This window comes from Pantoea sp. USHLN298, from assembly GCF_037149395.1.
In the GTDB taxonomy this organism is placed as follows: Bacteria; Pseudomonadota; Gammaproteobacteria; order Enterobacterales; family Enterobacteriaceae; genus Pantoea; species Pantoea astica.
Window position 1 is genome coordinate 1 of the sequence record NZ_JBBCRO010000008.1, and the last position, 56890, is coordinate 56890.

Consider the following 56890-nt stretch of genomic DNA (forward strand, 5'->3'; position numbering starts at 1 on the left):
CCGGAGACGCTGATATCAATCCTGCGAGTGCCCACACAGATTGTCTGATAAATTGTTAAAGAGCGGTGCGAGCAGCGGGTTAACCGTCTGTCGCGAGGTGGCGTATATTACACTTTCCTCCTTCAGAGTCAACTTCTTTTTCAGAAGTTTTCTCCGGCGGCGCAGTCTCCTGTGCCTCTCAACCCGGCGGCCTGTAAGCCGTTGTTCCGTGTCGATGGAGGCGCATTATAGGGAGTTCGCGCGGGCTGACAAGCGTTTATTGCAAAAAGATTATCGTTCGAAGTAATTTTCATCAAATCGCGTTATTTCGCTACGATTTGCCTGGTAACTGTGCAAAATCATTGGCAAAACGGCTGACCTGTTGCCAATCGGTGTACTCCACTTCTTTAGTAGAATCGGTCTCGCCACCGGTCATTCGCATGATCAACTGAATCATGACGCGGTCAAACCAGCGATAACGCGGATAATAGAGCGCGCCCGCAAATACCGCACAGCAATCTGGCTGCCACGGCGACTGTGTTAAGAACTTCTGGGTATAGGCATTGGTTTCCGGAGAACGCTTCTCGGGTTTGCGCGCTGTCAGGTTCACAGAGAAGAAGCCACTGGTGCGCTGCTGCAATTCGTGCAGGTGCTGCTTAACGAATTTGTCGACTACCGGCTGGAAGTGACCATAACGAATCGATGCGCCAATCAGCACCCGATCGTACTCTGCCCAGTCAGGTGAAGTGGCCTCCTGAATATTCAGCACATCACAGTTCTGCTGCTGACCGATCTGCTCAGCAATATAAGAGGCGATTTTTTGCGTTTGTCCGTCACGGGTCGAGTAGAGAATCAGCGCTTTCATTTCAGCATCCTTTTTAATTACTCACGCCAGAAGGTCGGCGTGAACAGCACCAGCAAGGTAAAGACCTCGAGACGCCCGAATAGCATGGTGGAGATCAATATCCACTTCGCCACATCATTCATTGAGGTGAAGTTATCCGCGACCACACCCAGGCCGGGGCCGAGGTTATTGAGCGTGGCAGCGACAGCAGCAAAGGCCGAGAAGTCATCCACGCCGGTAGCGATAATGGCCAGCATACTGATCAGAAACACCAGCGCATAAGCGGAGAAGAATCCCCAGACCGCCTCAAGGATACGCTCCGGCAGCGCCCGGTTACCCAGCTTGATGGTGTAAACCGCATTCGGGTGGACCAGACGTTTAAGTTCCCGGTTCCCCTGCTTGCACAACAGCAGGATGCGGATCACCTTCAGGCCACCACCGGTTGAACCGGCACAGCCACCAATAAAGGCGGAGCAGAGCAGCAGCACCGGCAGGAACAGCGGCCAGCGTGCGATGCTGTCGGTGGTGAAACCGGCAGTGGTCGCCATGGAAACCACCTGGAAGAACGCCTGGTTCAGCGTCTGCCAGCCACTGGCGTAGACATTGTGGAACCAGAGCACCAGCGTGCAGATCAACACCAGCGTCAGCTGGACGCCGATAAACATCCGTAACTCCGGGTCACGCCAGTAGACGCGCAGATTACGGCCACTCAGCATGGCAAAGTGCAGACCGTAGTTACAGCCGGAGATCAGCAGAAACACCGCCACGATGGTATTAATGGTGCCGCTATTAAAGTAGCCGATACTGGCATCGTGAGTGGAAAAGCCTCCGATAGCGATAGTCGAGAAGCTGTGCCCTATCGCGTCAAAGGCTGGCATCCCCGCCAGCCACAAGGCCAGCGCACAGGCCACCGTGAGCAGAACGTAGATCAACCACAGGGTCTTGGCTGTTTCGGCAATGCGCGGCCGCATTTTGTTATCTTTCAGCGGTCCCGGCATCTCCGCGCGATAAAGCTGCATTCCTCCGACACCCAGTATCGGTAATATCGCTACCGCTAATACGATGATCCCCATACCGCCGAGCCACTGCAGCATCTGCCGATAGAACAGAATCGCCTTTGGCAGCGAATCGAGTCCGACCAGCGTTGTTGCGCCGGTGGTCGTCAGGCCAGAGAACGATTCGAAGAATGCGTCAGTTACCGACAGGTGCGGCTGTTCAGCAAAGATAAACGGCATCGCCCCCACGCTGCCCAGCACCGTCCAGAACAGCACCACAATCAAAAATCCTTCGCGTGGCTTGAGTTCGGTCTTCTGTTTGCGGTTTGGCCACCACAGCAGCGAGCCGATCACCAGCGCCATCATAAAGGTCTGGCTAAAGGCCCGACCGGCACCGTCACGATAAATTAATGCGACCAGGCCGGGCAAAATCATCGTCACTGAAAAGAGGATCACCAGCAGACCGACTATGCGGGTAATGGCGCGAAAGTGCATTCAGCCGTTCCTTTAAATAAAAGAGAAGAACATCAAGGTGTGAGCGGGATAAGCGATAACGCGCCCCGACTAAAGTCTGACAGATTTTGCTGGAATCCGTCGATTTGTCCATAAGGCAGAGCCAGCGTCAGTACGATGCGGTCCTGGTACTGGCTGTCAGTGACTTTGCCTTCGACGCGCTGCACCAGCCGTTCGATATCGCTGAGCTGCGCATAGTCGCATTGCAACGTAAAATGTTTCATCGGCACTTTACGCTGTCGCGGCAGTTGCCTGAGGCCCTGCTGCACGCCGCCGCCATATGCTTTCACTAATCCGCCCGTGCCCAGCATGATGCCTCCGTAATAGCGCACCACCACCGCGGTAATTTCACCGATACCGGCCCCCATCAACTGCGCCAGCATCGGTTTGCCTGCAGTACCCGACGGCTCACCATCGTCAGAGAAACCCAGCTGTTGTGAATCATCTGGCGCACCGGCCACCCAGGCCCAGCAGTGATGCCGGGCAGCGGGATGCTCATTTTTAACCTGCTGGACAAACGCGCGCGCCGCCTCAACGCCGTCGGTGTGGGCCAGCAGCGTAATAAAGCGGCTCTTTTTGATGGTCTCCTCACTGAGGCTGACAGCCACAGCGGGAATATCAAAAGCGTCCATCAGGCCAGATGCAGGTCGCGGGTCATGTTCTCAACGCGATGCGCATGGATCACCACGTTATCCTCAATGCGAATCCCGCCGTAAGGCCTGAGCGCATCAATGGCCTGCCAGTTGAAATGCTGGCTGAAGCGGCCTTCACGCAGCGGCGCCAGCAGAGAATCAATAATATAGAAACCTGGCTCGATGGTTAATACCATGCCGGGCTGCAGCACGCGGGTGCAGCGCAGATAAGGATATTGCGCGGGCGCCGCAAGGTGGGTGCCCTGCTCATCCTGCATAAACCCGGCGACATCATGCACCTGCAGACCGAGCGGATGTCCTAATCCATGCGGCATGAACGGCCCGGTCAGATCTTCCGCCACCAGCGCCTCTTCGCTGATACCCTGCACCAGCTCGAACTTCAGCAGCATCTTAGCGATACGCTGATGCATCTGCAGATGATAATCGGTGTAACGCACGCCCGGCTTCAGCGTGGCGATCAGCGCCAGCTCTTCCGCATTCATCGCCTCGACCATCCGGGCATACAGCGAACCGCTCTGCGCCGCGTAGCTGCGGGTCAAATCCGCGGCATAGCCAAGATATTCGGCACCCGCATCAATTAAGAAGCTGTGGCGCTTTGCCGGCGGCTGATGATCCAGACGGGTGTAGTGCAGCACCGCCGCGTGTTCATTCAGCGCAATGATATTGCCGTAAGGCACATCGGTATCGCGGTGGCCGGTAGCGGTCAGATAGGCCTGGTTGATATCAAATTCACTTAAACCGGCAGAGAAGGCCTCTTTGGCGGCGCGATGTCCGGCCACGGCCAGCTTCTGCGCCTGGCGCATACAGACCAGCTCATACTCGGTTTTGATGCTGCGATGGTAATGCAGGAAATCGATCACCGCTTTGGGATTGATATTGCCGGAGCTGATGCCAAGTTGCGCTGCCCGCGCATTTACCGGACCGATATAGGCGACATTCTCACGCTGAGCAGGGAGCAGCTGCGCAATCTGATCGGCATTTTTCAGGCCGATGACCTCAATATCTGCAGTCCAGAAACTTTCCGGCAGCGGCTCAACGTTGTGCCAGTAGTCCACCGGCGAGTAAAACCACAACTTCGGTTTATTTACGCCATCAACCCACAGCCAGCAGTTCGGCACCTGGGTCACCGGCACCCAGGCCTTAAACTGCGGATTGACCTTGAACGGATAGGTGTGATCATCCAGAAACACCGTCAACAACTCACCGGAATGGATCAACATCGCATCCAGTTTATTGAGTGCCAGCACCTGCTGCGCCCGTTGCTGCAACGTGGCGATATGCGCGTGATACAAGGTCTTCAGTGAATCCATTGACGTCTCTCCAGTGTCGCGAAATGGCCGCAGTTTAGCATACCCCTTAATCGGATGCCGCGTTGAGAGCGGCTGTGATCTTGTTAGCAAATAAGCAAAGAGCCGTTTGCAAAAAATTAACATCACTCCCACACTCTCGATCATCTGGTATGACCAGATCACTTTTCCGCGGTTTCAGGAGACGCACATGCTCTACCAAGGCGCTAACCTTTCTCTTCGCTGGCTGGACGATGGCATCGCCGAGCTGGTTTTTGATGCCCCTGGCTCGGTCAATAAACTTGATACGCAAACCGTCGCCAGCCTGGGCGAAGCCATTGCGGTGCTGGAGCAGCAGTCTGACCTGCGCGGCGTGCTGCTCAGCTCAGCTAAACCGGCGTTTATTGTCGGCGCTGACATCACCGAGTTCCTCTCGCTGTTTGACGCACCGACCGAAAAACTCAGTCAGTGGCTGAGCTACGCCAACTCTATTTTTAACCGGCTGGAAGATTTGCCGGTGCCGACACTGGCCGCTATCGATGGCTACGCGCTGGGGGGCGGATGTGAATGCGTACTGGCCACCGATCTGCGTGTCGCCACTGCCGACGCCCGCATCGGCCTGCCGGAAACGAAACTCGGTATCATGCCAGGCTTCGGCGGCAGCGTGCGTCTGCCGCGTCTGTTAGGAGCCGACAGCGCCATGGAGATCATCGCCGCCGGTAAAGACGTCGACGGAAACGCGGCGCTTAAACTCGGTCTGGTCGATGCGGTGGTGCACCGCGATAAACTGCGCGAGGCGGGTATCACTATGCTGAAGGCCGCGGCGCTCGATGGCAGCTGGCGCGCGCGCCGGGCACCGAAACTGGCACCGCTGAAACTGAGTCCGATTGAAGCCGCCATGAGCTTCACCCTGGCCAAAAGCATGGTGATGCAGACCGCAGGCAAACATTATCCGGCACCGATGATGGCGGTAAAAACCATTGAAGCGGCCGCCGGTCTTGGCCGTGATGATGCACTAAAACTGGAAAATGCCGCTTTTGTCCCGCTGGCGCAGTCTGACGAAGCGCGGGCGCTGGTCGGTATCTTCCTCAACGATCAATATGTTAAAGGGCTGGCGAAAAAACGCGGCAGCGAAAGCGGCGCGCCAGCGCAGGCGGCCGTGCTGGGTGCTGGCATTATGGGTGGCGGCATCAGCTACCAGTCAGCGTGGAAAGGTGTGCCGGTCAAAATGAAGGACATCAATCCACAGGCGCTGACGCTCGGCATGAATGAAGCCAGCAAGCTGCTGAATAAGCTGCTGGAGCGCGGCAAAATTGACGGCAACAAGCTGGCCAGCGTGATTGCGACCATACAGCCTACGCTGGATTACGCCGGTTTCGAGCACGCCGACGTGGTGGTCGAAGCCGTGGTCGAAAACCCGCAGATCAAAGCGAAGGTGCTGGCTGAAACCGAACAGCATCTGCGTGACGATGCCATCCTGGCCTCTAATACTTCCACCATTCCCATCAGCCAGCTGGCCCAGGCGCTGCAGCGTCCGGAAAATTTCTGCGGCATGCACTTCTTCAATCCGGTGCCGCGTATGCCGCTGGTTGAAGTGGTGCGTGGCGAGAAAACCAGTGAAGCAACTCTGAGCAAAGTGGTGGCCTGGGCCAGCAAAATGGGTAAAACCCCGATTGTGGTCAATGATTGCCCCGGCTTCTTCGTCAATCGGGTGCTGTTCCCCTACTTCGCCGCCTTCAGCCTGCTGCTGCGCGACGGTGCCGACTTCCGTCAGATTGATAAAGTGATGGAAAAACAGTTTGGCTGGCCAATGGGACCGTCATGGCTGCTGGATGTGGTTGGCATTGATACCGCGCATCATGCGCAAAGCGTAATGGCGGAAGGTTTCCCGCAGCGTATGAAGCACGACTATCGCGATGCGATCGATATGCTGTTTGAGGCCGGTCGTTTCGGTCAGAAAAATGGCAAAGGCTTCTGGCGCTGGGAAAACGACAAAAAGGGCAAACCGAAAAAAGTGGCGGACAGCGAGGTCGACACTCTGCTGCAACAGGTTTGTCAGCCTAAGCGGGTCTTCAGCGATGAAGAGATCCTGAATCGCATGATGCTGCCGATGCTGAATGAAGTGGTGCGCTGCCTGGAGGAGAAGATCATCGCCTCGCCGGCCGAAGCGGATATGGCACTGGTGTACGGTCTCGGCTTCCCGCCCTTCCGCGGTGGCGCCTTCCGCTATCTCGATACCTTAGGCAACAGTAACGTGGTCGATCAGGCCCGGCGCTACAGCGCACTCGGCGGCCTGTATGAATTGCCTGAACTGCTGGTGCAAAAAGCGCATCAGCATCAGAGCTGGTATCCCGCCGCCAAACCAATTGACGAAGCCGCGCTGAAAAGCGCCTGAGGGCATGAATATGGAAAATGTGGTGATTATTGATGCGGTACGCACGCCGATGGGACGTTCAAAAGGCGGTGCTTTTCGTCATGTACGTGCCGAGGATCTTTCCGCCCATCTGATGCGTGAACTGCTGAGCCGCAACCCGGCGGTCAATCCTGCCTCGCTGGACGACATTGTCTGGGGCTGCGTGCAGCAGACGCTGGAACAGGGGTTTAACATCGCGCGTAACGCCGCGCTGCTGGCTGAAATACCGCACTCGGTTCCGGCGACGACCGTCAACCGCCTGTGTGGCTCGTCGATGCAGGCACTGCACGACGCGGCGCGCGCCATTATGGTCGGCGATGCGCACAGCTGCCTGATTGGCGGCGTGGAACACATGGGGCACGTACCGATGAGTCACGGCGTCGACTTTCATCCGGGCCTCGGCCGCACCGTGGCCAAAGCGGCCGGAATGATGGGCCTGACCGCTGAAATGCTGGCGCGTATGCATCATATCAGCCGCGAGCAGCAGGATGCGTTTGCCCTGCGCTCGCACCAGCGCGCCTGGCAGGCCACCCAGCGCGGTGATTTCAAATCGGAGATCGTCGCCACCGCTGGTCACGACAGCGACGGCATTCTCAAACGCTACGATTACGATGAGGTGATCCGTGAAGAGACCAGCGCCGAAGGCCTGGCGGCACTGCGTCCGGCGTTTGATCCGGTCAATGGCACGGTAACAGCGGGCACCTCATCAGCCCTGTCTGATGGCGCGGCCGCGATGCTGGTAATGAGCGAATCCCGCGCCCGTGAACTGGGACTGACGCCACGCGCCCGTATCCGGAGTATGGCGGTAGTCGGCTGCGACCCGTCGATCATGGGCTACGGTCCGGTGCCAGCCAGCAAGCTGGCGCTGAAACGTGCTGGTCTGAGCGTCAATGATATTGACGTGTTTGAACTCAACGAGGCGTTTGCAGCACAAACGTTGCCCTGCATAAAAGATTTAGGTCTGCTGGATCGGCTCGATGAGAAGGTCAATCTGAATGGCGGAGCCATTGCGCTGGGTCACCCGCTGGGCTGCTCCGGGGCGCGTATCAGTACCACGTTGCTTAACATCATGGCGCGACGCGATGCGCAGTTTGGTCTGGCGACCATGTGCATTGGTTTAGGTCAGGGTATTGCCACCGTATTCGAGCGTCTGTAATACGTTGGGTCACTTCTTTGTCCGATTTACCCGCCCGTGATGGGCGGGTTTTTTCTTTCGGCCTGTTGTCGATCAGATGAAGGCGAAAGCATCACCATACATCTGCGACTCCAGCGCACCGCGCTCGGCACAGAAGCGATCGCGTGCGATCTTAGCCATCTCGAAACGGCCAGCAATGTAGATCTCATGCTCGCTCAGAGTGCTGAAATCCTGCATCACCGCGGTCAGCACCGTACCCGACCGTCCCTGCCAGCCCGCGTCCGGCTGCTCGACCACCGGAATCACCTTCAGGTTGGGGTGTTTCACCGCCAGCGCATCCAGCTCATCCAGGTCATACAGATGCTTCAGCTCACGTCCGCCCCAGTAGATGGCGATATCACGCTCCGGCTGCTGCGCTAACGCGGTCAGCAGAATGGAACGGGCATAGGAGAAGCCGGTACCGCCCGCGATCAGAATCAACGGTTTGCTGCTCTCTTCGCGCAGCCAGGCATCACCGTGCGGCATGTCGACGGTGATCTGACGATCGTCACGGATGCGATCCATCACCGCCATCGCGTACAGGTTGAGATCGGACGCGCCGATGTGCAGCTCAATGATATCCTTTTCCATTGGCGTTGAGGCCAGTGAGAACGGGCGCTTATCACGCTCATCCATCACCACCATCAGATACTGTCCCGCGCGAAAACTGAAATCCGCTTCCGGAATCAGGCGAACGCGATACACCGTGTCGGTAATCGCTTCAACTGAAGTTACTTTACAGCTTAACGTTGTCATGCGTTCCCTCTGTCGGGTCGTCTTTATGGTTGTGCTCGCCATCAACGCTGTGGCGGCTGATCAAAAATACCTAACTCATCCCAGATAGCGTCAATGCGCGCGGTAATCGCAGGATCTTTTACGATCGGGGTGCCCCATTCGCGCTGCGTTTCGCCCGGCCATTTGTTAGTGGCATCCATCCCCATCTTCGACCCCAGCCCGGAAACCGGTGAGGCGAAATCGAGATAATCGATCGGCGTATTTTCCACTAACACGGTGTCACGCGCCGGATCCATGCGGGTGGTAATTGCCCAGATCACATCATTCCAGTCACGCGCATTAACATCATCGTCACACACAATAACAAATTTGGTGTACATGAACTGCCGCAGAAACGACCAGACGCCAAACATTACCCGTTTGGCATGTCCCGCGTACTGCTTTTTAATGGTCACAACCGCCAGCCGATAGGAGCAACCTTCCGGCGGCAGGTAGAAATCGACAATTTCCGGGAACTGCTTAATCAGAATCGGCACCAGCACTTCATTCAACGCCACACCCAGCACGGCGGGCTCATCCGGTGGACGGCCGGTATAGGTGGAGTGATAGATGGCCTGATGTCGCTGGGTAATGTGCGTCACGGTAAATACCGGGAAGCTATCTACTTCATTGTAGTAGCCGGTGTGATCGCCGTAAGGCCCTTCCGGCGCCATGTCGCCCGCTTCGATGTAGCCTTCCAGCACGATCTCCGCGCTGGCGGGAACTTCGAGATCGTTCGACAGGCATTTCACCACTTCGGTTTTGTTGCCGCGCAGCAAACCGGCAAACGCATATTCTGACAGCGTATCCGGTACCGGCGTTACCGCACCGAGAATGGTGGCAGGATCAGCACCGAGTGCCACCGAGACCGGAAAACGTTCGCCCGGATGCGCTTTGCTCCACTCCTGAAAATCGAGCGCGCCGCCCCGATGCGACAGCCAGCGCATAATCAGACGATTTTTGCCGATGACCTGTTGGCGATAGATACCGAGATTCTGCCGCTCTTTATGCGGACCACGGGTGACGGTCAGACCCCAGGTAATCAGCGGCGCGGCATCGCCCGGCCAGCACTTCATCACCGGAATGCGCGACAAGTCGACCTCATCACCGCTGAACACCACTTCCTGGCAGGGCGCATTACGCAGGCGTTTGGTCGGCATGTTGAGCACCTGCTTAAACTGCGGCATCTTATCGAACAGATCGCGAAAGCCTTTTGGTGGCTCCGGCTCTTTCAGAAACGCCAGCAGTTTGCCTACTTCCCGCAGTGCACTCACCTCTTTCTGGCCCATCCCCATGGCGACGCGCTTTGGCGTGCCAAACAGGTTACACAGTACCGGCATGTCATACCCTTTCGGGTTTTCAAACAGCAGCGCCGGGCCGCCGGCACGCAGCGTACGGTCAGCGATTTCGGTCATTTCCAGAACAGGATCAATCGACTGCTTAATTCTTTTTAACTCACCGCGCTGTTCGAGCAGCGCGAGAAAGTCTCTTAAATCGTGATATTTCATGCGGCTTTAGCTTTCCGGCCAGAGTGAATCGGCCATTATAGAGCTGATTATGCGGTTGTGTTGAGGTTTATACGGCAACCTTAATCACAGCGAAAAGGGACCAGCGGCTGCAGCGCGCGGGTATCGTGGTAAGCCTGAATCGGCTCGCCGTGGCGGAATACCTTAAAGTCTTCGTTGCGGACGCTGTGATAGCGTAGCCGATCGTCATGCAGATGCAGAAAACTGCCTTCACGCAGGGCAATGACCGATTCGGCTGGATTAACGGCACAGAACTCCGCCAGCCGCTCGTCGCGTGTTTCGCCCATATGACCGCTGGCGCTGGCATCCAGGTAGTGAGGATTGATCTGCACCGGGAACAGCCCCAGCGCAGGCAGCACCACGCTGCTCCGCACCGGCATATCATTGGTGGTGCGAATCGACGGCGTCGCCACATTACAACCGGCGCTCCAGCCGACGTACGGCACCTGCCGCTCACGCACCGCACGCTGTATCGCCACGATCAGCCCCTGTTCATGCAGCATCTGATTCAGTAACCAGGTATTGCCGCCGCTGACCAGAATCAGCTCCGCCTGGGCGATGGCCTCAGCAGGCGAGGCAAACGCGTCCAGAGTACGCACCGGAATGCCCAGCGATGCACTGAGATCGGCGGCGCGCTGCGTATGATCGCCACGAATAATGGCGTAAGGGATCAGGACTGCCGAACGGATAGCGCGTCGGGCAATCATGGCGTGTAACTGCGGCTGTGCATAACCCAGCAGCGGCGCATCATCCGCCAGCTTGCCGTTGCTTAACAAAAAGAGTTCCATCAGATGATCCTTTTCGCCGGTATGATGGCCATCGAGTCTGATACAGAGCAGGGTGAAACGTCAATTTCCAATCGCCTTTTCTGTCGCTATCCGGCATCTTAAGAAAAGTCTCAGTGTATTTTCTGCGCGGTGCGCTTTTCCCCTGCCCGATGCGCTATAACTCTGGCAGCAGGTTTGCTATTCTTAGCGTCCATTCGATGGGAGCGGTTATGGAATCCTGGTATTTACTCTATTGCAAACGTGGTCAGCTATTGCGCGCGAAGGAGCATCTGGAGCGGCAAGAAGTGAATTGCCTCAGCCCAATGATCGCTCTGGAAAAGATCGTGCGCGGTAAACGCACCACGGTGAGTGAACCGCTGTTTCCTAACTATCTGTTTATTGAATTTGATCCGGAAGCGATTCATACCACCACCATCAGCAGTACGCGCGGCGTCAGTCATTTTGTGCGGTTTGGCACCACGCCCGCCACGGTGCCGCCAGCGGTGATTGAAGCGCTGGAAACCGACGTGCCGCAGATTATGCTCGATCCTGAAACGCCACAAATCGGTGATGAAGTGGTCATCACCGAAGGAACGTTTGAAGGACTGCGCGCCATCTTTGCCGAACCGGATGGCGAAACCCGCTCCATCCTGCTGCTCAATCTGCTGAATAAGCAGGTGATGCGCAGCGTGGATAACAAGCAGTTCCGCAAGATTTAAGCCAGTCTGAACAGCGTACGCGCATTCTGATCGACGCGGGCCGCCAGCGCCTCGCTACTCTCGCCACGCCATGTCGCCACCTGATTCACAATATGCGGTAAAAAGCAGGGCTCATTACGACGAGAGGTTGGCCGCGGGCGCATGTCGCGCGGCAGCAGATAGGGCGCATCGGTCTCCAGCAGCAGCTTGTCAGCCGGAATCAGCGGCAGCATTTCACGCAGTTCAAGTCCGCGGCGTTCATCGCAGACCCAGCCCGTAATCCCCACCGATAACCCCATCGCCAGGCACGCTTCCAGCTCTTCGCGCGTGCCGGTAAAGCAGTGGATCACCGCCCCCGGCAGTTTTGGCAGCCAGGGCGCAACGATCGCCGCAAAGCGCGCATGGGCTTCGCGACAGTGCAGAAACACCGGCATATTCAGTTCGGCTGCCAGCGCCAGCTGCGCCTCAAACGCATACTCCTGTTGCTCATGGGCTGACAGGTTACGGTTAAAATCGAGCCCGCATTCACCGATAGCGACCACTTCCGGTTTCTCCGCCAGCCGGCGCAGCGTGCTGGCGATCTCCGTTGACCATTCACTGGCGTGGTGCGGATGGACGCCCGCGGTGGACCAGCAGAAGCCCGGCTGATCTTCAGCCAGTTTCTGCGCCTGCTGGCTCTCCAGCGCATTGGTGCCGGTAATCAGCATCCCGGTGACGCCCGCTTCGCGCGCGCGTTTAACCACCTTTGGCCGGTCGGAGGCGAATTGCGTGCTGGTCAGGTTTACACCGATATCAAACATAATTTTTCCCACAGTTTACTAAACAAAAACCGCCCCTGAGGGCGGTTCGGATTGATCTCTTCCCGCCGGTGCGGGGCGTAAAGATCGCGTCAGGATTCGGAGTGATGCTCTTCATCCTGCGCCCGACGGCCTTTCCCCACATAGTAACGGGAAAAGAATACGCCGACTTCAAACAGGCAGTACATCGGAATAGCGAGCAAAGTTTGGGAAAAAACGTCCGGCGGCGTCAGTAACATGCCGACCACAAACGCCCCGACCAGAATATAGGGACGTTTCTTTTTCAAATCGTCCGGGCTGGTAATGCCGGTCCAGCACAGCAGGACGATGGCCACCGGAACTTCAAACGCCACGCCAAACGCCATAAACAGGGTCATGACGAAATCGAGGTATTTGGTGATGTCAGTCGCCATGGTGACGCCAATCGGCGCGGTTTTGGTGAAAAAGCCAAACGCCAGCGGGAAGACGATAAAGTAGGCAAACGCCACGCCGACATAGAACAGGACGGTGCTGGAAAACAGCAGCGGCATCACCAGTTTACGTTCGTGACGATAGAGCGCAGGCGCGATAAACGCCCAGACCTGATAAAGGATCACCGGCACCGCCAGAAACACCGACACAATAATCGTCAGTTTGATCGGGGTGAAGAACGGTGAAGCCACATCGGTGGCAATCATGCTGGAGCCAATCGGCATCTGACTGATCAGCGGCGCCGCCACCAGTTGATAGATATCGTTGGCAAAATAGACCAGCGCCAGGAATATCACCAATACGGCGATGATGCAGTTCAGCAGTCGCTTACGCAGCTCAATCAGATGACTGATGAGCGGTTGGGTATCTTCAACGGCCATTATCGTTCATCACTTGCAGAAGAGGGAGAGGCGGAAGTGCGTGTGGTGGAGTCAGGTTTGTTCACCGGAGCGACGTCAGCGCTCACCGGCGCCTGGGCTGGCGCGCTGGCTACCGAAGCCGGGGACGGATTCCCGGCTGAAACAGCCGGCGCAGCTGGTTGCTGTGCCGGTGCCTGGGCCGGTGCGCTGGCCTGATGGTCAGCCGTCGCAGGCGTCGGCGCCGTTTCTGCCGATGCAGGATGATTTGCCGCCGGCTGCGGCGCGCTGTGCTGTGGCGAGTGGATGGTGTTGGCTTCGTCTTCCTCTTTTTCAATGTCGATGCTCTGACTGACCGAGCGTTTCATTGAATCCGCGGTTTTACGCAACTCTTCCATCGACTCTTTCAGCTCAGGCGATAGCGTGCCGCGGCCCGCTTCTTCCACCTTTTTCAGGCTGTCCTGCAGTTCCTGCAGTTTCAGCTCCTGCGCCAGTTCGTTTTGCACATTGGCTGCCAGCGAACGAATCGCCCTGATCCAGCCGACCACGGTTTTCACCGCAACCGGTAAACGTTGCGGGCCGAGTACAATCAGCCCGATCACGAACACCAATACCAGTTCACTAAAGCCAATGTCGAACACGGTTTACACCTGCTTGTCGTTCTTAACGTCTTCTTTGGTCGCCGAAGTCTGCTGTTTGTCCGCCAGCGTTTTGGCGTTGAAGTCAGCGTCCTGCTCTTTCGGTTGATCCTTTTTGTCATCCTCGTCGCCCATGGCTTTTTTGAAGCCACGAATCGAGGAGCCTAAATCTGAACCCAGATTACGCAATTTATTGGTACCGAACAGAAGTACAACAATCACGGCAATAATTAACAATTGCCAAATACTGATACCGCCCATGAGATAGCCTCTAATATTCTGTGAAAAACGATGCGGTAATGCACCACAGAGCGCCCTTTTCAATTCGGGACTGAGCCAGCGACATTACCGTGTTTTAGGCTGAAGTGACAATCAGTTTGTCTTACGCCAGCCGATTAACCATGAGACGATGCCCGCCGCCATCAACACCGCCGGGAACAGGTCCCAGTCCGGTCGTGAAAGCAGCACTGCCGTGCCGCTGAGCAGCAAGGTCGCACCGACACCAAACAGATAGCGTGCCTGATGATGCCGGGTACGCTGCGCATTAAGATCGCCCACTAATTTGTCAACGCTGTGCCGCAGAAGTTTATGCTGACGCATGCTGTCATAAAACAGTTCCGGCAGTTCTGGTAACTTTTCAGCCCAGAACGGTGCTTTCTCTTTCACTGCCCGGATAATGGCGGGCAGGCCGACCTGATCTTTGATCCAGTCTTCCAGGAACGGCTTGGCAGTCTTCCACAGGTCGAGCTGCGGATAGAGCTGACGACCAATCCCTTCCACATACAGCAGGGTCTTTTGCAACAGCACCAGCTGCGGCTGAACTTCCATATTAAACCGACGCGCCGTATTGAACAGATTCAGCAGCACGTGACCAAACGAAATTTCGGCCAGCGGCTTTTCAAAAATCGGCTCACAGACGGTGCGGATCGCAAACTCAAAATCTTCAACGTTGGTATCGGGCGGCACCCAACCTGAGTCAACGTGCAGCTCCGCCACCTTGCGGTAGTCGCGGTTGAAGAAGGCGATGAAGTTTTCCGCCAGATAGCGCTTATCTTCTTTGTTAAGCGAGCCGACAATGCCGCAATCGATGCCGATATACTGCGGATCTTCCGGATGCTCATAGCTGACGAAAATGTTGCCCGGATGCATGTCCGCATGGAAGAAGCTGTCACGGAACACCTGGGTAAAGAACACCTGCACGCCACGCTCTGCCAGCAGCTTCATGTTGACGCCGTGCCGTTCCAGCGTGGCAACATCTGAAATCGGAATGCCGTAAATACGTTCCATCACCATCATGGTTTCGCTGCAGTAGTCGGAATAGACTTCCGGCACGTAGAGCATCCGGCTGTCTTCAAAATTGCGGCGTAACTGAATGGCGTTGGCGGCTTCGCGTAACAGGTTCAGCTCATCAAGCAGAGTTTTTTCATAATCGCGTACGACTTCCACCGGACGCAGACGACGACCGTCGGGCAGCAGACGCGGCACCCAGCGCGCCAGGCGGTAGATCAGCTTCATGTCCGCTCTGATCACCGGCAAAATATCGGGGCGAATGACTTTAATCACCACTTTCTTGCCGGTCGATTTCAGCGTGGCGGTGTGAACCTGGGCAATCGAGGCTGACGCCAGCGGTTTGATGTCAAAATCATCAAACCAGGTTTCAATCGGTGCGCCCATAGAGGCTTCGATCTGTGCTTTGGCTTTGACGCCATCAAACGGCGCAACCCGATCCTGCAGAATTGCCAGTTGATCGGCGATAGCTGGCGGGAACAGGTCACGGCGGGTCGACAGCATCTGACCAAACTTGATCCAGACCGGTCCCAGCTGCTCCATCGCCATGCGCATACGCGCACCGGTCGGTTCGTGCGGATGCAGATTAGGTAACCAGAAAATGCAGCGACGCCACAGGCGAAGCGGAAGAGTAAGGCGCGTGTTGGGAATCAGTTCATCAAGGCCATAGGACAAAAACACCTTCATGATCAAATATAAGCGGCGGATCTCTCCAAAACTCATTTTGCCTCCAGCTGCGCCAGACGCGCATTAAGCGCCTCAAGCGAACGTTCCATCGCGTCTACCTCCTCAGAAAACCAGGCTAATTCGAGCGAGCCTGGCGCGACACGCCACTCTTCGGTCAGTACCTGACCGAGGTCATCCTGCCGACGCCCGACTTCGCCTTTCACCAGCCGGAATGCCCGCTGCGCGCCCTGACTGATGCCCTGGGCCGCGATATCACCAACCCAGGGCGCCAGATACTCTGCCGGGTCCAGCTCGGCCAGATCCATCAGCGCGGAAAACTGCTGTACCACCTGCAAATCGCCTTCCACCTGCAGCTCACCGCTGCGAATCAGCGGCGTCAGTTGCTGGCGGTCACGCAGCTTCGGCAAGGTTTTCAGAGAGGTAATCACCGTACAGTCACTGTTGTCCTGCCAGTCAGCCAGCACATCCAGTTGCTGTTCACTGAACACCAGCACCAGCGGATAGGAAAACTCGCTCAGACGCAGCGTCAGGACCTTACCGGTCAGACGCTGCCGTGCCGCCTTCAGGCCGCGATCGCGATACAACATGCGGTTCAGCGCGGTTTCCAGGCCCGCGGTAATCAAGGGCGTTAGCTTCATCACCATCTCACTCAGAACTTAAATCCACGGTGTAAGGCCACAATGCCGCCGGTCATATTGGAGTAAGTGGTATTTTCAAAACCGACGTCGTTCATCATCGCTTTCAGGGTTTCCTGATCGGGATGCATACGGATCGATTCGGCCAGATAGCGATAGCTCTCAGCGTCCTGCGCCACCAGTTGCCCGATGCGCGGCAGAATATGGAAGGAGTAAGCATCATAGGCTTTGCTCAGTGGATCGATCACCGGTTTGGAGAACTCCAGCACCAGTAAGCGTCCGCCCGGCTTCAGCACACGGAACATCGAGGCCAGCGCCTTCTCTTTTTCCGTTACGTTGCGTAAACCAAAGGAGATGGTGATGCAGTCGAAGTAGTTATCCGGGAACGGCAGGGCTTCTGCATTGGCCTGGACGTAATTGACGTTACCGACCACGCCAAGATTGCGCAGTTTTTCGCGGCCCATCTTCAGCATCGAACTGTTGATATCAGCCAGTACAACCTGGCCGGTTTCGCCCACCAGGCGAGAAAATTTAGCCGTCAGATCGCCGGTACCGCCGGCCAGATCCAACACGCGCTGTCCGCGACGTACGCCGCTGCTGTCAATGGTAAAACGCTTCCAGATACGATGGACGCCAAAGGACATCAAATCGTTCATCAGGTCATATTTTGCCGCTACGGAGTGAAACACATCCGCAACTTTGTCGGCTTTTTCGCTTTTGGCGACCGTCTGAAAGCCAAAATGGGTGGTTTCCTGCTGTGATTCATCTGCCATCGGTTTTACCTGCTCCACAAACAATACTTCCCGAAGTGTATCAGAGTCACGGAAGTCAGGCACGCTACGCCCATACTATTCGTGGAGGCGTCTCACACGCATGTCACTGTCATCCGTATCGTCGTCATGATCCGGCTCTTCGGCAGCCGGATGTTCCGGCATTGCCCGCTCCACCAGCTGAGGATTAATCGAACGTTTAACCTCGACCCCCAGCGCACGAAAACCTTCCGTCTGCGCAATCAGGTTGCCGCGCCCTTCGGCCAGCTTTTTCATCGCTTCACGGTAGCTGATTTGCGCCTTATCCAGACTGTGACCAATGCCGCTCATGTCATCGACAAACAGCCGCATCTTGTCATACAGCCGGGTCGCCCGATCGGCGATACGCTGCGCATTGCGACTCTGATGCTCGTAACGCCACAGATTATTAATGGTACGCAGCGCCACCAGCAGCGTGGTCGGGCTGACCAGCATAATGTTTTGCTGCAGCGCCTCGCCAATCAGCTCTGGCTGGCGATCGATCGCCAGCAAAAAAGCTGGCTCGACCGGGATAAACATCAACACATAATCGAGCGATCGTAAACCGGGCAATTGTTGATAATCTTTACGTCCCAGCAGGCGAATGTGGCTGCGCATCGCGCTGACATGTTCCTGAATCGCCTGCTCACGCTCAACCTCATCTTCCGCGTTGAAATAACGTTCGTAGGCGACCAGCGTCATTTTGGCATCCACCACCACATCTTTTCCCTGCGGCAGACGAACAATCACATCCGGCTGCATCCTGCCCTGCTGCTCCGACTGAATGCTGACCTGGGTTTCATACTCATGACCTTCACGCAACCCGGAGGCTTCCAGTACCCGGCTGAGCACTACTTCACCCCAGTTGCCCTGAATCTTGTTGTCGCCTTTCAGCGCTTTGGTGAGGTTGAGCGCTTCCTGCGCCATTTGCGCATTAAGCTGCTGTAACTGGCGGATTTCGTGGGTCAGGGTATGCCGTTCACGCGCCTCCGCGCCGAAGCTCTCATGCACCTGGCGGCGGAAGCCATCCAGCTGTTCGCGCAGCGGACCAATCAGGCTGTCCAGGCTCTGGCGATTCTGCTCATCGACGCGGCGGCCGCTGTTTTCAAAGATTCGGTTGGCAAGATTTTCAAACTGGGCGCTGAGGCGTTGCTCGCTGTTGGTCAGCAGACGCTGCTTCTCTTCGGCAGCGAAGCGGGTCTCTTCAAGGCGGATGGTCACTTCTCGCAGTTCTGCTTCCTGGGCACTGTTAACCTCCAGCTGGTTGCGCAGTTCCCGATTAAGCTGTTCGCTTTCGTTGCGCCAGTAGTCGAGCTGTTGCAGACGCTCATTGGCGCCGCTCAGCGCGCCATGCAGCTGACGTAACTCCTGTTCACGCTGCTGTGCCTGCTGCTGAAGCTGATCCATCTGCTGCTGCTGGCGCTGCTGCGCCTCTTCCAGCAGACGGCGTTCGGTTAAGAAACTGGCGGCCTGATGCCCGGCACGTAACTGTGCCAGCATCCAGCCAATCCCTGCTCCGGCGAGCGCCAGGCAGACGCTGATAATGATGTGCTGATCCATGATTTCCCCGCGACTCAAGCTGCTGAGGGAAAAGGTAGAGTCGCACTGTATGAATGTCCAGATATATTTACATGCCCTCAACCACTTAGCGCACGGTCACCGTCAGCTTTCCGGCCTGCCACTCATCAATCAGGAAATAGGGCATCGGCAGCAGCCATTGGCCATTTTTCACCTGAGCCGGGTAGTGCCAGCTTTTGCCGTCACCGCTCATTTCTATCTGCTGACGGGCACCGTCGGCGGCATGGGATTGACCGGTGAGGCTGGCAAAGCCGACATTACTGCCGACGTGAAATCGGGGCATCTGCCAGCGCACTGGCGGATGTGCTGGCCACGGCTGCGCCTGATGAAAATGAAACAGTTCATCATGGTTGAGAACACTTTCACGCACCGTTGGCCACAGCGCCGTCTTGAGGAAAGACTGATCGGTAAAGCGTTCGCTGCCGCGGTATTGCGCAATAAATTCGCGCATGGTCTGTTCGACCTGACGAAAAACACCGTGACAGCCGCCCCACATGCCGGCCAGCAGCAGTTCGGTATGGGAGAAGTAGTCGCGCATATGATGGAACCAGTAAGGCGACGCCAGCCAGGCGTTGACCGCCGCCACCTCGCGCTCGGAGAGCAACGAGTCGGCATCGCGGACGATAAAGCGTTTCACGCCGGGATCGTCCATCACCAGAAAGCGCCACAGCGTCGGGAACAACGTTTTTTCGTGGGACATATCGATCCGCTGAACGTGCGGTTGATCGAGCCGTTGCCAGACATGCTGCGGCACGCTGTCATCCAGATAGATGCGACACACCCAGCCCGGATAGAGCTCAGGCGCCACCTCAACGTTTTTAATCAGGGTTTCGCAGTAACGCGGCTGGTCACCATACAGGCTGAAGGCGATCACATTCTGCTGCGGCTGGCTGAGGTCGATCGGCTCGGGCTGCGCAGCGGGAAACGCAACCCGCGCGCCCTGCCGGAAACGGGCGTCCGATTGCTGCAACGATTCCAGGCCGTAACGCGTCACCTCATCCTGCTTATCCAGCCAGCCACACACTTCGGTCAGGCCATCCAGCCAGGTGTCTGACGCGGTAGCGCGCACCGCCGGTGGCGACTGGTAAATTTTCTGGTAGGTTTTGTAGGCTTTGTGATGCTGACCGAGACGCATCAGACAGAGCGCGTAGTCGCTGAGTACCTGCATCTGATGGGGCTGATAGCGCAGCACCTCTTCGCAGTAGCGGGCTGCCTGCGCATAATCACCCTGCTGCATGGCGGCGCGAAACTGTGCGGCACTGCTCTCAAGACGGGCATTGAGCGCAACGGGATTCAGGTTAACGGCGGGACGACGAACGGGAATAGTCTTGCGCATCAGGCACTCTCAGCTTCCGTTGAAAGGCTGCGCCGGGGCTATCCGGCAGCAGGCTGGCCTTATGTCCGGCCGTTAACCTGCTGCCTGACAGTAAGGGTTATAACAAGCGGCGAGCCGCTTCAACCACAATTTTTACCGCATCGCTTTCGGTCTGTTTCATCGTCACCGCATCCGGGATCTCTTTCTGGGTACGGTTAACGATCACGCCCGCCACCATGCCGGCTCGCAGCCCCTGGCTGGCGCACATGGTTAACAGTGTAGCGGATTCCATCTCATAGTTGAGGACGCCCATCTCCTGCCACTCTTTCATCGATCCCTGGAAGCGATTCACCACTCGCCCGGAGAAGGTGTCGTAGCGCTCCTGGCCTGGATAGAACGTGTCAGAAGAGGCGGTGATGCCGATATGAGTCTTCGCGCCACAGGCTTCTGCTGCGGCCACCAGCGCCGTGGTACAGGCAAAGTCGGCCACGGCCGGGAACTCCATCGGCGCGAAATGCAGGCTGGCGCCGTCAAGACGCACTGACCCGGTGGTCACCAGCACATCGCCAACGTTGATGTGCGGCTGGATAGCGCCGGTGGTGCCCACGCGCAGGAAGGTGCGTACGCCAAGCTGCGCCAGCTCTTCAACCGCAATAGAGGTGGAAGGGCCGCCGATGCCGGTTGAGCAGACCACCACCGGTTTGCCGTCCAGCTTAGCCAGCCAGCTGGTAAATTCGCGGTGTGAGGCCAGATGCGTGGCATCCTCCATCAGTCCGGCAATCTTCTTCACGCGCTCCGGATCGCCGGGCACAATCGCCAGGGTGGCGCCCTGCAGATCGGCTTTCGTCAGGCCCAGATGGAAAACGTCAGACTGTGTCATTTCAGACTCCTGTTAAGGGAAGGTAGCGCGTCACTCTACGTCAGCACGCCCGATAAATATGTGACAGCATTCACCGAAGAAAATGAAAGTTACATTTATCACCAAAAACAATGTGATGTTTATCACAATATCACATCGGTTTCGCTGACATTGGCTTCGCCGGGGCTGTGTCGGCCTCATCTCAGTGTTAAAGAGGTGGATGGTATTGTCCGCTGCTGACTCTGTTACCCGACGTCTGGCTCGCACGGTGTCCGGCCAGGCTATAGTTACGTGATTGCGCCATTGCTTGCACGGAGAGAATAATGAAAACCAGTGATAATATGACACAAAAAGCCGCGGCAGGGACCTTTGCGCCTGCCGTTCTGCCCACCGCTTCTACCACCATTATTACCGACAGTCCGGCGATTCACGCCGGTGAGACCTCAGTGCCAAGCCAGGGCGAAAATATGCCCGCCTTTTATGCCAGACCGAAATCTGCCGACGGTCCGTTACCGGTGGTGCTGGTGGTGCAGGAGATCTTTGGCGTCCATGAACACATCCGTGATATCTGCCGCCGTCTGGCGCTGGAAGGCTATCTGGCTATCGCTCCGGAACTCTACTTCCGCGAAGGCGATCCCAACGATTACCACGATATCCCGACCCTGTTCAGCGAGCTGGTGAGCAAAGTGCCCGATACACAGGTGCTGTCCGATCTTGATCATGCGGCCAACTGGGCGGCGCGTAACGGCGGCGATATCCGGCGTATGGGCATTACCGGGTTCTGCTGGGGCGGCCGCATCAGCTGGCTCTATGCGGCGCACAATCCGCAACTGCGCGCGGCCGTCGCCTGGTATGGACGTCTGACCGGCGATCGGACCATGAAGCAGCAGAAGCATCCTATCGATGTCGCCGTCGATCTTAGCGCCCCGGTGTTAGGTTTATACGGTGGCCAGGATGAGGGGATTCCGCTGGAGAGCGTTGAGCAGATGCGTCAGGCGCTGCACGCGGCCAATGCCACCGCGGAGATCATCGTCTATCCCGAAGCCGGACATGCCTTTAATGCTGACTACCGTCCGAGCTACCATGCTGAATCTGCCAGTGATGGCTGGGCGCGGATGCTGGCCTGGTTCAGGCAGTATGGCGTCGCATCGCAATAAGCAAAAAAAGGGGCGCTGTGCGCCCCGATATCGTATCAGCCTCGCCGTTCTGACCCGTTTTTATGCTGTTTCATCACGCAGCTTCTTCGCCGCCGTCACCATGTTTGCCAGCGCCTGCCGCGTCTCGGTCCAGCCGCGCGTTTTCAATCCGCAGTCCGGGTTCACCCACAAACGCGCTTCCGGAATCCGCTTCGCCGCTTTCCGTAACAGCGCTTCCATCCACTCGACGCTCGGTACGTTAGGCGAATGAATATCGTAGACGCCCGGACCGATTTCATTCGGATAGTCAAAGTGTTCAAACGACGCCAGCAGATCCATGTCGGAGCGTGAGGTTTCAATGGTAATCACATCCGCATCCAGCGCCGCGATAGAATCCATGATGTCGTTAAACTCGCAGTAACACATATGGGTGTGAATCTGGGTTTCATCCCGCGCCACCGCGGCATTCAGGCGGAAAGCCTCGACCGCCCAGCTCAGATAGGCAGCCCAGTCAGACTGATGCAGCGGCAACCCTTCGCGCAGCGCTGGTTCATCAATCTGGATAATGCCAATACCGGCTTTTTCCAGATCGGCGACTTCATCACGCAGCGCCAGCGCAATCTGTTTCGCGATGGTTTCACGCGACACATCTTCGCGCGGGAAAGACCAGCACAGAATCGTCACCGGGCCGGTCAGCATCCCTTTCACCGGCTTGTCGGTCAGCGACTGGGCATATTTCGCCCATTCAACGGTAATCGCTTCCGGCCGGCTGACGTCACCGATGATCACCGGCGGTTTCACGCAGCGTGAGCCATAGCTCTGTACCCAGCCATTCTGGGTAAAAACAAACCCATCCAGATGTTCGCCGAAGTATTCCACCATGTCGTTGCGTTCCGCTTCGCCATGTACCAGCACATCCAGCCCCAGCCGCTCCTGCTCAGCGATCGCCTGTCTGATGTGCTCAGCGATGCCGGTGCGGTAATGATGGCTGTCGAGGCGGCCCTGTTTAAAATCGAGACGCAGGCCGCGAATTTCCGGCGTCTGCGGGAAAGAGCCGATAGTGGTGGTTGGCCAGGCAGGCAGATTAAAGCGCTGGCGCTGTGCTTTTGCCCGCTCGCTGTAACGGCTGTGACGTTCGCTGTCCTGCGGCGTGATGGCCTGCAAACGCTGACTGACCGCGGCATTATGCACGCGACTGGAGTGCGCACGGGCCCGAATCGGCGCGCTCCAGGCCTCCAGTGACGCGGCATCGTTGCGGTTGAGCGCCTGCGTCAGCAGTGAAAGCTCGGTGCATTTCTGCAGCGCGAAGGCGAACCAGCTTTTCACTTCCTCATCCAGCCGCGTCTCGACGCTCAGGTCGATCGGACTGTGCAGCAACGAGCAGGAGGAGCCAATCCACAGCTGCGCGCGCTGGGCGATCAGCGGCTGCAGACGCGTAAACCAGCGGCTCAGATCGGCACGCCAGACGTTACGTCCGTTGATCACCCCCAGCGACAGCAGCCAGCTGGCCGGTAATTGCTGATTCAGTTGCTGAATATCATCCCGGCCGTGTACCAGATCGACATGCAGCCCCTGCACCGGCAGCTCACGGATCACCTCAATGTTCTGTCCGATGCTGTCGAAATAGGTGGTCAGCAGCAGTTTACTCTGCCCCTGTAGCGCATCAAAGGCGGGCCTGAACGCCTCACGCCATGACTGCGGCAGCTCCAGCGCCAGCGCCGGTTCATCAATCTGCACCCATTCGATGTCACGTTTCGCCAGTTCCGCCAGGACCTGCTGGTAGACCGGCAGAATCGCCTGCAGCAGCGAGAGGCGGTCAAACGGCTCGCCTTTCACCTTACCCAGCCACAGATAGGTGATCGGTCCCAGCAGCACTGGCTTGATGTTGTGGCCCAGCGCCAGCGCCTCATCGACTTCATCCAGCAACTGGGTCCAGGCCAGTCTGAAAGTCTGGCCCTGGGTGAACTCAGGCACGATGTAGTGGTAGTTAGTGTTAAACCATTTGGTCATCTCAGCCGCCGCCGCCGGCTCACCGGTCGGTGCCCGGCCACGGCCCAGACGAAACAGCGTATCCAGATCAACCGAACCGTCTTTATTCTGATGGCGCGCCGGCACGTTGCCCAGCATCAGGCTGGTGGTCAGCACATGGTCGTACCAGGCGAAGTCACCCACCGGCAGCAGATCGATGCCCGCCTCTTTCTGTTGCTGCCAGTGACGCGCCCGCAGCTCACGGCCCACCGCCAGCAAATCCTGCTGGCTGCTGTTACCGGCCCAGTAGCTCTCCTGCGCTTTTTTCAGTTCGCGACGCAGGCCAACACGGGGAAAACCGAGGGTATGGTTGAGGATTGTCATTCGCTGTTCTCCAGATAATCTTTCACTTTGGCTGACAGCCAAAGATGTTTAGCCGTCCAGATGTTTACACCGCTATAATCTGCGGGTACTGTATGTTCCTCAAGCGCAATATGTTCATTTTCGATGTGAAGGACTCTCATGATCGAACTCAAGCACCTGCGGACGCTTCAGGCTCTGCGTAATACAGGTTCGCTGGCGGCGGCGGCATCCCAGCTTCATCAGACGCAATCGGCGTTGTCCCACCAGTTCAGCGATCTGGAACAGCGGCTGGGATTCCGCCTGTTCGTGCGTAAAAGTCAGCCGCTGCGCTTCACGCCACAGGGCGACATCCTGCTGCAGCTGGCCGAACAGGTGCTGCCGCAGATCCAGCAGGCGTTGCAGGCCTGCCATGAACCACAGCAGACCACCTTACGAGTGGCGATTGAGTGCCATAGCTGCATCCAGTGGCTGACGCCAGCGCTGGATAATTTCCGTCAGAGCTGGCCGCAGGTGGTGATGGATTTCAAATCAGGCGTCACCTTTGATCCGCAGCCTGCGCTGCAGCAGGGCGAGCTGGATGTGGTGCTGACCTCCGATATCCTGGCGCGCTCCGGGCTGTTCTATTCGCCGATGTTTGATTTTGAGGTGCGACTGGTGCTGGCACCGGATCATCCGCTGGCGCAGGTTGAACATATCGCACCCGAGGATCTGGCCGACGAGGTGCTGATGATCTATCCGGTGCAGCGTCAGCGCCTCGATATCTGGCGTCACTTCCTGCAACCGGCTGGCGTCAGCCCGGCGCTGAAAAATGTCGATAACACCCTGCTGATGATCCAGATGGTCTCGGCGCGGATGGGCATTGCGGCGCTGCCGCACTGGGTGGTGGAGAGTTTTGAGAAGCAGGGACTGGTGGTGACCAAAACGCTGGGCGACGGGCTGTGGAGCCGTCTTTATGCCGCAGTGCGCGATGGCGAGCAGCGTCAGCCGGTGCTGGAAGCCTTTATCCGCTTTGCCCGCCAGCACGCCTGCGAACATCTGCCCTTTGTGCGGGATGCGCTGCAGCCTGCCGCGTTAATGCAGCGGTAAGTCGCGAGGTACAAACCTGCGCGAGCAACAGTAAAATCCCCTATAATGCGCAGCCTGTCGACTGACCATGAGAAGATCTCACCATGACTAACAACGATATTCTGCGCAGCGTGCGCTATATGCTCGATCTGAGCGATGCCAAAATGGTGGAAATTTTTGCGCTGGCGCAGTGTGAAGTCCCGCAGACGGATATCCAGGCGTGGCTGAAAAAAGATGAAGATGCCGCGTTTCGTCCCTGCCCCGATGTGCTGATGGGCTACTTTCTTAACGGCCTGATCTTTTACCGTCGTGGCAAAAGTGAAGAGATGCCGGCTCCTTCCATTGAGCGCAAGATGAATAACAACATCTTTATGAAGAAGTTGCGCATCGCCTTTGATCTGAAAACCACGGATATCCCTGAAGTGCTGAAACGCGCCAGTTTCACCGTTTCGCAGGCAGAAATCGGTGCGATTTTCCGCAAACCTGACCACAAAAATTACCGTGAGTGCGGCGACCAGATTCTGCGTAACTTCCTGAAAGGCCTGGCGATGATTCAGCGCCCTAAGAATGGGAAGCCTGCCTGATATCGTGTCATCCCGTCGGCAATAGAGCGCTGCTGCGTAAAGCCGGCGTCAATGCATCTCTGGAGCGCCAGCCGCCGTTTTTGTCCCGGCGGCGGACGCTATACTTCTCAGCCCGCCCTCTCCTCTTTCATGTTCGCTCTGATCCCCGGTTTAACCGCGATGATGCTGTCACCCCTCCAGGGCTGGCGCGTCAGAAGAGCGAAGCGTCCGGGCCGGATGGCCCGGCCGACCCACAGGGAGGTGAGATTCCTTGCGATCAGGCGCGCCAGCCCGGAAGGCCGCACCTATGCAACAGCCGCTATTTACCGGTATCAGCGCACCCATTTCACCTTATAACCGGTCACTGCGCCCCACCACCCAGCGCTTATGCACCCACAGCGAGGCGAGGATCACCAGCGCGCCGGCGATAAAGCTCGGCCAGTGCGGCTTCTCCTGCCAGATCGCCAGGTTAACCAGCAGTCCGGCGGGGACGTGCATGTTATTCATGATGCCCAGCGTGCCGGCATCAACCTGGGTCGCACCATAGTTCCACATAAAGTAGCCGAGACCCGAAGCGGCCACGCCCAGCCAGACCAGAATGCCCCATTGCAGCGAGGTGGTCGGGAGTTTCTGCGGATTGCCCCAGATGAACCAGGCGATGACCGCAATCACCACTGCGCCAAGGTAGAACCAGGAAAAGGCGGTGTGCTGCGGCATCGGACGGGTCTCCTGCAGACGCTTGTACCCCACCATACCGGCAGCAAAGCAGATGTTCGCCAGCTGCACCAGCAGCAGGCCAACCCAGAAATTATCGCTGACCTTGTCATAGCGGATAATGGCCGCCCCGGCGACCGCCAGCAGCGCGCTGAAGATATAGCCGATCCGCAGCGGACGACGGCTAATCAGGTCATAGATCAGGGTCACATAGAGCGGCGTCATCACCGTAAACAGCAAAAATTCCGACACGCTGAGATAGAGGTAGGCTTCAAAGCTCAGCAGATACATCACTCCTAACTGCAACATCCCGACCAGCATATAGAGCAGCAGAGTTGAGGGACGGTAACCGCGCCAGCGCAGAAAAGGCAAAAAGACTATTGCGGCCAGCGCCAGGCGCATCAGTACAGAAAACCAGCTGTCCACCTGGCCGGCAAGATACTCGCCAATCAGGCTGAACGAAAAAGCCCACAGAATAGTGGTGATGATCAATAAGAACACGGTAACGACCCCGAAGTTAACAGAGTGTCAGTGTAAACAATGTGCTGTCGATCGGCTGCACTATCTGGTTTACATCCGATTACTTTTAAAGCAAACAATGCGCAACTGCTGCAACAGCTCAACCCCGCTGTAACATCCCCGTCTCCTGCTGGCGACGTTTTTCCCCGAATGCGCGAAATAAACCATATGGTGATCACTTTCGCTCGGCGCTGTAATAAAACTGTAACAAATGTGTCACGCATCACAGTAACGTCAGGTCACTAATTTTATTCTTTGCGCGAAATGGAACATCACGTCGCCATTTCTTTTTGTCTTTTTTTGACCCCACCGCTGGGAATGTAAAAAACCATAATGTGCCCTGGAGGGCCTCACTGATGCTGAGTATTTTTAAACCTGCACCACGTCAGCCGCAGGTAGCAGCGGATCGCGTCGATCCGCTCTACCGTCGTCTGCGCTGGCAAATTTTTATTGGGATCTTTTTTGGCTATGCCGCCTACTATCTGGTCAGAAAAAACTTTGCGCTCGCGATGCCCTATCTGGTCGAGCAAGGCTTTTCACGTGGCGATCTCGGTTTCGCCCTGTCAGGCATTTCGATCGCCTATGGCTTCTCGAAATTCATCATGGGCTCAGTGTCCGATCGCTCGAATCCGCGCGTCTTCCTGCCAGCCGGACTGATCCTGGCCGCGGCGGTGATGTTGTTTATGGGATTCGTGCCCTGGGCCACCTCCAGCATTATGGTGATGTTCGTGCTGCTGTTTGTCTGCGGCTGGTTCCAGGGCATGGGCTGGCCACCGTGCGGTCGTACCATGGTGCACTGGTGGTCGCAGAAGGAGCGCGGCAGCATTGTCTCGGTGTGGAACTGCGCCCATAACGTCGGCGGCGGCCTGCCACCGCTGCTGTTCCTGCTTGGCATGGCGTGGTTCAACGACTGGAAAGCGGCACTCTATATGCCCGCCTTTGGTGCCATCCTGATTGCGCTCTTCGCGTTTGCCCTGATGCGCGACACGCCCCAATCCTGTGGCCTGCCGCCGATCGAAGAGTATAAAAACGACTATCCGCCAGATTACGATGCCAGTCATGAAGAGGAGTTAACTGCTAAGCAAATCTTCATGAAATATGTGCTGCCTAACAAACTGCTGTGGTACATCGCGCTGGCGAACGTTTTTGTCTATCTGCTGCGCTACGGCATTCTCGACTGGTCGCCGACCTACCTGAAAGAGGTGAAGCACTTCACGCTGGATAAGTCCTCCTGGGCCTACTTCCTGTATGAGTATGCCGGTATTCCGGGCACGCTGTTATGTGGCTGGATGTCAGACAAAGTGTTTCGCGGTAACCGCGGGGCCACCGGCGTGTTCTTTATGACGCTGGTGACGATCGCCACGGTGATTTACTGGCTGAACCCGGCGGGCAATCCTGGCGTTGATATGGCCTGTATGATCGTGATTGGTTTCCTGATTTATGGTCCGGTGATGCTGATTGGCCTGCACGCGCTGGAGCTGGCACCCAAGAAAGCCGCCGGCACCGCCGCAGGTTTTACCGGCCTGTTTGGTTATCTGGGCGGTTCGGTGGCGGCCAGCGCCATTGTCGGTTACACCGTTGACTACTTTGGCTGGGACGGCGGTTTTCTGGTGATGATTGCCGGCTGCGTACTGGCGGTGATCCTGCTGTTGCTGACCATGGTCAGCGAGCATAAACACAAGCAGAAACTGGCCTGACGGCAATAAAAAAGGGCCGGTTAACCGGCCCTTTGTTTGCGCGATATCCTCAGGAAAGGTAGAGCGTGCGCAGCGTCTGTGGCACCGCATCATCGGCATTCGAACCGATCACATCCAGCTCCGGCAAGGTATCTTTCAGCCGCTGATGGGCGTTCTGCATGATATAGCCCTTACCCGCCATGCTCAGCATCTCCACATCATTCATGCCGTCGCCAAAGGCGATACAGCTATGCAGCGTATGGCCCAGCTGCTTCGCTACGGCCTCCAGCGCATGCCCTTTCGATACGCCACCCGCCATCACTTCGAGGCAGGTCGGCAGTGAAAAACTGACGTTAACCCGATCGCCCCAGCGCGCTTCAATCGCCTGCTCCATCGGGATCAGATGCTCAGGATCTTCACAGGTAAAAAAGACTTTACTGATGTTATCGGTCGGCAACAGACCCGGTTCATAGACCTGATAGTTGAATACCGATTCACGGAAGTAATCCTGCTCAGCGGGACGGGAACGGCTGACAAACCACTCATCATCACGGTAAACATGGGTCAGAATATCGCTGTGATGATACTGCAGACCAAACAGATCATTCGCGATGTCTTCGTCCAGGTTATGGCTGAACACCAGCTCGCCCTGAGCATTATGCACCCGTGCGCCGTTGGAAGTGATCATGTACGCCGGGATAGCCAGGCTATCGCGCATCTGTCCGACATCAATATGATGGCGGCCGGTGGCAAACACGAAATGAATATCCTTTGCGACCAGCTGTTGCAGCGTTTCGCGCGCAAAAGGCGTCAGGCGATGTTCGGGAGAAAGCAGCGTGCCATCCAGATCGGATGCAACGATGTGGTACATGAAAACCTCGGGTATCTGATTCTGCTGGCCGGAGCCAGTCGGATAATGAACGTCAGCGATGCGATGAAAAAAAGTCGATCACTGCATTAAGCGCTTCGGCGCGCATGTTGTCTTTTTCAAACAGGATCTCATGACGCGCACCGTTAATCACGCGCGGTTTATTCCCTTCGCACGGATGACCTGCCGCCGCCATGGCAGCACAAAAGAGATCCTGCGAGCGGTTATCCACCACCTGATCATCACTGGCCTGCAGCAACAGCAGCGGCGTAGTGATTTTATCGGCCTGGCTGATGATGTTGCGACCCGCATGAATGCCTTCGCGCACCCAGTGATACGTCGGGCCACCCACGCGAATCGCCGGATCGTCCGCATAAAAACGCAGGCTGCGGCGATAACGCTCGGCGCTGTGCGTCAGCCGGTTGATGCCAAACGGATGCGCACGCCAGCGTCCGGTACCCAGCGCGTAGCCATCACGCAGTGCCGGCCGTTTCTCAGCCCAGTCGAGGATCCGGTGCGCCAGGAAAGAGGGCAACGGCAGCGCAATGCCAAACATCGGTGCCACCAGCGCAACCGCATGGAAAGCCTGCGGCTGGCGCGCCAGAAACAGCGTTAAAATCGCCCCGCCCATAGAGTGGGCCAGTGCATAACGCTGCTGGTAGTGACCGCTGACAATCTCTTTTAGGTAGAGCGTTTCCAGATCGTCGACGTAGTGGGTAAATTCAGCCACATGACCACGGTGTGAATCTTCCAGCAGACGATCGGATCGGCCCTGACCGCGATGATCGAGGATCACCACGTCGAAACCACAATGAAACAGATCGTACGCCAGCTCAGGATATTTTATGTAACTCTCAATGCGGCCAGGCACGATCAGGATGACACGCCGATGTTGCGGGGAGGTGAAACGCACATAGCGCAGGGTGAGATTCCCGACGCCGATAAACTCACGTTCCTCACGGCGGTGCCAGAAGTCGAGCAGCGGCCCGGTGGCAAAGGCAGCAAAGGCTTTTTCTCGTTGCAACCAACTGGCTTTATGTTGATTCATTCGCCCCCCTGATGGCCGGAAAAAAGAGTCTTTAATGCGGTACGTCGGCCATAGCGCCGCGCTTATTTCTGGCGTATTGTGTCACAATTCTGCCGCCAAAGAGAGCGCAACCCATGACCATCGAATGGTGGCTGACCTATCTGCTGACCACCACAATTTTAAGCCTGTCGCCCGGTTCCGGCGCAATCAACACCATGAGTACCGGCATCAGCCACGGCTATCGCGGCACGGTGGCCTCTATTTCCGGTTTGCAGGTCGGCCTGGCGTTGCACATCGTGCTGGTGGGTATCGGTCTGGGGGCGCTGTTTTCCCAGTCGCTGCTGGCGTTTGAAATCCTGAAATGGGCCGGTGCCGCCTATCTGGTGTGGCTCGGCATTCAGCAGTGGCGGTCCGCGGGCGGCATCGATCTTGATGCGGTGGCTAAAGCGATGCCACGCCGTCGCCTGTTCAAACGCGCGGTGCTGGTCAACCTGACCAACCCGAAAAGCATCGTTTTTCTTGCCGCGCTGTTTCCGCAGTTTATCCAGCCACACCAGCCGCAGCTGATGCAGTATCTGGTGCTGGGCGTCACCACCGTGGTGGTCGATATTATCGTGATGATTGGCTACGCCACGTTAGCGAAGCGCATTGCAGGCTGGATCAAAGGGCCGAAGCAGATGAAGCTGATGAACCGTATTTTTGGCGGGCTGTTTATGGCGGTGGGTGCGCTGCTGGCCAGCGCCAGAAAAATCGCTTAATCCCTGACGCGCCGACGCACTCAGGTCGGCGCGAAAGATTATCCCTTCTTCCCCTTCTTCGCTACGGCGCTGTCAGTGGCACCGCACGCAGTACCATCATGCCCGGTTTTGAACGCATATATTCCCTGAATGGCGTATCGACAACTTTGCGATTGGCGGCCAGGGAGGAGGCGTTCCTGAACCACAACTGACCATCATGCCGGACAGCAATCCCCACATGGGAGACATCCAGCCCCTGCTGTGTGGCGTAAACGCCCACATAATCGCCGGTTTGGATCTGCTCCAGCACCTGAGGTGTGATTGCCTGGGCCGGGATGTAGGTAATGTGGCGTGATATCACACCCAGGCCCGGCACCCGTTCTGTTCCGTTGGCCTGATGATTGAGTTGCTTCACTACCGTCACCGCCTGTGGGCTGAGGGTGCGGGTGATGTCATTGGCATTGCGCGGACGGTCAGCGAACCAGTCGGAGAAAAAGTGGCGTCGCTTCAGATAGCTGACCTCACCGTCAACGTAGCGGGTTCGAATCAGGTTAGCCTCAAAGCTGGCGCGATCGTGGCTGCGGTTCAGCGCCTGCACGTAATCCAGCAGCGTGAAACAATCGACACCGTTGAAATTGATCACCAGCACTTCAGGGGTATCAGGCGAACCTGTCAGCATATTCGCTTGATAGGGTGTCCCGAGAAAAGCAGCAGAAATCTGGCTAATCCTTTCACCCTGCTGCTGATCTGACGTCGGAAGCCCCTGCGCCAGGATCACCGACACTTTATCCGCTTTCGCCGATTCAGGGGCTCGGTAATCGGCAGCATCGTGCGAGGCGCAGGCGCTGAGACAAGCCGTCACTAATAGCAATAACGCGGTGTTGACTCTCATCATCCTCTCCATGAAAAAACAGTCCGCAGACCTGACCTTACCGGAGGTGATGGTTTCATTGATTAACCAATAGTGACTATTTATCTGCGGTTACAACAGCGCGCCATCGGCAGACGCCGAGCGTAACAGCCGTCACTCAGATGAAATATCGGGGAGAGGAGAAGTGAAGTGTATGCCGGATGCGCCACGCGCGCTCCGGCATAACCTGGCGTGATTAGCGAGAGATGATCAGATGAAGACCAAAGCCAGCAAACAGCACGCCTGCCATGCCATCCACCCACTTGGCTAACCGCTGATACTTATTGCGCATCCACGGCATCGCGAAAATGGCAGCCACCAGCGCGAACCAGGCAAAGGTTTCGCCGACAATCAGTAAAAACAGCCCCCAGCGCTCCGCTGCACCGACGTCGTCACCGACAAACAGGGAAAATACGCTGCCGAAGTAGATGATCGCTTTCGGATTCGACAGATTGGTCAGCAGCCCTTTGATAAAGCTCATGCCGCGTTTCGGCAGCTCAACCACCGGCTCATCCTGCTGCGGCTGTTTGTGACGCTGACGCGCTGAGCACATCAGCTGCCAGCCCATCCACAGCAGATAAAGGCCGCCGCCGACCATAATGATCTGATGCAGCCAGGCCATTTTCTCCAGAATCAGATGCAGGCCCATCAGCGCCACACCGGCCCAGACTACAATCCCGAGCGTAATGCCCAGCACGCCCATCATCGCCTCTTTGCGCGAACGGCTGGCGGCAGTCTGAGACACGAAAAAGAAATCGGGGCCGGGGCTCATCAGAGCCACCAGATGAACCAGCGCCACGGTAGCGAATAACATCAGCATATGCAGTGTCCTTTACTCTTCATCATCAAGGTGCTCTTTGATCATCACCAGGAAAGGTTTGCCAAAGCGCTCCAGTTTACGGTGGCCGACGCCATTGACGCTGAGCATCTCTGAGGCGCTGACCGGCATCTGCTCGGCCATTTCGATCAGCGTGGCGTCATTGAACACCACGTATGGCGGAATATTCTCTTCATCAGCAATCGCTTTGCGCAGCTTACGCAGCTTGGCAAACAGTTTGCGATCGTAGTTACCGCCGTGAAACTTCGCCGGACTGTTGCTTTTCGGCCTGGCGGTAATCAACCGCGGAACCGCCAGCATCAGCGGCACTTCACCACGCAGCACCGGCCGTGCCGCTTCGGTCAGCTGCAGCGCCGAGTGCATGGCGATGTTTTGCGTGACCAGCCCCAGATGAATCAGCTGGCGTAACACGCTGACCCAGTGCTCATGGCTCTGATCTTTGCCCAGCCCGTAAATCGGCAGTTTGTCGTGCCCGAGCTCGCGGATTCGCTGGTTATTGGCTCCACGCAGCACTTCGACAATATATCCCATGCCGAAACGCTGGCCGACGCGATAGATACCGGAGAGCGCTTTTTGCGCCTCAACCAGACCGTCGTAGCGCTTGGGCGGATCGAGACAGATATCGCAGTTGCCGCACGGCTGCTGCCGGCCTTCACCGAAGTAGTTGAGTAGCACCAGACGGCGACAGGTCTGCGCTTCCGCGAAGGCCCCCATCGCGTTGAGCTTATGACGCTCAATATCCTGCAGCGGACCCGGCGCTTTCTCTTCGAGACATTTGCGCAGCCACGCCATATCCGCCGGATCGTAGAGCATCATCGCCTCAGCCGGCAGGCCATCACGCCCTGCTCGTCCGGTTTCCTGATAGTAGGATTCGATGTTGCGCGGAATATCGAAATGTACCACAAAGCGAACGTTGGGCTTGTTGATGCCCATCCCGAATGCCACCGTGGCGACCACGATTTGCAGATCGTCGCGCTGAAACGCTTCCTGCACCCGGGCGCGCTGCTCGCTGTCGATTCCGGCATGGTAGGCACCCACGCTCAATCCACGGCTTTGCAGGCGTGCGGCGGTGTCTTCGACCTTCGCCCGGCTGTTGCAGTAAATGATGCCGCACTTACCGCGCTGATCCTGCACGTAACGCAGCAACTGCTCGGTAGGTTTGAATTTCTCGACCAGCGTATAGCGAATATTGGGGCGGTCGAAACTGCTGATCTGAATCAGCGGGTCCTGCATATGCAACAGATTAACGATATCGTTGCGGGTGGTTTCATCGGCGGTAGCGGTCAGCGCCATCACCGGCAGCTCCGGGAAGCGCTGACGCATCCGTCCCAGCGCACCATACTCCGGACGGAAATCGTGGCCCCACTGGGAAATACAGTGCGCTTCGTCCACCGCCAGCATGGCGGGCTGCCAGTGCGCCAGATTTTCGAGGAAGTTATCCATCATCAGGCGTTCTGGCGCGATATAGAGCAGCTTAACCCGACCGGTGCGGCAATCCGCCATCACCGTCTGCTGCTGCTCACGCGTCATGGTCGAATTGAGGTAGGCCGCCGCCACGCCGTTGGCCAGCAGTTGATCCACCTGATCTTTCATCAGCGAGATCAGCGGCGAAACCACCAGCGTCAGCCCGTCGCGTACCAGCGCCGGGATCTGATAGCACAGTGATTTACCGCCGCCGGTCGGCATCACCACCAGACAGTCGCGCCCGCTCAGCGCCTGGTTAATGATTGTCTGTTGACCGGGACGAAACTGCTGGTAGCCGAAGGTATCCTGCAATACCTGCTGCGCCAGCGCTTCCTGATTAAGGACTGCCGAGGTTGCCACGCTATTCCTGTCTTACGTAATTGATTAGAACAAGTCGTTCAGCGTTACGCCGACACCCAGACGGGTCTGACGATGGTCGTAATCGATCAGCGATTCGCCATAGCCGCTAAATACCTGCGTATAGAAGCGAACGTGCTCCGAGATCGGATAGCTCCAGCCAAACGTCGCGCCGCCATAACCGCTGTTCCAGTTATAGTTGCCTTCTACACTGAAGATACTATCGCCGAGCATGTAACCCAATTTGGCGCGGTAGTAACCCATATATTTGGTGATATCGGGATTATCATCGCTGCTATCCCCTTCCGGAATGCGGTACCAGGGTTTGATCTCCGCCATGAAGTTGCCGTTCTGCGCCATCAGACGCGTATAGACGCGGTTCCAGCTACGTGAAGTGGGGTCGCTACGGCCATTGGATTCATGGTTGAGACCCACCTCAACATCACGCAGGGTCCAGCCCGCGAACGAGTAATCGGTCGCCCAGCCCAGGAAAATCTGCGGCTCATAGTTGGTTTCACGAAACGGGGATGACTCACCGCGATTCGACAACTGCCACCAGGAACGCTGCGTATAAGAGGCCGCCAGCACCGAATTATCACCCAGGATACCGCGCCACAGCGGGAACGCCAGGCTGAGCTGGAATTTTACCTCATCCTTACGGGCATTTTCAGCCCAGTTATAGGAGGAGATCGCCTCTTTATTGAGATCGCTGGTATAGGTATAGAGAAGATAGTTGTTCTCATAAGGATAGAGAACAAACGGGTTGTCATGCTTCTCCAGCAGGTTAGCGATAATGCTGCCACGCACCTGCGGCGCGTCATGAACATCTTTAACCTGAGCTTCGTCCGCCTGCGCCAGTGCAGGAAGTAATACCATAGCCGCCAGCAAGGCGCGATGCTTACGCATAAAATTCTCCGGTGAGCGCTGCGTAGTAAAAAGTACCGAAAGGGTGTGTTAAAAAGCAGGCCATTCTACACACAAATGGCAATGATGATGAGAGCTGATTTCTTAAACTGGAAACCCCCTCGCGAGCGGCATAGAATACACAGCTCATTAACATTACGCGCCCCTCTGGCCCGAATTTTTCAGGACACCGCATCATGTCATCACTCGTGCTGACGCAGCAGGAAGCTCGCCAACTGGTTGGCGAAATTTTCGTGTATCACATGCCGTTTAATCAGGCGTTAGGCCTGGAACTGACGCGGCTGGAGGCTGACTATGCCGAAATCAGTTTTGCCAACAAAACCATGCTGGTCGGCAACACCGCACAGCAGATTTTGCACGGCGGGGTGATCGCCTCGGTGCTGGACGTCGCGGCGGGCATGGTATGCGTCAGCAATGCGCTCACCCGCCAGCAGAGCATCAGCGAAGAGGAGTTACGTCAGCGTCTCTCCCGCATGGGCACCATCGACATGCGCGTTGATTATTTACGGCCGGGACGCGGTGAACGCTTTACCGCCACCAGCAGCCTGCTGCGCGCCGGCAATAAAGTCGCGGTGGCCCGCGTCGAATTACACAACCAGCAGGGCGATTATATCGCCACAGCAACCGCCACTTATCTGATCGGCTAATTTTGCCTGACAACGGAACTGACATGGATACGCAACAAACTCGCCAGGGCGTCGGCTTTGCACTGGGTGCTTACTTTATCTGGGGTATCGCCCCGGCTTATTTCAAACTGGTGAAAGCCGTTCCGGCAACCGAGATCATGACGCACCGGGTTATCTGGTCAGCCCTGTTTATGCTGATCCTGATCTCCCTGACCCGCAGCTGGCCTGGCGTACGCAGCGTGCTGCGCCAGCCGAAAAAAGTACTGTTGCTGGCGATCACCGCGCTCACTATCGGCGGTAACTGGCTGCTGTTTATCTGGGCAGTCAATAACCAGCATATGCTGGAAGCCAGCCTCGGCTACTTTATTAACCCGCTGATTAACGTGGTGTCCGGCATGCTGTTTTTGCGCGAGCGTTTTCGCCGCTTACAGTGGCTGGCGGTGTTGCTGGCTACCGTCGGCGTGCTGGTGCAGCTCTGGCAGTTTGGTTCGCTGCCGATTATCGCGCTGGGTCTGGCGCTAAGCTTTGCCTTTTATGGCCTGCTGCGTAAAAAGATTCAGGTGGATGCGCAGAGCGGGATGCTGATTGAGACCCTGTGGCTGTTTCCGCTGGCGGCCATCTACCTGTTTGGCTTTGCCGACAGCGCCACCAGCCACTTATCCGCCAATCCGCTGAGCCTGAACCTGAAGCTGGTGGCGGCCGGTATTGTTACCACCATTCCGCTGATGCTGTTCGCCGCTGCCTGTAGCCGCCTGCGTCTCTCCACCGTCGGTTTCTTTCAGTACCTGGGCCCGACGCTGATGTTCGTGCTGGCGGTGGTGTTCTACGGCGAGACTATCACGCCAGACAAAATGGTGACCTTTGGCTTTATCTGGCTGGCGCTGCTGGTGTTCGTCTGTGATGCGGTGGCATTTTCATTCCGTGGCCGGCCGCGCATAGCGTGAGATAAAGCGCGCCATCGCCGGGCCGGTCAGCAGGATGGTGAACAGCCGCAGCGTCTGTAATGCCATCACAAATGCCATGTTGACCTGGGTGCCGGCAGCAATAATCGCCACCGTGTCCAGCCCCCCGGGACTGGTGGCGAGATAGGCCGTCATCAGATCGATATGCAGTACCCGCGTCAGCATCCACGCCAGCCCACCACAGAGCAGCATCAATCCAAAGATTGACGCCAGCATCTGCGGCAGCGTACGTAATGCCAGCAAAAAAACCGGTCGGGTGAAGCGCAGCCCGACGCTCCAGCCGATCAGGGCGTACGCCAGCGCCAGCAGCCATTCCGGCACCTGCAAAACCGCTATTTCACTGCTGTGCAATGCCGCACCGGCCAGCGCCGGCAGCAATAAGGCACCGGAAGGAATACGCAGCCGGGTGCCGAGCCATGCCCCTATCAGCATGACCGCCAGCGTCACCGCAAAACCGCGATTCAGCGGCGGGAACCAAATCGTCGAAATGCTGTGGGCTGCATCGCCCAGCCCGATTCGCGCCACCATCGCGGCCGCCGTCGCGACAAACAGCACCCGCAGATACTGCATAAACGCCACCAGCCGCACGTCAGCACCAAAATCACCGGCCATCGCCACCATCGCTGAGGCACCGCCCGGTGACGATCCCCATGCGCCGGTCGGGCCGGGCAGATGACTGAAGCGAACCAGCAGAAAACCCGACAGCCCGCTGGCGGCCAGCGTCAGCAGCAACACCGCCAGCACCACCGGCCAGTCCTGAATCAGCGGCGTCAGAATTGAAGGCGAAAGGCTCTGCGCAATCATGCAGCCCAGGATCGCCTGAGCCAGCAGAAACAGCCGTTTATCAATTCGCAGCGTGGCGCCGGACAGCCCCATCACCACTCCGACAATCATCGGCCCCAGCAACAGCGCGGCGGGCAGGTGAAAAAATTGCAGCACGCCGCCCAATAGCACCGAGCTTAATAACAGCAGTGTCCATTGTGCGCGCAACGAGAGAGCGTCCATAAGAAGTTAATAATTTGTAAAAAGAGGGGAGTAGATTACGCAGAAATGCAGACCGGGACCAGCAAAACGGGCCGTATCAGACGACCCGTTGCACGCTTTATAACCAGTTTTTACGTTTGAAGTAGAGGTAGGGTGCCAGACCCGCCAGAATCATCAGGCCGATGGCGGCCGGATAACCAAAGCTCCACTTCAGTTCGGGCATAAACTCAAAGTTCATGCCGTAGCTGGAGGCGACCAGCGTTGGCGGCAGGAACACCACCGATACCACCGAGAAGATCTTGATGATGCGGTTCTGTTCGATGTTGATAAAGCCCATCGCCGCCTGCATCAGGAAGTTTACCTTCTGGAACAGCGACTCGTTGTGCGGCAGCAGCGATTCGATATCGCGCAGGATTTCACGCGCCTGTTCCAGCTGATTGCCCGGCAAACGCGCTTTACGCACCAGGAAGTTGAGCGCGCGCTGGGTATCCATCAGGCACAGGCGCACCTTCCAGCCGATATCTTCCAGTTCGGCTAAGCGGGACAGCGCCAGATCGTACTCTTCGCCCTGCTGACCTTCCATGATCACCCGGCTGAGTTTTTCCAGCGCGCTATAGATGTTTTCAATCTCATCCGCCAGCTGTTCGATTTTGGTTTCAAACAGGTCGAGCAGCAGTTCGAACGCATTGCCGTCAATCAGGGTCTGGTTGCGGGCACGCATACGATAGAGCCGAAACGCCGGCAGTTCGCGTTCACGTAGCGTGTAAAGGCGGCCTTCACGAATGGTGAACGCCACGGTGGAGTTACCGGCGTGATCTTCCGCATCTTCATAAAAGAAGAAGGAGTGGATATGCAGGCCATCTTCATCTTCGAAGAAACGTGCTGAGGCCTCGATATCTTCCAGCTCAGGTCGGGTTGCCAGGCTCTGACCCAGCTCCGATTGCACCCGTTCACGCTCACCCTCTTCCGGTTCGATCAGATCGACCCAGACGGAGGTGGTCAGTTTGTCGTTTTCGTCTTCCAGCTCCAGACGCGTCAGGCGGCTGTGATCCAGTTTAAATGCGCTCAGCATAGCAATACTCCCCATTGCAGACTAAATGGGACAAGGCCGTTCGCCGTTCCGCAAAGCGGAACGGGCAACCTGAACACGGAAACAGAGTTTCAAGGGTAAATCAGTGCTGACTCGTGCGACGGGATTAGTAAAGGGAGGTCGCTGATAACCGCTAAGGCTACCCGCGTAGAGAGGTAGCCTTAGATGTTATTCCTGTTATCCAGGTTAGTGAGCCAGCATCGACTGGGCGTGTCCAAGGCATTGTCCTCTCATGATAATAGTGGGCGCATGTTACGCTGAGACGAAAAAGTCGTCAACCGCAGCTAAAGGGTTTCCAGTTTGGCGTAAGCCGCCACTAACCACTTGATTCCCTGCCCCTGAAAGGCCACCTGCAGGCGGCTGTGCTCACCGCTGCCTTCCAGATTAATGATGGTGCCTTCACCAAATTTTGCGTGGTGAACCCGCTGGCCGAGCGCGAATCCGCTGTCGTTTTTGCTCACCGGCGCGCCCATCCGCTGGTGGTTCACCGGCCGGCTGACGCTGGCGCGTAAGCGCACCTCTTCGATGCACTCTTCCGGCAGTTCGCCGATAAAACGGGAAGGCCGGTGATACACTTCCTTACCATAGAGTCGGCGGGTTTCGGCATAGGTCAGGGTCAGCTTGATCATCGCACGGGTGACGCCAACATAAGCCAGACGACGCTCCTCTTCCAGCCGGCCGCCTTCATCCAGCGACATCTGGCTTGGGAACATCCCCTCTTCCATCCCGACGATAAACACCTGGCTGAACTCCAGCCCTTTTGCCGAGTGCAGCGTCATCAGCTGCACCGCATCCTGCCATTTGTCCGCCTGGCCTTCGCCCGCTTCCAGCGCCGCGTGCGATAAAAAGGCCTGCAGCGGCATTAAATCTTCATCTTCATCCTGATAGCTGAACTGGCGCGTGGCGGTCACCAGTTCCTCAAGGTTTTCGATACGAGCCTGGCCTTTTTCGCCTTTCTCCTGCTCGTACATCAGCCACAGGCCGGAATCTTTGATCACCCGATCGGTCTGGACGTGCAGCGGCAACTCTGCGGTTTCGGTAGCCAGCGAATCAACCAGTTCACAGAAGCGTTGCAGCGCCGAGGCAGCCCGACCAGCCAGCGCCCGGGTCTGCAGCAGTTCACGCGTCGCCTGCCACAACGTCATCTGCCGTTCACGCGCGGTCTGACGCACCACGTCGAGCGTGCGATCGCCGACGCCACGCGTCGGGGTATTCACCACGCGCTCAAATGCCGCGTCATCATTGCGGTTGGCCATCAGACGCAGATAAGAGAGCGCATCTTTGATCTCCTGACGTTCGAAGAAGCGCATACCGCCATAAATCCGGTACGGCATACTGCTTTGCAGCAGCGCCTCTTCCAGCACGCGCGACTGGGCGTTGCTGCGATAGAGAATGGCGCAATCGTTCAGCGCATTGCCGTTTTCCATCCACGTCTTGATGCGGTTTACCACAAAGCGCGCTTCGTCCAGTTCGTTAAAGGCGCAATAGATGGAGATAGGCTCGCCGTCGCTGCCGTCGGTCCACAGCTCTTTGCCCAGACGTCCGTTGTTGTTGGCGATCAGGGCGTTGGCAGACTTCAGAATGTTATTGGTGGAGCGATAGTTTTGCTCCAGGCGGATGGTTTCCGCGCCGGGAAAGTCCTGCAGGAAGCGCTGAATATTCTCAACCTGCGCGCCGCGCCAGCCATAGATAGACTGATCGTCATCACCGACGATGATCACCCGGCTGCTGTCACCCGCCAGCATACGGATCCACGCATACTGAATGTTGTTGGTATCCTGGAACTCGTCCACCAGCACATTGGTGAACCGTTCGCGATAGTGATTAAGAATGTGCGGCTTGTTGAGCCACAGCTCATGCGCGCGCAGCAGCAATTCAGCAAAATCGACTAAACCGGCGCGGTCACAGGCTTCCTGATAAGCCTGATAGATGCGCAGCCAGGTCTGTTCGACCGGGTTACCGTAGCTTTCGATATGCTTTGGCCGCAGGCCTTCATCTTTTTTGCCGTTGATGTACCACATGCCCTGACGTGCCGGCCACTGCTTCTCATCCAGGTTCATCGATTTGATCAGGCGCTTGAGCAGGCGCAGCTGATCTTCGCTGTCGAGGATCTGAAAATCCTGCGGCAGGTTAGCGTCCAGATGGTGCGCACGCAGCAAGCGGTGCGCCAGGCCGTGGAAGGTGCCGATCCACATCCCGCCCTGACTGGTACCGATCAGTTGCTCAATACGGTGACGCATCTCGGCCGCCGCTTTGTTGGTAAAGGTCACCGCCATGATCGAGTAAGGTGAGCAGTTCTCGACCGACAGCAGCCAGGCGATGCGATGCACCAGTACCCGCGTTTTGCCGCTGCCCGCGCCTGCCAGCACCAGCAGGTTACTGCGCGGAGCCGCAACGGCCTCGCGCTGTTTGTCATTCAAACCGTCGAGCAGTTCAGAAACGTCCATAAGCCCCGTTTACCAAAGAAGAGAAGCGTCGTCGTCCGGTCTGGTCCGCCTGATGGCAGGCCGCGCGTTGCGGCAGCCGGTTGATGCAGCCGGCGGGTTTAAACCCGGCGACCGTCACAAGCGCAGCGCGAAAACTGGGAAGACGACTGGATAAATTTACAGCCATTATAGCAGTGAGGTGAGGGATGCCAACTGCGAAATTTCGACGTGCGGCAGCAGGCGCGCATCCGCGATCTGCATCAGGTTGCCCTGGCGCAGGTTAATCCAGCAGGCCTGCATCCCACAACGCAGCGAGCCCGCCACATCGGTAGTGAGATCGTCGCCGACGTGCAGAATGTGTTGTGGCGCAATGTTCAGCCGCTGCGCCGCCCGCTGATACATATCCTGCCACGGCTTGGCGCGCCCATCCGGTCCGGCCCGCAGCGTGAACTGAAAGTAATCAGCCAGCCCCATTTTTTCCGGGCAGGCATTACCGTTGGTGACCGCCACCAGCGGCACTTTTTCCGCCAGTTTTTTCAGCGTCTGATGGGTCTCATCCGGCATCTCAACCTGGCTACGCCATTGATGAAACACCGCCATCACCTGCTCTGCACCCGCCGTCGCTTCAGCAGCCGACAAGCCAATATTCAGCATCGCCAGCTCAACAGAACGCCGACGCCATTCCGACACGTCGTGATAGATCTCCGGCTCACGCTGTAACAGCTCATCACGCAGCGCCTGATAGGCCTGCGGCGTAAAATCGCGCAGCGCCGGATGAAAGGCCTGCAACGCCGCATGTGACTCAGCGGTGGTCCGGCGGATCACCGGATAATTATCATAAAGCGTGTCATCAAGGTCGAAGGTGATCGCTTTGATGGCAGCCAGCGGACGATAAAACTTCATTCGTTCTTTCCTCGTTTGGCCCGGGGATGCGCAGCATCATAGACCGAAGCCAGATGCTGGAAGTCGAGATGGGTATAAATCTGGGTGGTCGAGAGGTTAGCGTGGCCCAGCAGCTCCTGCACGGCGCGCAGATCGCCGCTCGACTCCAGCAAATGAGTCGCAAAGGAGTGACGCAGTTTATGCGGATGAATATGGCTGGTGACGCCCTGCTTAATACCCCATTCGGCGAAGCGCTTTTGCACGTTGCGCGTCGATATCCGGTTGCCGCGCGTAGAGAGGAACAACGCGTCATCTTCAGCGTTAAAGGCCGCTCGCAGCGGTAACCAGTGCTGGACCCAGCTGACAGCGGTGCGGCCAATCGGCACACGACGCTCTTTGCTGCCCTTACCCACCACCCACACTTCGCCGGAGTCGAGATCGACGTGGCGACAATCCAGATTCACCAGTTCAGAGAGACGCAGCCCGCCGCCGTACATCACTTCCAGCATGGTGCGGTCGCGCACCGCCAGCGGGTCGCTGGGATCGATCTCCAGCAGTTGGTTGACGTCATCCACATCAATATTTTTTGGCAGATGGCGCGCCTTACGCGGCGTCATCACCCCTTTAGCCGGGTTGGCGCTGAGTAAACCCTGGCTGACCTGCCAGTCGAGAAAACTGCGCAGCGCGGAAAGGCGTAACGCGAGGCTGCTGGCGGCCAGGCCGGCGCGACGACTGCGCGCGGCCATGCTGCGCACCTGCGCCGGCTCCAGCTGCGCCCAGCTACTGAGCTTCATCTCATCGGCAATCGCCACCAGCGCCGCCAGCTGGCGGGCATAGCTGCTCTGGGTCAGCGGACTGAGCTGGCGCTCCACTTTCAGGTAGCGCAGAAATCCGTCGACGGCCTCCTGCAGCGCGCTGTTCATGCGCGTTCAACCCAGCGGGCCAGCAAATCAGGCATCATCTGCGACAGGTGCTGCAACAGCAGCGTTCCCATGCCGGATTGATAATGCTGGCTGTCGCGGCTGCTGAAGATCAGCACGCCCAGATCGCCCGCTTCGCCCATCAGGGACATTGCAACCGAACCGATTGCTTTGGCCTGCGGCAACAGCAGCAGTAATTCCGGGCCATTGATATTACCCAGATAGTGATGCTGATTACCGAAGCGCTGAATCCGCAGCGGCTCAAACGCCTGACGTGACAGGCTAAGCTGGAAGAAATCAGAGGGCGCGCCGAGCTGCCATTTATCACTGAACAGGCGCACGTTAGCACCGGCCAGGCCAAGTTCACGCGCCCAGCGATGCAGACGATTAAGCATCTCCTGCAGCGAATCGGCCGCCGCCAGATGGCTTTGCAGCGCCAGCAAGCGATCAAACAGCTCGTGATTGGCGGTCGCCTGCTCCATCAGCAGGGTGATCTCTTCTTCCAGCTGCTGAATGTGGTTACGCTGCCGCGCCATGTGCCACTCAACCAGTGACACGCTGCCGCGCACCGGATGCGGCACCGCCATCTGTTCAATCTGGCGGGCGTTGCGGATGAAGAAATCGGGATTTTGCCGCAGATAATCGCTGACGGCCTGATCGTCCAGCAGAACGGTAGTGTCGGTCTGCTCTTCGATATTTTTCATAGATGAATAAACCCATCGTAGACGTGTGTGGCAGGTCCGGTCATATAGAGCGGCTGACCCGCCCCTTTCCAGGCGATATGCAGCGTTCCACCGGGCAGATCGACGCGCACTTTAGGCGCCAGAATACCCTGCTGAATGCCGCACGCAACGGCAGCACAGGCACCGCTGCCGCACGCCTGCGTTTCCCCTGCGCCGCGTTCATACACGCGCAGACGAATATGTTCCGGACTGATGATTTCCATAAAGCCGACGTTAACGCGATCCGGGAAGCGTTCATGGCTTTCCAGAATCGGGCCCAGCAGTTCAACCTGCGCGGTTTTCACGCTTTCGACCTGAATCACGCAGTGAGGATTGCCCATTGAAACCGCGCCCAGCATCACCGTCTGTTCGGCAACGCGCAGCAGATAGAGATTTTCAGCTTTATTGGCGCGAAACGGCACCTGCTGCGGCTCGAAATTGGGCTCGCCCATGTTGACGCGAACCTGATCGTCCGGCGTAACGCTCAGCACCATCCGGCCGTTTTGGGTACTGACGCGGATGTCGCTTTTGTTAGTCAGCCCTTTCAGCTGAACGAAGCGGGCAAAACAGCGCGCGCCGTTGCCACACTGGGCGACTTCACTGCCATCGGCGTTGAAAATGCGATAGTGGAAATCGAGATCGGGATCGTAAGGCGGCTCAACAATCAGCAGTTGATCAAAACCGATCCCCAGATGGCGATCGGCCAGCCGGCGGATCAGTTCCGGCGAGAAAAAGACGTTTTGCGTCACCGCATCGACCACCATAAAGTCGTTGCCGAGACCGTGCATTTTGGAGAACTGCATTTTTTGCTCCGCCGGATAAGCCATGATATTAGTTCGCTTGCGCGCTCGAATCGCCGGTCACCAGACCGTTCACATCCGCTTTAGATGCATCGGCTTTCTGGCGTTCAGTCGGCGCTTGCTGTTTCTTCGGCTGGTCCTTTGGCGGGAAGTAGAGCGGCCCTTTCAGACCACAACCGGCAAGGCTGGTCACGGCCAGCGCCATCGCCAACAGGCTTATCACTTTCTTCATTCTTTATGCTCTTCATGTCCTTTACCTGGATGCTTATCATCGCAGTTGAAGTTGGAAAAGCAACAGGAAATGCCCGCAAATAGCGTGAGCAGAGTGTCAGGCCAGGAAGATGATGGCCGCCTGCACAGGCAGGCGGCCGATCGCTATTAATGCACCTGATAGCGCGGCTGATAGTCGCCGTTGTCGTTGTCAGGCTGCGAGGCGCACAGCTGGGTCAGCGTCTGGCTGCGGAATGGAATCACCTGGAAACGTTCGCCAGTGTTCACGATCTGATAAAACTGCGGCAGGTTGAAGTTGATAAAACTGGAGCCGTAGGTGAAACGATCGTGCGATGAGGAGTAGAAGCGGCTGACGTCACGCACCAGCTCCTCTTTGCTGCCTTCACAGTGGTGATACACCTCGACCCGATTGGTCTCATCCAGAATGTAGATATTGAAACCACGCTCATCGGTGGTGTTTTCAAAAAAGAACTGGATGATGCCTTCGCTGGCATAGCCGTTCACCACCGGCGGCAGCGGCGTCTGGTTAGTTTCAACCTTGATCGACAGGCCGTGCAGCTTGTTGTTGGAGATGGCACCGTAAAATTCAACCGCGTTTTCCAGCTTCTGTACCGACACACTCATGCGTTCAAAGAACAGTCCCCAGGTCTGGCCCGCCATGCGCAGCGCCTTAAAGCGGCCCGGCTCCTGACGCGTACTGGAGAGACGCAGCTCAATGCATTCCGAGACCAGCTGCTGCACACGGGTGCGGATCAGGCCGCGCAGATGCTGACTGTAGCAGAACACTTCGACCGTATCGGGTGGCGCAGCATCCTGATGCATTTTGCCAAGGATGGTTTTCAGCCCTTCAATCATCGCCTGTTCGCCGCTGAAGTGCAGCGTACGCACCTCATTCCACGAATTACGGTAGAGCAGGTCGATACTGCCGATCAGGCACTGTTGCTGCTGGCCAAAGCTGAACACATCCAGCTTGCGGAAGTCGAAATGCACCACCTGATTGCGAAACGCCGAGGTCGGATCGTGCTCAAGATTGACGATAATCGCGAGGTGGCGAATTTCACACGGACTGTAGAGCGCTTTCGGCGTCGGTGCCGGCAGACGCAGCGGGAAATGACTGGAGACGTCATTGACCAGCTCCTGCAGGCGCGCCAGATCGCAGATCTCATTGCCTTTAATGTGCAGCCGGGTTTTGCGGGTCAGCAGACCGTTAAACCACGCCCACGCCACCAGCTTATTCAGGTAACGGTTATATTCCAGCGGCTGATGGCTGATGATCGAATCCATGTCCGGTGCCTGATTATACAGATACCAGCCAGAGCGATTGGCCCGGCCAGGCGGCACGTGGATAAAGGTCAGATTCGGTTCAGAAAGGTCGGGCGAAATCTGCGGGTTCACCAGCGTCACTTTGCCCGGCAGTGCTTCAAACGCGGCGTACAGTTTACGGGTCAACACACCGATATCCTGCGGACTCGCGCTGACGCTTAAATTGTTGCGGCGGGCGAAGCGGATCAGATTGCGATAACTCTGCATCATCGCATCCAGCAGTTCGTTGTGCGCTTCACGCACCCGCTCGATTTTCCACTCGGCGCGGTTATCCAGGATGGCAATTTTCTCTTCATCCCAGCCCCACTCTTTCACCAGCTGCAGCAGAATTTCACGCCGCCAGCCGGTGCGATGCTGATGTTCTTCGGTGCTGAGTTTTTCGCACACTTTGAGATAGAAGCAGCGGCGCACCAGATCGAGACGTGGCTGATCGTCCACGCTGGTCAGATAATGGGTGACGCGCTCCAGCATCATGCAGTAGGGATCAAGCCCGAAGCAGATGATTTCGCCGTCGTGCAGACGCTGTTTGATGTCCATCGCCAGCAACTGCGTATTCGGGTATTCCCAGCTGTAGGCTTCCAGCAGCAGCGTTTTCAGCACCGCTTTGTAGGGTGAGTCGATGCTTTTATAGAGCTGCCACAGGCTGGCGCCGAAATATTCTTCCGCCGACAGCGTACCGAGGCCGCCCAGATCGAGCCACTCATTCGGCGTCAACACGCCTTTGGCATACAGCGACATCACGTAGTCGTCGTAATGGTGCTCTTCTTCGCCCGGCACCATATTCCACAGGATACGTTTACCCGCCATGCGCACCGCAGTACGGTAAAACTCATCCAGCAGCAGAATGTGTTGTGTCGAGCCGCAATCTTCCCCGCCCAGATTACCGCTTTCGTTATGCCGGAAACGGTTCTCATCGATCAGGAAAAAGCTCACTTCCACGCCCATGGAGACGCACCACTTCTGCAGCATGGTACATTTACGCTGCAGATTAAGGCGCTCTTCATTGTCCAGCCAGGATTGATGGCAGACCCAGATGTCGAGATCCGACACGCTGTTCTGACCCACAGACGAGGTGCTGCCCATCGAATAGATCGCCGTGATCGGCATTTCGCCTTTTGGCGTATCCGCCAGACGCAGGTCGCTGTCGCCGGTCAAATCGGCCAGCAGCTGACGCTGATTTTCATCAGGCGTGAAGAAGCTGATGCCATGTGGAACGCTACCTTCAAGGTAACCCGGCATCTGCGGATGTTGATAATGTAATAAGGTTGGCAGCAGACTGTAGACGCGCTGAAAAGCGGGTCCCATGGCAGCCAGTGCACGATCGACGCGCAGCTGGTTGATTGCATCCAGTCTCTGTTTCAGTGTCTCAATGTAGAGGTACAAGACGTTTCGCCTGATTGTCCCAGTGTTTAAGCACCCTGTTTCCACCATCTGCCGCTTATGAAGTGTAAAAGTGGGCAGATTATTGCTGGAAACGTGATCAATCTAACACCCGGCAGATTGACCGTAAAGAAAGTTGCGCTACTTAACAGTTTAGCACGTTCTTACTGGCTTCCCGCCTTTTCAGCACCGGTATCAAATGAGGCTTGATAAATCGGGCCTAATCCGCGAGCAGGCCGTTTTCAATCCGTTGAAACTGACAGCATTCCCCCATAGATGATAGGATATTCAGTGAACGATCAAAATGGTTAACAGCATGTTAGACAAAATTTTCAGAATTGCTACAAGACAAAGTCCGCTGGCCTTATGGCAGGCACATTATGTACAGCAACGTTTGATGAGCGCCCATCCTGGCCTGCGCGTTGAGCTGGTGCCGATGGTCACCAAAGGTGACATTATCCTTGATACCCCGCTGGCCAAAGTGGGCGGTAAAGGGCTGTTTGTCAAAGAGCTTGAACAGGCGATGCTGGACGGCCGTGCCGATATGGCGGTGCACTCGATGAAAGATGTGCCGGTCGATTTCCCGCTGGGGCTGGGTCTGGTCACCATTTGCGAGCGCGATGATCCGCGCGATGCGTTCGTTTCTCATCATTATGATTCGATTGATGCCCTGCCGCACGGCGCGGTGGTCGGAACCTCCAGCCTGCGCCGCCAGTGCCAGATCAGCGCGCGTCGCCCCGATCTGGTGATTCGATCGCTGCGCGGTAATGTCGGCACCCGCCTCGGCAAACTCGATGCCGGTGAATATGACGCCATTATCCTGGCCGTCGCCGGTCTCAAGCGTCTGGGCCTGGAAGATCGTATCCGTCAGGCACTGCCCGCTGAGATTTCACTGCCCGCCGTCGGCCAGGGCGCGGTCGGCATTGAATGCCGCGTGGATGACAGCACCTTAATCAGCCTGTTACAGGCATTAAACCACGATGATACTGCCGTCTGCGTCAAAGCGGAACGGGCCATGAACACCCGCTTAGAGGGCGGCTGTCAGGTTCCTATCGGCAGTTTTGCCGTGCTGGAAGGCGATGAGCTCTGGCTGCGTGGCATGGTCGGCGCACCGGATGGCAGCGTGATGGTCAGCGGCGAGCGGCGTGGACCGCGCGCGCAGGCCGAACAGATGGGCGTTTCACTTGCGGATGAACTGCTGAACGGCGGCGCGCGTGAAATTCTGCGTGAGGTCTATCAGGGGCAGCCGCCGGCATGACGATCCTGGTGACGCGTCCGGAACCCGCCGCAGCAGAGCTGGTGTCACGCCTGCATGCGCTGGGTAAGCAGGCCTGGAGCCTGCCGCTGATTGAGTTCGCGCCGGGCGTCGATCTGCCTCAGCTGCCGCAAAAGTTAGCGGCGCTGCAGCCTGGCGATCTGGTTTTTATCCTGTCACAGCAGGTTATCCACTACGCTCAACACGCGGTCACAGCGTGGCCCGCCGGGCTGGACTATTATGCAATTGGTCGTTCTACTGCACTGGCGTTTCATACCGCCAGTGGCCATCAGGTGACCTGGCCGCATGCGCAGGAAACCAGTGAAGAATTAATCCGGTTAAACACGCTGCAACAGGTTGCCCACAAACGTGCCCTTATTTTACGGGGCGACCCTGGCCGCGAGCTGCTGGCGGACACGTTAACTCAGCGGGGCGCAGAGGTAAGCTTTGCGGCCTGCTATCAGCGCTGTCAGAAGCAGTACAATGGCGCGACAGAAGGCCGGAGATGGCGCGATCGTGGCGTCTCCGTGCTGGTGGTCACCAGCGGTGAAATGTTACAACAGCTTTTTTCGCTGTTCCCCGCAGTTGATCGCGAGGAATGGCTGCTCAACTGCCGACTGATTGTCGTCAGTGAACGTTTGGCTACCCTGGCCGCAGGATTGGGTTGGCAGGATATTCAGGTAGCCGATGGTGCCGATAACGATGCGCTGTTGCGCGCGTTACGCTGAACTTTAACAATGGGATGTGCCACATATGACGGAACAAAAAGACTCCTCCGCCATGGTTGAAGAAACCACCCCAGCGGTTGACCGCTCTGCTGCCAGCAACACCACCCCACCCCGTAAAGCAAAAAACGGTGGCATGGTGCTGGGTGCGGTTGCGATCGTCATTGCGCTGGCGATTGGTGCGGGTTTATACCTTAATGGGAAACATCAGGCTGATTTACAGGCACAGACCAACCAGCGCCTGAGCGAGCAGCTTAGCGCGCTCCAGCAGCAGGCCAGTAGCGATAAGCAGCAGCTCACCCAACAGCTGAGCAGCACCGAAACGGCCCTGCAGAAAGCCGAAGCACAACAGGGCGCATCCACAAAAGAGCTGGAAACGCTGCGTGAGAAAGTCGCCGTAATTTCAGGCAACGATGTCCGTAGCTGGTTGCTGGCACAGGCTGATTATCTGGTGAAACTGGCCGGTCGCAAACTATGGAGCGACCAGGATGTCACTACCGCTGCCGCGTTGCTGAAAAGCGCCGATGCCAGTCTGGCCGATATGAATGACCCGAGCGTAATGAATGTTCGTCGCGCCCTGACTCAGGATATCAGCACGCTCTCTTCGGTCACTCAGGTCGATTATGACGGTGTGATCCTGAAACTGAACCAGCTGTCGAACAACGTCGATAACCTGCGTCTGGCCGATAATGACAGCGATGATGCGCCAATGGATAGCGACGGCGGTGAACTGTCAGGTTCGGTGCGCGAATGGCGGCAGAATCTGGTGAAGAGCTGGCACAATTTTATGGATGACTTCATTACCATCCGTCGCCGTGACAACACCGCACAACCGCTGCTGGCCCCTAATCAGGACGTTTATCTGCGTGAGAACATTCGTTCTCGTCTGCTTATCGCCGCCCAGGCGGTGCCACGCCATCAGGATGAAATCTACAAACAGTCGATCGACACCGTTTCTGCCTGGGTTCGCGCCTGGTACGACACCAATGATGCCGCCACCAAAGCGTTTCTCGCCCAGCTGGATGAGCTGAGCCAGCAGAGCATCAATATGGACCTGCCAGATAATCTGGAAAGCCAGCCGTTACTTGAGCAGCTGATGCAAACCCGCGTGCGGAACCTGTTAGCGCAACCCTCTGCCGCTGCTAATCAGCAGGGAGGCTAAGCATGCTTAAGGTATTTATCCTCTTTATCCTGCTGATTGCGGGCGTGGTGCTGGGACCGATGATCGCCGGTCATCAGGGCTATGTGCTGATTCAGACCGATAACTGGAATATCGAAACCAGCGTTACCGGCCTGGTGATTATCCTGATCATCAGCCTGCTGGTGATTCTGGCGGTGGAGTGGCTGCTGCGTCGCGTGCTGCGTACCGGTGCCCGTACCCGCGGCTGGTTTACCGGCCGTAAGCGTCGTCGCGCCCAGCGTCATACCCAGTCGGCGCTGATGAAGCTGGCAGAAGGCGACCATCGTCAGGTTGAAAAGCTGCTCTCTAAGGATGCCGATCATGCGGATGTGCCGGTCGCTAACTACCTGCTGGCGGCGGAAGCGGCGCAACAGCGCGGTGATGAAGCCCGCGCCAATCAGCATCTGGAGCGGGCAGCTGAGCTGTCAGACAGCAACACCATTCCGGTAGAAATTGCCCGCGCGCGAATTCAGCTGGCGCGTAACGAAGATCACGCCGCCCGTCACAGCATCGATCGATTACTGGAAGTCGCGCCGCGCCATCCTGAAGTGCTGCGTCTGGCCGAACAGGCGTATATCCGTACCGGTGCCTGGAGCGCCCTGCTCGATATACTGCCTGCGATGCAGAAAACCCAGGTCGGCGATGACGATCATCGCACTGCCCTGCAGCAGCAAGCCTGGCTGGGCCTGATGAGTCAGGCGATGGCCGATCAGGGTAGCGATGGACTGAAGCGCTGGTGGGGCAATCTGAGCCGTAAAACCCGCCAGGAAACGACGCTGCAGGTGGCGATGGCTGACCACCTGATTGAGTGTGACGATCACGATACCGCGCAGTCAATCGTGCTGGAAGGGCTGAAACGTCACTATGACGATCGGCTGGTGCTGCTGATGCCGCGCATTAAGAGCGGCAATCCGGAAGCGCTGGAGAAAGCGTTACGCCAGCAGATCAAACAACACGGTGCGACGCCGCTGCTGCACAGCACGCTGGGTCAGTTGTTGATGCGTCATGGTGAATGGCAACAGGCGGCCGAGGCGCTGCAGCAGGCGCTGGCGCAACGTCCTGATGCGTTCGACTATGCGTGGCTGGCGGATGTGTATGATCGTCTGCATCGTCCGGAAGAAGCGGCGAAAATGCGTCGTGAAGGGTTACTGCTGACGCTGAAGAATAATCCCGGCGCCTGATCGGGCTTAACAGAGTATGAAAGCCGGGCATGCCCGGCTTTTTTGTGCCCGTCATTTACCGTCCGTTGTCAGTAACACGCAGATAAAAAAACACCTGCCATTGGCAGGTGTAAGATCAGGTCGATAAGACAACCGGGAGGTACCTGACTCAACGTGGTGTCCGTTAACCCTGTAAGACTTATGCGATACAGGCAGGCAGACAACAGGTACCTAAAAATTGGCTCTGCATCATTCCCAGGTTTATGTTGCATCAGCAAACATAAGAGGTGGAATGAGCATCTACAAAATCATTATTGCATAATTCATGCCAGGTTTATGAGTCTTTTTAAAACCTCAATAAATCAGCAGGTTAAAGAATTAACTGAAAGCATCTTCCGGGCGACCTGCCGGGAAGTGTAGGTATTTAGCGACAGCGGTGACTTTCTCTGTCTCTGAATAGAGACAGTTAAAATAAACTGACTGTGAACGCAATAATAACAATGACTTATCTGTCGGCAATTCACGACGCTGCCGATCCAGTTCATACTGCTGGCGAAATCAAAGTGGGATGAATCTGGCTACACGCGCAGACACGCTTCTACCATTGGGCAGGCTTCAGGAAGCATACGCCTTTCGCAAAGACGCAAAAAACGCCTTCACTGGCGGGCTCAGTGCGGGCGATTACGCACCTCATCCCTGAGGTGCGCCCGTAGCCAGGCTAACGCTTTGCGTTGTTTAAAAACGTTCCCCGCGGTTTTGTCTCTGGCCCGCGATGCTTTGCTACAGGCGTATGCTTCCTTCGCTTTACGTCTGGCAGACACATCAGGTACTTAGATTAGCACTCCAGACGGTTGCCAGCCCAAACCAGAGTCAGTCTGCCCGCAATGCAAATGCTCAACGCGCAGGGAATAGGGTCAGAGGAGGAAAGCGTCCCGCGCCAGGGACGGCGCGGGCCGAGCGGCCATGGATGGCATTAGCGCCTTTCCGATCTGACCGTATTCCCTGCGCAGGCTCGAACTTACAGCTACGCTGTTCCTCTGCACCCTACCCCAATCTCCCGAAGAAATTCTCATCCTCTTTTTATTCAGATGAAAAAAACCTGTCTTTTCAGACAGGTTTCTAAAATGGTCGGCGAGAGAGGATTACCCGGCTCTGCGAGCCACGCCCTGCGGGCCGTTGCTGAAGCAACGTTGTCTCGCTACGCTCGGCTCAAACCTCCTTCGGAGGTTCTCATCCTCTTTTTTACTCAGACGAAAAAAAACCTGTCTTTTCAGACAGGTTTCTAAAATGGTCGGCGAGAGAGGATTACCCGGCTCTGCGAGCCGCGCCCTGCGGGCCGTTGCTGAAGCAACGTTGTCTCGCTACGCTCGGCTCAAACCTCCTTCGGAGGTTCTCATCCTCTTTTTACTCAGACGAAAAAAAACCTGTCTTTTCAGACAGGTTTCTAAAATGGTCGGCGAGAGAGGATTCGAACCTCCGACCCACTGGTCCCAAACCAGTTGCGCTACCAAGCTGCGCTACTCGCCGATTTTTTTAACTGTTTTGCCTGGTGCGAAGAGAGGGACTTGAACCCTCACGTCCGTTAAGACACTAACACCTGAAGCTAGCGCGTCTACCAATTCCGCCACCTTCGCGTATCCCAGCAAAATCTGGGGTGGCTAATGGGACTCGAACCCACGACAACTGGAATCACAATCCAGGGCTCTACCAACTGAGCTATAGCCACCACAATACTTAATGTTACAAGTTCAAAACCTGCAGCATCTGAATCTTTACTGCCAACTAACGCGGTAAATCAAACCACCGAAGCTCATGCGCACAAACGATATGGCGCGCCCGACAGGATTCGAACCTGAGACCTCTGCCTCCGGAGGGCAGCGCTCTATCCAGCTGAGCTACGGGCGCGTAGCGCCGTTGCGGATGTGCATACTAGAGATAAGCGCCCATCGTGTCTAGTGCTTTTTCAATAAAAAAACGCGTTTGATTACGCTTTGTGCATTTCGTCGACAAATAGTGCACTTCTCCCGCCGTAACGGGTAAAAACGCGGCATTAATCAGCAATATCAGAGATCGCCCCGCCAGTGATAGCGCAAATATTTCAGCAGTTTTAATTGCCGCCGCAGGCGACTCGGTTGCCTGATCAGCCGGTAGAGCCACTCCAGTCCGAGCCGCTGCCAGATTTTAGGCGCACGCTTCACATGACCGGTGAAAACATCGTAGGTGCCACCAACACCCATATAGAGCGCATCAGGCCATTGAGCACGGCACGCCAGCATCAGCAGCTCCTGACGAGGAGAACCCAGCGCCACCGTCACCAGCTTCGCGCCACTGGCAGCCACGCGAGCAAACAGTGCGTCCTGTTCGGCTGGGGCAAAGTAACCATCCTGCGCCCCGACAATATTCACATTCCACTGGCGACGCAGCTTGTCGCAGGTTTCATCCAGCACCGCCTGACGTCCGCCGATCAGAAATACCGGCGTGCCTTCGCGTCCGGCCCGCTCCATCAGCGCTTCCCATAAATCTGCGCCCGCAATGCGCTGCACCGACGCCTGCGGGTATTTTTTACGAATCGAACGGACGATGCTGATGCCGTCCGGGTAAGCGAACTCCGCCTGCGCTAACAGGTTACGCAATCCCTCATCCTGTTCAGCAGTCAGAATCTTTTCTGCATTAATAGCCACTAAGATGCCGCTGCGCACGCCCTGCGGCGGCATTAAAAAATCCACCGCCGACGGCATACTGTCGAAGCCATACAAGGTAACGCCGCGAATCAGGTACTGCGGCGAGTCAGGTAACTTTGTCATATCTTCCGTCAATCCCAGAGGTTATTCAGGAGGGGCTATGTAACACCCGCCTGCTGCGGTCGCGAATTAAACCAGCGCGATCCAATAACCAGAATAGTAATTTAGCCAGGCCCAGGCAGGCGGCAAAAATAATCGCGAAGAACACCACGCGTGAGCCAAACGCATCCAGCCCTTCACGGGCCAGCACGATCATGTTGAACACCGCACCAAAACAGAAACTTTGCAGGATCGCCCCGCTGTAGCGATTGGTTTCCTGGCAGCCGCGCGCATAGAGCGCATCGAAGGCTTTAATAATCATCCCCACCGCCACCGCGCCAACAGGGATCGCCCAGACGCCACCCATTACCACCAGCGAGCCGATCAGCGTCGGTGAAATGGCCAGTCCCGAGTGGTTGTTCAGCACTTCCCAGGTGAAGTAGTTTGCGCTGTTCAGCACCGCCAGCGGACGATCCGGCCACAGCCAGCTGGGGATAAAGACATAAAAGTCACGCCACAGCGGCGCCAGCCCCTGGAACTCAATACGGGCATAGTTATCCAGCAGTAACGCCAGATTCTCCCACGGCGAGAAGGTATCACGCGTCAGGTAAAGGAAGGTGTAAAACGCTTCATCGCCCATGACGTCGAGGTTGTAACGGCGCAGCGCCAGCCAGAACATTCCGGCAATCGCCATGATGCCTGCGGTCGCCAGCATCCACAGCGTAATCCAGCCGCGGGTGATGCCGATAAACAGAAACAGGGCGAAGGCGATAATAATATTGGCCCGGGTCCCGCCGACCAGCGCATAGGTCAGCAAACCAAACGCGACTGTCACCACCAGAAACAGCAGCCAGTTGCGCTGCGTCGGACGCAAAAAATAGGGGATCAGCATCGCCGGAATAAAGAAATAGAAGAAGCGTTTCAGCGCCACGCCAGAGACTTCACTGGAAAAAATCTGGTTATAGGCGGTCAGGCGGAACAGCAGAAACCCATTGTGGATGAAAAACACCGTCACGGTGCCCAGCGCTACCAGCGCCAGGATGACACAGGTCAGATGGGTTTCGACCCGATTCATCTGCAGCCAGGGTTTAGCGGGCGGAGCATTAGCGGGCCTCAGCCGTACCTTATAGCTAACGTAGTAGATGGCATAAAAACCTGTGGCCGACAGCAGCGCCTCCAGCAGTGAGGGCACCGGCACGACCCCGACATTGAAGCGGAACACCAGTATGCTGGTCAGCGGAAAACCAAAGTAGAAGGTCAGTAAAAACAGCAGAGTGAAGAA

Annotated in this window: 51 protein-coding genes, 4 tRNA genes and 2 other RNA genes (1 of these 57 cut by a window edge); 14 read left to right on the top strand and 43 right to left on the bottom strand. The window is 56.9% G+C overall.

Annotation, left to right across the window (positions count from 1 at the left end):
• Positions 1-310: 310 nt before the first annotated feature.
• Genes hemG through pepQ form a run of 4 tightly spaced genes read right to left on the bottom strand, consistent with a single transcriptional unit; the run spans position 311 to position 4294 of the window.
• Positions 311-844: a menaquinone-dependent protoporphyrinogen IX dehydrogenase gene (gene hemG, locus WFK59_RS19260; protein ID WP_336756883.1), complete on the bottom strand. Its 534-nt coding sequence runs from the start codon at positions 842-844 to the stop codon at positions 311-313.
• 17 nt (positions 845-861) lie between these two features.
• Positions 862-2313, bottom strand: coding sequence for a Trk system potassium transporter TrkH (gene trkH, locus WFK59_RS19265; protein ID WP_094120821.1), 1452 nt, complete (start codon positions 2311-2313; stop codon positions 862-864).
• 32 nt (positions 2314-2345) lie between these two features.
• Positions 2346-2963 (bottom strand): IMPACT family protein, encoded by a 618-nt coding sequence (locus WFK59_RS19270; RefSeq protein WP_336756885.1) that lies wholly within the window; start codon positions 2961-2963, stop codon positions 2346-2348.
• The gene (gene pepQ, locus WFK59_RS19275; RefSeq protein ID WP_336756887.1) at positions 2963-4294 is read right to left on the bottom strand and encodes a Xaa-Pro dipeptidase; all 1332 of its coding nucleotides are present in this window, start codon (positions 4292-4294) and stop codon (positions 2963-2965) included. Before pepQ ends, WFK59_RS19270 begins: the two co-directional genes overlap by 1 nt.
• A 187-nt stretch (positions 4295-4481) precedes the next feature.
• Between pepQ and fadB the strand changes: the two genes are divergently transcribed.
• The gene (fadB, locus tag WFK59_RS19280; protein ID WP_336756889.1) at positions 4482-6665 is read left to right on the top strand and encodes a fatty acid oxidation complex subunit alpha FadB; all 2184 of its coding nucleotides are present in this window, start codon (positions 4482-4484) and stop codon (positions 6663-6665) included.
• A gap of 10 nt (positions 6666-6675) precedes the next feature.
• The gene (fadA, locus tag WFK59_RS19285) at positions 6676-7839 is read left to right on the top strand and encodes an acetyl-CoA C-acyltransferase FadA (protein WP_233988237.1); all 1164 of its coding nucleotides are present in this window, start codon (positions 6676-6678) and stop codon (positions 7837-7839) included.
• A gap of 72 nt (positions 7840-7911) precedes the next feature.
• Here the strand turns inward: fadA and fre are convergent, their stop codons facing one another.
• The 3 genes from fre to pepE form a co-directional block, all read right to left on the bottom strand.
• On the bottom strand, positions 7912-8613 hold the full coding sequence (gene fre, locus WFK59_RS19290) for an NAD(P)H-flavin reductase (protein ID WP_233985619.1): 702 nt from the start codon (positions 8611-8613) through the stop codon (positions 7912-7914).
• Between the two features lie 41 nt (positions 8614-8654).
• Complete coding sequence (ubiD, locus tag WFK59_RS19295; protein WP_336756890.1) at positions 8655-10139, bottom strand: 4-hydroxy-3-polyprenylbenzoate decarboxylase; 1485 nt, start codon at positions 10137-10139, stop codon at positions 8655-8657.
• Between the two features lie 80 nt (positions 10140-10219).
• A complete protein-coding gene (gene pepE, locus WFK59_RS19300; RefSeq protein ID WP_336756892.1) occupies positions 10220-10945 on the bottom strand; it encodes a dipeptidase PepE in 726 nt (241 codons plus the stop codon).
• Positions 10946-11154: 209 nt separating this feature from the next.
• Between pepE and rfaH the strand changes: the two genes are divergently transcribed.
• Entirely contained in the window at positions 11155-11643 is a 489-nt protein-coding gene (gene rfaH / locus WFK59_RS19305; RefSeq protein WP_094120813.1) for a transcription/translation regulatory transformer protein RfaH, read from the top strand.
• Here rfaH and tatD read toward each other — a convergent pair.
• From tatD to udp, 10 genes are all read right to left on the bottom strand, one after another.
• The gene (gene tatD, locus WFK59_RS19310) at positions 11640-12422 is read right to left on the bottom strand and encodes a 3'-5' ssDNA/RNA exonuclease TatD (protein WP_233985622.1); all 783 of its coding nucleotides are present in this window, start codon (positions 12420-12422) and stop codon (positions 11640-11642) included. The two genes, rfaH and tatD, sit on opposite strands and share 4 nt — an antisense overlap.
• An 89-nt stretch (positions 12423-12511) precedes the next feature.
• Positions 12512-13270: a Sec-independent protein translocase subunit TatC gene (gene tatC, locus WFK59_RS19315; protein WP_233985623.1), complete on the bottom strand. Its 759-nt coding sequence runs from the start codon at positions 13268-13270 to the stop codon at positions 12512-12514.
• Positions 13270-13887 carry a Sec-independent protein translocase protein TatB gene (gene tatB / locus WFK59_RS19320; RefSeq protein WP_336756895.1) on the bottom strand — a complete coding sequence of 206 codons (618 nt, stop codon included), beginning with the start codon at positions 13885-13887 and terminating at the stop codon, positions 13270-13272. The genes tatC and tatB overlap by 1 nt, the downstream gene beginning before the upstream one ends.
• Before the next feature lie 3 nt (positions 13888-13890).
• Positions 13891-14145, bottom strand: coding sequence for a Sec-independent protein translocase subunit TatA (tatA, locus tag WFK59_RS19325; protein WP_094120809.1), 255 nt, complete (start codon positions 14143-14145; stop codon positions 13891-13893).
• A gap of 111 nt (positions 14146-14256) precedes the next feature.
• Entirely contained in the window at positions 14257-15894 is a 1638-nt protein-coding gene (gene ubiB / locus WFK59_RS19330) for a ubiquinone biosynthesis regulatory protein kinase UbiB (protein WP_336756898.1), read from the bottom strand.
• Positions 15891-16496, bottom strand: a complete 606-nt coding sequence (ubiJ, locus tag WFK59_RS19335) for a ubiquinone biosynthesis protein UbiJ (RefSeq protein WP_336756900.1) — start codon at positions 16494-16496, stop codon at positions 15891-15893. The genes ubiB and ubiJ overlap by 4 nt, the downstream gene beginning before the upstream one ends.
• 11 nt (positions 16497-16507) lie before the next feature.
• On the bottom strand, positions 16508-17266 hold the full coding sequence (ubiE, locus tag WFK59_RS19340; RefSeq protein WP_094120807.1) for a bifunctional demethylmenaquinone methyltransferase/2-methoxy-6-polyprenyl-1,4-benzoquinol methylase UbiE: 759 nt from the start codon (positions 17264-17266) through the stop codon (positions 16508-16510).
• A 75-nt stretch (positions 17267-17341) separates the two neighbouring features.
• A complete protein-coding gene (gene rmuC / locus WFK59_RS19345) occupies positions 17342-18841 on the bottom strand; it encodes a DNA recombination protein RmuC (protein WP_233985629.1) in 1500 nt (499 codons plus the stop codon).
• 85 nt (positions 18842-18926) lie between these two features.
• Positions 18927-20195, bottom strand: coding sequence for a tetratricopeptide repeat protein (locus WFK59_RS19350; protein WP_336756903.1), 1269 nt, complete (start codon positions 20193-20195; stop codon positions 18927-18929).
• A 97-nt stretch (positions 20196-20292) separates the two neighbouring features.
• A complete protein-coding gene (udp, locus tag WFK59_RS19355; RefSeq protein ID WP_031375022.1) occupies positions 20293-21054 on the bottom strand; it encodes a uridine phosphorylase in 762 nt (253 codons plus the stop codon).
• Positions 21055-21356: 302 nt separating this feature from the next.
• Between udp and WFK59_RS19360 the strand changes: the two genes are divergently transcribed.
• Complete coding sequence (locus WFK59_RS19360) at positions 21357-22190, top strand: dienelactone hydrolase family protein (RefSeq protein ID WP_233985631.1); 834 nt, start codon at positions 21357-21359, stop codon at positions 22188-22190.
• A gap of 60 nt (positions 22191-22250) precedes the next feature.
• Here the strand turns inward: WFK59_RS19360 and metE are convergent, their stop codons facing one another.
• Positions 22251-24521 carry a 5-methyltetrahydropteroyltriglutamate--homocysteine S-methyltransferase gene (gene metE / locus WFK59_RS19365; RefSeq protein WP_233985632.1) on the bottom strand — a complete coding sequence of 757 codons (2271 nt, stop codon included), beginning with the start codon at positions 24519-24521 and terminating at the stop codon, positions 22251-22253.
• A gap of 138 nt (positions 24522-24659) precedes the next feature.
• Between metE and metR the strand changes: the two genes are divergently transcribed.
• Entirely contained in the window at positions 24660-25586 is a 927-nt protein-coding gene (gene metR / locus WFK59_RS19370; RefSeq protein WP_233985633.1) for an HTH-type transcriptional regulator MetR, read from the top strand.
• An 83-nt stretch (positions 25587-25669) separates the two neighbouring features.
• Entirely contained in the window at positions 25670-26149 is a 480-nt protein-coding gene (locus WFK59_RS19375; protein WP_336756907.1) for a DUF1456 family protein, read from the top strand.
• 330 nt (positions 26150-26479) lie between these two features.
• Here WFK59_RS19375 and WFK59_RS19380 read toward each other — a convergent pair whose 3' ends face one another.
• Positions 26480-27343 (bottom strand): carboxylate/amino acid/amine transporter, encoded by an 864-nt coding sequence (locus WFK59_RS19380; protein WP_233985635.1) that lies wholly within the window; start codon positions 27341-27343, stop codon positions 26480-26482.
• Positions 27344-27717: 374 nt separating this feature from the next.
• Between WFK59_RS19380 and glpT the strand changes: the two genes are divergently transcribed.
• Entirely contained in the window at positions 27718-29058 is a 1341-nt protein-coding gene (glpT, locus tag WFK59_RS19385; RefSeq protein WP_336756908.1) for a glycerol-3-phosphate transporter, read from the top strand.
• 49 nt (positions 29059-29107) lie between these two features.
• Here the strand turns inward: glpT and yigL are convergent, their stop codons facing one another.
• Entirely contained in the window at positions 29108-29908 is an 801-nt protein-coding gene (yigL, locus tag WFK59_RS19390) for a sugar/pyridoxal phosphate phosphatase YigL (protein ID WP_233985638.1), read from the bottom strand.
• 52 nt (positions 29909-29960) lie between these two features.
• On the bottom strand, positions 29961-30953 hold the full coding sequence (pldB, locus tag WFK59_RS19395) for a lysophospholipase L2 (protein ID WP_233985639.1): 993 nt from the start codon (positions 30951-30953) through the stop codon (positions 29961-29963).
• Positions 30954-31066: 113 nt separating this feature from the next.
• Between pldB and rhtB the strand changes: the two genes are divergently transcribed.
• Positions 31067-31690, top strand: coding sequence for a homoserine/homoserine lactone efflux protein (gene rhtB, locus WFK59_RS19400; protein ID WP_336756911.1), 624 nt, complete (start codon positions 31067-31069; stop codon positions 31688-31690).
• A gap of 61 nt (positions 31691-31751) precedes the next feature.
• Here the strand turns inward: rhtB and WFK59_RS19405 are convergent, their stop codons facing one another.
• The 4 genes from WFK59_RS19405 to pldA all read right to left on the bottom strand — a co-directional run bounded on the left by WFK59_RS19405 (position 31752) and on the right by pldA (position 36144).
• Entirely contained in the window at positions 31752-32561 is an 810-nt protein-coding gene (locus tag WFK59_RS19405; RefSeq protein WP_336756913.1) for a DUF1460 domain-containing protein, read from the bottom strand.
• A 214-nt stretch (positions 32562-32775) separates the two neighbouring features.
• Positions 32776-33399, bottom strand: coding sequence for a threonine export protein RhtC (gene rhtC / locus WFK59_RS19410; RefSeq protein WP_233985641.1), 624 nt, complete (start codon positions 33397-33399; stop codon positions 32776-32778).
• 12 nt (positions 33400-33411) lie between these two features.
• Positions 33412-35241, bottom strand: a complete 1830-nt coding sequence (gene recQ / locus WFK59_RS19415) for an ATP-dependent DNA helicase RecQ (RefSeq protein ID WP_233985643.1) — start codon at positions 35239-35241, stop codon at positions 33412-33414.
• A gap of 24 nt (positions 35242-35265) precedes the next feature.
• The gene (pldA, locus tag WFK59_RS19420) at positions 35266-36144 is read right to left on the bottom strand and encodes a phospholipase A (RefSeq protein WP_233985644.1); all 879 of its coding nucleotides are present in this window, start codon (positions 36142-36144) and stop codon (positions 35266-35268) included.
• A 194-nt stretch (positions 36145-36338) separates the two neighbouring features.
• Between pldA and WFK59_RS19425 the strand changes: the two genes are divergently transcribed.
• Together WFK59_RS19425 and rarD are read left to right on the top strand one after the other, a co-directional pair.
• On the top strand, positions 36339-36809 hold the full coding sequence (locus WFK59_RS19425) for a thioesterase family protein (protein WP_233985645.1): 471 nt from the start codon (positions 36339-36341) through the stop codon (positions 36807-36809).
• A gap of 23 nt (positions 36810-36832) precedes the next feature.
• Complete coding sequence (rarD, locus tag WFK59_RS19430) at positions 36833-37732, top strand: EamA family transporter RarD (protein WP_336756915.1); 900 nt, start codon at positions 36833-36835, stop codon at positions 37730-37732.
• Here the strand turns inward: rarD and WFK59_RS19435 are convergent.
• From WFK59_RS19435 to WFK59_RS19475, 10 genes are all read right to left on the bottom strand, one after another.
• Positions 37703-38755, bottom strand: a complete 1053-nt coding sequence (locus WFK59_RS19435) for an AbrB family transcriptional regulator (RefSeq protein ID WP_233985648.1) — start codon at positions 38753-38755, stop codon at positions 37703-37705. The two genes, rarD and WFK59_RS19435, sit on opposite strands and share 30 nt — an antisense overlap.
• Positions 38756-38852: 97 nt before the next feature.
• The gene (corA, locus tag WFK59_RS19440) at positions 38853-39806 is read right to left on the bottom strand and encodes a magnesium/cobalt transporter CorA (RefSeq protein ID WP_233985649.1); all 954 of its coding nucleotides are present in this window, start codon (positions 39804-39806) and stop codon (positions 38853-38855) included.
• Positions 39807-39985: 179 nt separating this feature from the next.
• The gene (gene ysgD, locus WFK59_RS22145; RefSeq protein ID WP_353846917.1) at positions 39986-40042 is read right to left on the bottom strand and encodes a YsgD/CorL family protein; all 57 of its coding nucleotides are present in this window, start codon (positions 40040-40042) and stop codon (positions 39986-39988) included.
• A gap of 66 nt (positions 40043-40108) precedes the next feature.
• Complete coding sequence (gene uvrD / locus WFK59_RS19445) at positions 40109-42271, bottom strand: DNA helicase II (protein ID WP_233985650.1); 2163 nt, start codon at positions 42269-42271, stop codon at positions 40109-40111.
• A gap of 165 nt (positions 42272-42436) precedes the next feature.
• Positions 42437-43153 carry a 5-amino-6-(5-phospho-D-ribitylamino)uracil phosphatase YigB gene (gene yigB, locus WFK59_RS19450; protein WP_233985651.1) on the bottom strand — a complete coding sequence of 239 codons (717 nt, stop codon included), beginning with the start codon at positions 43151-43153 and terminating at the stop codon, positions 42437-42439.
• Positions 43150-44055: a tyrosine recombinase XerC gene (gene xerC, locus WFK59_RS19455; protein WP_233985652.1), complete on the bottom strand. Its 906-nt coding sequence runs from the start codon at positions 44053-44055 to the stop codon at positions 43150-43152. Before xerC ends, yigB begins: the two co-directional genes overlap by 4 nt.
• A complete protein-coding gene (locus WFK59_RS19460; protein ID WP_233985653.1) occupies positions 44052-44756 on the bottom strand; it encodes a DUF484 domain-containing protein in 705 nt (234 codons plus the stop codon). Before WFK59_RS19460 ends, xerC begins: the two co-directional genes overlap by 4 nt.
• Complete coding sequence (gene dapF, locus WFK59_RS19465) at positions 44753-45577, bottom strand: diaminopimelate epimerase (protein ID WP_233985654.1); 825 nt, start codon at positions 45575-45577, stop codon at positions 44753-44755. Before dapF ends, WFK59_RS19460 begins: the two co-directional genes overlap by 4 nt.
• Before the next feature lie 28 nt (positions 45578-45605).
• Positions 45606-45806 (bottom strand): LPS translocon maturation chaperone LptM, encoded by a 201-nt coding sequence (gene lptM, locus WFK59_RS19470; RefSeq protein ID WP_031375042.1) that lies wholly within the window; start codon positions 45804-45806, stop codon positions 45606-45608.
• Positions 45807-45952: 146 nt separating this feature from the next.
• The gene (locus tag WFK59_RS19475; RefSeq protein ID WP_293002437.1) at positions 45953-48511 is read right to left on the bottom strand and encodes a class I adenylate cyclase; all 2559 of its coding nucleotides are present in this window, start codon (positions 48509-48511) and stop codon (positions 45953-45955) included.
• 313 nt (positions 48512-48824) lie between these two features.
• Between WFK59_RS19475 and hemC the strand changes: the two genes are divergently transcribed.
• Genes hemC through hemY form a run of 4 tightly spaced genes read left to right on the top strand, consistent with a single transcriptional unit; the run spans position 48825 to position 52849 of the window.
• Positions 48825-49766, top strand: a complete 942-nt coding sequence (gene hemC / locus WFK59_RS19480; RefSeq protein WP_336756918.1) for a hydroxymethylbilane synthase — start codon at positions 48825-48827, stop codon at positions 49764-49766.
• Positions 49763-50491: a uroporphyrinogen-III synthase gene (gene hemD, locus WFK59_RS19485; protein WP_336756919.1), complete on the top strand. Its 729-nt coding sequence runs from the start codon at positions 49763-49765 to the stop codon at positions 50489-50491. Before hemC ends, hemD begins: the two co-directional genes overlap by 4 nt.
• A 25-nt stretch (positions 50492-50516) precedes the next feature.
• On the top strand, positions 50517-51650 hold the full coding sequence (gene hemX / locus WFK59_RS19490) for a uroporphyrinogen-III C-methyltransferase (protein WP_233985658.1): 1134 nt from the start codon (positions 50517-50519) through the stop codon (positions 51648-51650).
• Positions 51651-51652: 2 nt separating this feature from the next.
• Complete coding sequence (gene hemY, locus WFK59_RS19495) at positions 51653-52849, top strand: protoheme IX biogenesis protein HemY (RefSeq protein WP_336756920.1); 1197 nt, start codon at positions 51653-51655, stop codon at positions 52847-52849.
• Between the two features lie 1104 nt (positions 52850-53953).
• Here the strand turns inward: hemY and WFK59_RS19500 are convergent.
• The 8 genes from WFK59_RS19500 to wzyE all read right to left on the bottom strand — a co-directional run.
• Positions 53954-54083: non-coding RNA, RtT sRNA (locus WFK59_RS19500), on the bottom strand.
• 33 nt (positions 54084-54116) lie between these two features.
• A non-coding RNA gene (locus WFK59_RS19505) (RtT sRNA) lies at positions 54117-54246 on the bottom strand.
• 32 nt (positions 54247-54278) lie between these two features.
• Positions 54279-54355 (bottom strand) — tRNA-Pro (locus WFK59_RS19510).
• A 20-nt stretch (positions 54356-54375) separates the two neighbouring features.
• Positions 54376-54462, bottom strand: a tRNA-Leu gene (locus WFK59_RS19515).
• Between the two features lie 16 nt (positions 54463-54478).
• Positions 54479-54554 (bottom strand) — tRNA-His (locus tag WFK59_RS19520).
• Positions 54555-54656: 102 nt separating this feature from the next.
• Positions 54657-54733, bottom strand: a tRNA-Arg gene (locus WFK59_RS19525).
• Positions 54734-54891: 158 nt separating this feature from the next.
• The gene (gene wecG, locus WFK59_RS19530) at positions 54892-55632 is read right to left on the bottom strand and encodes a lipopolysaccharide N-acetylmannosaminouronosyltransferase (RefSeq protein WP_233985660.1); all 741 of its coding nucleotides are present in this window, start codon (positions 55630-55632) and stop codon (positions 54892-54894) included.
• 25 nt (positions 55633-55657) lie between these two features.
• A protein-coding gene (gene wzyE, locus WFK59_RS19535) for an ECA oligosaccharide polymerase (protein WP_336756921.1) crosses the window boundary here: on the bottom strand, positions 55658-56890 show its 3' portion. It continues 111 nt past the right edge of the window; the window shows 1233 of its 1344 coding nt (coding positions 112-1344); its start codon lies beyond the right edge, outside the window; its stop codon occupies positions 55658-55660.

What these genes read in the sequence shown, in the direction of transcription:
- hemG (WP_336756883.1), bottom strand. Translation starts at nt 844, where the DNA reads ATGAAAGCGCTGATTCTCTACTCGACCCGTGACGGACAAACGCAAAAA.
- trkH (WP_094120821.1), bottom strand. Translation starts at nt 2,313, where the DNA reads ATGCACTTTCGCGCCATTACCCGCATAGTCGGTCTGCTGGTGATCCTC.
- WFK59_RS19270 (WP_336756885.1), bottom strand. Translation starts at nt 2,963, where the DNA reads ATGGACGCTTTTGATATTCCCGCTGTGGCTGTCAGCCTCAGTGAGGAG.
- pepQ (WP_336756887.1), bottom strand. Translation starts at nt 4,294, where the DNA reads ATGGATTCACTGAAGACCTTGTATCACGCGCATATCGCCACGTTGCAG.
- fadB (WP_336756889.1), top strand. Translation starts at nt 4,482, where the DNA reads ATGCTCTACCAAGGCGCTAACCTTTCTCTTCGCTGGCTGGACGATGGC.
- fadA (WP_233988237.1), top strand. Translation starts at nt 6,676, where the DNA reads ATGGAAAATGTGGTGATTATTGATGCGGTACGCACGCCGATGGGACGT.
- fre (WP_233985619.1), bottom strand. Translation starts at nt 8,613, where the DNA reads ATGACAACGTTAAGCTGTAAAGTAACTTCAGTTGAAGCGATTACCGAC.
- ubiD (WP_336756890.1), bottom strand. Translation starts at nt 10,139, where the DNA reads ATGAAATATCACGATTTAAGAGACTTTCTCGCGCTGCTCGAACAGCGC.
- pepE (WP_336756892.1), bottom strand. Translation starts at nt 10,945, where the DNA reads ATGGAACTCTTTTTGTTAAGCAACGGCAAGCTGGCGGATGATGCGCCG.
- rfaH (WP_094120813.1), top strand. Translation starts at nt 11,155, where the DNA reads ATGGAATCCTGGTATTTACTCTATTGCAAACGTGGTCAGCTATTGCGC.
- tatD (WP_233985622.1), bottom strand. Translation starts at nt 12,422, where the DNA reads ATGTTTGATATCGGTGTAAACCTGACCAGCACGCAATTCGCCTCCGAC.
- tatC (WP_233985623.1), bottom strand. Translation starts at nt 13,270, where the DNA reads ATGGCCGTTGAAGATACCCAACCGCTCATCAGTCATCTGATTGAGCTG.
- tatA (WP_094120809.1), bottom strand. Translation starts at nt 14,145, where the DNA reads ATGGGCGGTATCAGTATTTGGCAATTGTTAATTATTGCCGTGATTGTT.
- ubiB (WP_336756898.1), bottom strand. Translation starts at nt 15,894, where the DNA reads ATGAGTTTTGGAGAGATCCGCCGCTTATATTTGATCATGAAGGTGTTT.
- ubiJ (WP_336756900.1), bottom strand. Translation starts at nt 16,496, where the DNA reads ATGAAGCTAACGCCCTTGATTACCGCGGGCCTGGAAACCGCGCTGAAC.
- ubiE (WP_094120807.1), bottom strand. Translation starts at nt 17,266, where the DNA reads ATGGCAGATGAATCACAGCAGGAAACCACCCATTTTGGCTTTCAGACG.
- rmuC (WP_233985629.1), bottom strand. Translation starts at nt 18,841, where the DNA reads ATGGATCAGCACATCATTATCAGCGTCTGCCTGGCGCTCGCCGGAGCA.
- WFK59_RS19350 (WP_336756903.1), bottom strand. Translation starts at nt 20,195, where the DNA reads ATGCGCAAGACTATTCCCGTTCGTCGTCCCGCCGTTAACCTGAATCCC.
- udp (WP_031375022.1), bottom strand. Translation starts at nt 21,054, where the DNA reads ATGACACAGTCTGACGTTTTCCATCTGGGCCTGACGAAAGCCGATCTG.
- WFK59_RS19360 (WP_233985631.1), top strand. Translation starts at nt 21,357, where the DNA reads ATGAAAACCAGTGATAATATGACACAAAAAGCCGCGGCAGGGACCTTT.
- metE (WP_233985632.1), bottom strand. Translation starts at nt 24,521, where the DNA reads ATGACAATCCTCAACCATACCCTCGGTTTTCCCCGTGTTGGCCTGCGT.
- metR (WP_233985633.1), top strand. Translation starts at nt 24,660, where the DNA reads ATGATCGAACTCAAGCACCTGCGGACGCTTCAGGCTCTGCGTAATACA.
- WFK59_RS19375 (WP_336756907.1), top strand. Translation starts at nt 25,670, where the DNA reads ATGACTAACAACGATATTCTGCGCAGCGTGCGCTATATGCTCGATCTG.
- glpT (WP_336756908.1), top strand. Translation starts at nt 27,718, where the DNA reads ATGCTGAGTATTTTTAAACCTGCACCACGTCAGCCGCAGGTAGCAGCG.
- yigL (WP_233985638.1), bottom strand. Translation starts at nt 29,908, where the DNA reads ATGTACCACATCGTTGCATCCGATCTGGATGGCACGCTGCTTTCTCCC.
- pldB (WP_233985639.1), bottom strand. Translation starts at nt 30,953, where the DNA reads ATGAATCAACATAAAGCCAGTTGGTTGCAACGAGAAAAAGCCTTTGCT.
- rhtB (WP_336756911.1), top strand. Translation starts at nt 31,067, where the DNA reads ATGACCATCGAATGGTGGCTGACCTATCTGCTGACCACCACAATTTTA.
- WFK59_RS19405 (WP_336756913.1), bottom strand. Translation starts at nt 32,561, where the DNA reads ATGAGAGTCAACACCGCGTTATTGCTATTAGTGACGGCTTGTCTCAGC.
- rhtC (WP_233985641.1), bottom strand. Translation starts at nt 33,399, where the DNA reads ATGCTGATGTTATTCGCTACCGTGGCGCTGGTTCATCTGGTGGCTCTG.
- pldA (WP_233985644.1), bottom strand. Translation starts at nt 36,144, where the DNA reads ATGCGTAAGCATCGCGCCTTGCTGGCGGCTATGGTATTACTTCCTGCA.
- WFK59_RS19425 (WP_233985645.1), top strand. Translation starts at nt 36,339, where the DNA reads ATGTCATCACTCGTGCTGACGCAGCAGGAAGCTCGCCAACTGGTTGGC.
- rarD (WP_336756915.1), top strand. Translation starts at nt 36,833, where the DNA reads ATGGATACGCAACAAACTCGCCAGGGCGTCGGCTTTGCACTGGGTGCT.
- WFK59_RS19435 (WP_233985648.1), bottom strand. Translation starts at nt 38,755, where the DNA reads ATGGACGCTCTCTCGTTGCGCGCACAATGGACACTGCTGTTATTAAGC.
- corA (WP_233985649.1), bottom strand. Translation starts at nt 39,806, where the DNA reads ATGCTGAGCGCATTTAAACTGGATCACAGCCGCCTGACGCGTCTGGAG.
- uvrD (WP_233985650.1), bottom strand. Translation starts at nt 42,271, where the DNA reads ATGGACGTTTCTGAACTGCTCGACGGTTTGAATGACAAACAGCGCGAG.
- yigB (WP_233985651.1), bottom strand. Translation starts at nt 43,153, where the DNA reads ATGAAGTTTTATCGTCCGCTGGCTGCCATCAAAGCGATCACCTTCGAC.
- xerC (WP_233985652.1), bottom strand. Translation starts at nt 44,055, where the DNA reads ATGAACAGCGCGCTGCAGGAGGCCGTCGACGGATTTCTGCGCTACCTG.
- WFK59_RS19460 (WP_233985653.1), bottom strand. Translation starts at nt 44,756, where the DNA reads ATGAAAAATATCGAAGAGCAGACCGACACTACCGTTCTGCTGGACGAT.
- dapF (WP_233985654.1), bottom strand. Translation starts at nt 45,577, where the DNA reads ATGCAGTTCTCCAAAATGCACGGTCTCGGCAACGACTTTATGGTGGTC.
- lptM (WP_031375042.1), bottom strand. Translation starts at nt 45,806, where the DNA reads ATGAAGAAAGTGATAAGCCTGTTGGCGATGGCGCTGGCCGTGACCAGC.
- hemC (WP_336756918.1), top strand. Translation starts at nt 48,825, where the DNA reads ATGTTAGACAAAATTTTCAGAATTGCTACAAGACAAAGTCCGCTGGCC.
- hemD (WP_336756919.1), top strand. Translation starts at nt 49,763, where the DNA reads ATGACGATCCTGGTGACGCGTCCGGAACCCGCCGCAGCAGAGCTGGTG.
- hemX (WP_233985658.1), top strand. Translation starts at nt 50,517, where the DNA reads ATGACGGAACAAAAAGACTCCTCCGCCATGGTTGAAGAAACCACCCCA.
- hemY (WP_336756920.1), top strand. Translation starts at nt 51,653, where the DNA reads ATGCTTAAGGTATTTATCCTCTTTATCCTGCTGATTGCGGGCGTGGTG.
- wecG (WP_233985660.1), bottom strand. Translation starts at nt 55,632, where the DNA reads ATGACAAAGTTACCTGACTCGCCGCAGTACCTGATTCGCGGCGTTACC.